Source organism: Hydrogenophaga borbori (genome assembly GCF_003417535.1).
Lineage (GTDB): Bacteria > Pseudomonadota > Gammaproteobacteria > Burkholderiales > Burkholderiaceae_C > Hydrogenophaga > Hydrogenophaga borbori.
Genome location: NZ_QVLS01000018.1, coordinates 1 through 46,769, shown reverse-complemented (window position 1 = coordinate 46,769; position 46,769 = coordinate 1). Strand labels below are relative to the sequence as shown.

At 68.4% G+C, this 46,769-nt stretch carries 61 protein-coding genes and 1 tRNA gene; 46 read left to right on the top strand and 16 right to left on the bottom strand.

Annotated elements, in window-relative coordinates; all coding sequences use genetic code 11:
• The 13 genes from DY262_RS20900 to DY262_RS20840 all read left to right on the top strand — a co-directional run.
• Window positions 1–97: EF-Tu C-terminal domain-related protein (locus DY262_RS20900; protein ID WP_078453405.1), on the top strand; the 97-nt coding region annotated here is incomplete at its 5' end.
• Window positions 98–109: 12 nt separating this feature from the next.
• Window positions 110–427: a 30S ribosomal protein S10 gene (gene rpsJ, locus DY262_RS20895; protein WP_070401262.1), complete on the top strand. Its 318-nt coding sequence runs from the start codon at window positions 110–112 to the stop codon at window positions 425–427.
• Between the two features lie 196 nt (window positions 428–623).
• Window positions 624–1,298, top strand: a complete 675-nt coding sequence (gene rplC, locus DY262_RS20890; RefSeq protein WP_070401261.1) for a 50S ribosomal protein L3 — start codon at window positions 624–626, stop codon at window positions 1,296–1,298.
• A complete protein-coding gene (gene rplD / locus DY262_RS20885) occupies window positions 1,298–1,921 on the top strand; it encodes a 50S ribosomal protein L4 (protein WP_116960984.1) in 624 nt (207 codons plus the stop codon). Before rplC ends, rplD begins: the two co-directional genes overlap by 1 nt.
• Window positions 1,918–2,232, top strand: a complete 315-nt coding sequence (rplW, locus tag DY262_RS20880) for a 50S ribosomal protein L23 (RefSeq protein ID WP_070401259.1) — start codon at window positions 1,918–1,920, stop codon at window positions 2,230–2,232. The genes rplD and rplW overlap by 4 nt, the downstream gene beginning before the upstream one ends.
• A gap of 2 nt (window positions 2,233–2,234) precedes the next feature.
• Window positions 2,235–3,059 (top strand): 50S ribosomal protein L2, encoded by an 825-nt coding sequence (gene rplB, locus DY262_RS20875; protein WP_070401258.1) that lies wholly within the window; start codon window positions 2,235–2,237, stop codon window positions 3,057–3,059.
• A gap of 12 nt (window positions 3,060–3,071) precedes the next feature.
• Window positions 3,072–3,347, top strand: a complete 276-nt coding sequence (gene rpsS / locus DY262_RS20870) for a 30S ribosomal protein S19 (RefSeq protein ID WP_070401257.1) — start codon at window positions 3,072–3,074, stop codon at window positions 3,345–3,347.
• A 9-nt stretch (window positions 3,348–3,356) separates the two neighbouring features.
• Complete coding sequence (gene rplV / locus DY262_RS20865; protein ID WP_009519300.1) at window positions 3,357–3,692, top strand: 50S ribosomal protein L22; 336 nt, start codon at window positions 3,357–3,359, stop codon at window positions 3,690–3,692.
• A gap of 13 nt (window positions 3,693–3,705) precedes the next feature.
• On the top strand, window positions 3,706–4,584 hold the full coding sequence (gene rpsC, locus DY262_RS20860) for a 30S ribosomal protein S3 (RefSeq protein ID WP_116960983.1): 879 nt from the start codon (window positions 3,706–3,708) through the stop codon (window positions 4,582–4,584).
• 2 nt (window positions 4,585–4,586) lie between these two features.
• Complete coding sequence (gene rplP, locus DY262_RS20855; RefSeq protein ID WP_070401255.1) at window positions 4,587–5,003, top strand: 50S ribosomal protein L16; 417 nt, start codon at window positions 4,587–4,589, stop codon at window positions 5,001–5,003.
• A 16-nt stretch (window positions 5,004–5,019) separates the two neighbouring features.
• Window positions 5,020–5,220 (top strand): 50S ribosomal protein L29, encoded by a 201-nt coding sequence (gene rpmC / locus DY262_RS20850; RefSeq protein ID WP_070401254.1) that lies wholly within the window; start codon window positions 5,020–5,022, stop codon window positions 5,218–5,220.
• Window positions 5,221–5,230: 10 nt separating this feature from the next.
• Window positions 5,231–5,500 carry a 30S ribosomal protein S17 gene (rpsQ, locus tag DY262_RS20845; RefSeq protein ID WP_070401253.1) on the top strand — a complete coding sequence of 90 codons (270 nt, stop codon included), beginning with the start codon at window positions 5,231–5,233 and terminating at the stop codon, window positions 5,498–5,500.
• A gap of 94 nt (window positions 5,501–5,594) precedes the next feature.
• Entirely contained in the window at window positions 5,595–6,104 is a 510-nt protein-coding gene (locus DY262_RS20840; protein ID WP_070401252.1) for a peroxiredoxin, read from the top strand.
• Window position 6,105: 1 nt separating this feature from the next.
• Here the strand turns inward: DY262_RS20840 and DY262_RS20835 are convergent, their stop codons facing one another.
• Window positions 6,106–6,603, bottom strand: a complete 498-nt coding sequence (locus DY262_RS20835; protein WP_116960982.1) for a GNAT family N-acetyltransferase — start codon at window positions 6,601–6,603, stop codon at window positions 6,106–6,108.
• Between the two features lie 101 nt (window positions 6,604–6,704).
• The gene (locus DY262_RS20830; protein WP_116960981.1) at window positions 6,705–7,373 is read right to left on the bottom strand and encodes a cytochrome b/b6 domain-containing protein; all 669 of its coding nucleotides are present in this window, start codon (window positions 7,371–7,373) and stop codon (window positions 6,705–6,707) included.
• A 136-nt stretch (window positions 7,374–7,509) separates the two neighbouring features.
• Here DY262_RS20830 and DY262_RS20825 point away from each other — a divergent pair, with 136 nt between their 5' ends.
• Window positions 7,510–7,962, top strand: a complete 453-nt coding sequence (locus tag DY262_RS20825) for a c-type cytochrome (protein WP_116960980.1) — start codon at window positions 7,510–7,512, stop codon at window positions 7,960–7,962.
• A gap of 72 nt (window positions 7,963–8,034) precedes the next feature.
• Here the strand turns inward: DY262_RS20825 and DY262_RS20820 are convergent, their stop codons facing one another.
• Window positions 8,035–8,550 carry a TlpA disulfide reductase family protein gene (locus DY262_RS20820; protein WP_245981147.1) on the bottom strand — a complete coding sequence of 172 codons (516 nt, stop codon included), beginning with the start codon at window positions 8,548–8,550 and terminating at the stop codon, window positions 8,035–8,037.
• 67 nt (window positions 8,551–8,617) lie between these two features.
• On the opposite strand from DY262_RS20820, the gene DY262_RS20815 reads away from it, so the two are divergent.
• Complete coding sequence (locus DY262_RS20815) at window positions 8,618–9,322, top strand: DUF4197 domain-containing protein (RefSeq protein WP_116960978.1); 705 nt, start codon at window positions 8,618–8,620, stop codon at window positions 9,320–9,322.
• Window positions 9,323–9,422: 100 nt separating this feature from the next.
• Here the strand turns inward: DY262_RS20815 and DY262_RS20810 are convergent, their stop codons facing one another.
• Window positions 9,423–9,827 (bottom strand): thioredoxin family protein, encoded by a 405-nt coding sequence (locus tag DY262_RS20810; protein ID WP_116960977.1) that lies wholly within the window; start codon window positions 9,825–9,827, stop codon window positions 9,423–9,425.
• 6 nt (window positions 9,828–9,833) lie between these two features.
• The gene (locus DY262_RS20805; protein ID WP_116960976.1) at window positions 9,834–11,099 is read right to left on the bottom strand and encodes a CaiB/BaiF CoA transferase family protein; all 1,266 of its coding nucleotides are present in this window, start codon (window positions 11,097–11,099) and stop codon (window positions 9,834–9,836) included.
• Between the two features lie 70 nt (window positions 11,100–11,169).
• On the opposite strand from DY262_RS20805, the gene DY262_RS20800 reads away from it, so the two are divergent.
• From DY262_RS20800 to ptsP, 5 genes are read left to right on the top strand one after another with little or no spacing between them, the layout of a single operon-like run.
• Complete coding sequence (locus tag DY262_RS20800) at window positions 11,170–11,703, top strand: hypothetical protein (RefSeq protein WP_116960975.1); 534 nt, start codon at window positions 11,170–11,172, stop codon at window positions 11,701–11,703.
• Complete coding sequence (locus DY262_RS20795) at window positions 11,700–12,971, top strand: MFS transporter (RefSeq protein WP_116960974.1); 1,272 nt, start codon at window positions 11,700–11,702, stop codon at window positions 12,969–12,971. Before DY262_RS20800 ends, DY262_RS20795 begins: the two co-directional genes overlap by 4 nt.
• Window positions 12,968–13,414 (top strand): PTS sugar transporter subunit IIA, encoded by a 447-nt coding sequence (locus tag DY262_RS20790; protein ID WP_116960973.1) that lies wholly within the window; start codon window positions 12,968–12,970, stop codon window positions 13,412–13,414. The genes DY262_RS20795 and DY262_RS20790 overlap by 4 nt, the downstream gene beginning before the upstream one ends.
• Entirely contained in the window at window positions 13,383–13,652 is a 270-nt protein-coding gene (locus DY262_RS20785) for an HPr family phosphocarrier protein (RefSeq protein ID WP_070401241.1), read from the top strand. The genes DY262_RS20790 and DY262_RS20785 overlap by 32 nt, the downstream gene beginning before the upstream one ends.
• The gene (gene ptsP, locus DY262_RS20780; RefSeq protein ID WP_116960972.1) at window positions 13,649–15,394 is read left to right on the top strand and encodes a phosphoenolpyruvate--protein phosphotransferase; all 1,746 of its coding nucleotides are present in this window, start codon (window positions 13,649–13,651) and stop codon (window positions 15,392–15,394) included. Before DY262_RS20785 ends, ptsP begins: the two co-directional genes overlap by 4 nt.
• 7 nt (window positions 15,395–15,401) lie before the next feature.
• Here the strand turns inward: ptsP and DY262_RS20775 are convergent, their stop codons facing one another.
• Genes DY262_RS20775 through DY262_RS20765 form a run of 3 tightly spaced genes read right to left on the bottom strand, consistent with a single transcriptional unit; the run spans window position 15,402 to window position 17,739 of the window.
• Entirely contained in the window at window positions 15,402–16,244 is an 843-nt protein-coding gene (locus DY262_RS20775; protein WP_116960971.1) for a DMT family transporter, read from the bottom strand.
• A gap of 60 nt (window positions 16,245–16,304) precedes the next feature.
• On the bottom strand, window positions 16,305–16,994 hold the full coding sequence (locus DY262_RS20770) for an AraC family transcriptional regulator (protein ID WP_116960970.1): 690 nt from the start codon (window positions 16,992–16,994) through the stop codon (window positions 16,305–16,307).
• A gap of 10 nt (window positions 16,995–17,004) precedes the next feature.
• Window positions 17,005–17,739, bottom strand: a complete 735-nt coding sequence (locus tag DY262_RS20765) for a GntR family transcriptional regulator (RefSeq protein WP_070401237.1) — start codon at window positions 17,737–17,739, stop codon at window positions 17,005–17,007.
• A gap of 275 nt (window positions 17,740–18,014) precedes the next feature.
• Between DY262_RS20765 and DY262_RS20760 the strand changes: the two genes are divergently transcribed.
• The 8 genes from DY262_RS20760 (at window position 18,015) to DY262_RS20725 (ending at window position 26,437) form a co-directional block, all read left to right on the top strand.
• Window positions 18,015–19,268, top strand: a complete 1,254-nt coding sequence (locus DY262_RS20760) for an NAD(P)/FAD-dependent oxidoreductase (RefSeq protein ID WP_116960969.1) — start codon at window positions 18,015–18,017, stop codon at window positions 19,266–19,268.
• 39 nt (window positions 19,269–19,307) lie between these two features.
• The gene (locus DY262_RS20755) at window positions 19,308–20,501 is read left to right on the top strand and encodes an ABC transporter substrate-binding protein (RefSeq protein WP_116960968.1); all 1,194 of its coding nucleotides are present in this window, start codon (window positions 19,308–19,310) and stop codon (window positions 20,499–20,501) included.
• Window positions 20,502–20,534: 33 nt separating this feature from the next.
• Window positions 20,535–21,395: a branched-chain amino acid ABC transporter permease gene (locus DY262_RS20750; protein WP_116960967.1), complete on the top strand. Its 861-nt coding sequence runs from the start codon at window positions 20,535–20,537 to the stop codon at window positions 21,393–21,395.
• Window positions 21,392–22,357: a branched-chain amino acid ABC transporter permease gene (locus DY262_RS20745; RefSeq protein WP_116960966.1), complete on the top strand. Its 966-nt coding sequence runs from the start codon at window positions 21,392–21,394 to the stop codon at window positions 22,355–22,357. Before DY262_RS20750 ends, DY262_RS20745 begins: the two co-directional genes overlap by 4 nt.
• Window positions 22,354–23,145 (top strand): ABC transporter ATP-binding protein, encoded by a 792-nt coding sequence (locus DY262_RS20740; protein ID WP_116960965.1) that lies wholly within the window; start codon window positions 22,354–22,356, stop codon window positions 23,143–23,145. Before DY262_RS20745 ends, DY262_RS20740 begins: the two co-directional genes overlap by 4 nt.
• Window positions 23,138–23,854 (top strand): ABC transporter ATP-binding protein, encoded by a 717-nt coding sequence (locus DY262_RS20735; protein ID WP_116960964.1) that lies wholly within the window; start codon window positions 23,138–23,140, stop codon window positions 23,852–23,854. Before DY262_RS20740 ends, DY262_RS20735 begins: the two co-directional genes overlap by 8 nt.
• 61 nt (window positions 23,855–23,915) lie before the next feature.
• A complete protein-coding gene (locus tag DY262_RS20730; protein ID WP_116960963.1) occupies window positions 23,916–25,082 on the top strand; it encodes an ABC transporter substrate-binding protein in 1,167 nt (388 codons plus the stop codon).
• Window positions 25,082–26,437 carry an amidase gene (locus tag DY262_RS20725; RefSeq protein ID WP_116960962.1) on the top strand — a complete coding sequence of 452 codons (1,356 nt, stop codon included), beginning with the start codon at window positions 25,082–25,084 and terminating at the stop codon, window positions 26,435–26,437. Before DY262_RS20730 ends, DY262_RS20725 begins: the two co-directional genes overlap by 1 nt.
• A gap of 13 nt (window positions 26,438–26,450) precedes the next feature.
• Here DY262_RS20725 and lipA read toward each other — a convergent pair whose 3' ends face one another.
• From lipA to DY262_RS20705, 4 genes are read right to left on the bottom strand one after another with little or no spacing between them, the layout of a single operon-like run.
• Window positions 26,451–27,431, bottom strand: a complete 981-nt coding sequence (lipA, locus tag DY262_RS20720; RefSeq protein ID WP_116960961.1) for a lipoyl synthase — start codon at window positions 27,429–27,431, stop codon at window positions 26,451–26,453.
• Between the two features lie 20 nt (window positions 27,432–27,451).
• A complete protein-coding gene (gene lipB / locus DY262_RS20715) occupies window positions 27,452–28,144 on the bottom strand; it encodes a lipoyl(octanoyl) transferase LipB (protein WP_116960960.1) in 693 nt (230 codons plus the stop codon).
• 4 nt (window positions 28,145–28,148) lie between these two features.
• Entirely contained in the window at window positions 28,149–28,433 is a 285-nt protein-coding gene (locus tag DY262_RS20710; protein ID WP_116960959.1) for an HP0495 family protein, read from the bottom strand.
• A 9-nt stretch (window positions 28,434–28,442) separates the two neighbouring features.
• Window positions 28,443–29,318 carry a D-amino acid aminotransferase gene (locus tag DY262_RS20705; RefSeq protein WP_116960958.1) on the bottom strand — a complete coding sequence of 292 codons (876 nt, stop codon included), beginning with the start codon at window positions 29,316–29,318 and terminating at the stop codon, window positions 28,443–28,445.
• Window positions 29,319–29,459: 141 nt separating this feature from the next.
• On the opposite strand from DY262_RS20705, the gene DY262_RS20700 reads away from it, so the two are divergent.
• From DY262_RS20700 to DY262_RS20655, 10 genes are all read left to right on the top strand, one after another.
• On the top strand, window positions 29,460–29,966 hold the full coding sequence (locus tag DY262_RS20700) for an ATP synthase subunit I (RefSeq protein ID WP_116960957.1): 507 nt from the start codon (window positions 29,460–29,462) through the stop codon (window positions 29,964–29,966).
• Window positions 29,967–29,988: 22 nt separating this feature from the next.
• Window positions 29,989–30,855: a F0F1 ATP synthase subunit A gene (gene atpB / locus DY262_RS20695; protein ID WP_116960956.1), complete on the top strand. Its 867-nt coding sequence runs from the start codon at window positions 29,989–29,991 to the stop codon at window positions 30,853–30,855.
• A gap of 77 nt (window positions 30,856–30,932) precedes the next feature.
• Window positions 30,933–31,178: a F0F1 ATP synthase subunit C gene (gene atpE / locus DY262_RS20690; protein ID WP_009519254.1), complete on the top strand. Its 246-nt coding sequence runs from the start codon at window positions 30,933–30,935 to the stop codon at window positions 31,176–31,178.
• 126 nt (window positions 31,179–31,304) lie between these two features.
• Window positions 31,305–31,775, top strand: coding sequence for a F0F1 ATP synthase subunit B (locus DY262_RS20685; RefSeq protein ID WP_070401223.1), 471 nt, complete (start codon window positions 31,305–31,307; stop codon window positions 31,773–31,775).
• Window positions 31,776–31,796: 21 nt separating this feature from the next.
• Window positions 31,797–32,327, top strand: coding sequence for a F0F1 ATP synthase subunit delta (locus DY262_RS20680; protein ID WP_116960955.1), 531 nt, complete (start codon window positions 31,797–31,799; stop codon window positions 32,325–32,327).
• Between the two features lie 52 nt (window positions 32,328–32,379).
• Window positions 32,380–33,936, top strand: coding sequence for a F0F1 ATP synthase subunit alpha (atpA, locus tag DY262_RS20675; protein WP_116960954.1), 1,557 nt, complete (start codon window positions 32,380–32,382; stop codon window positions 33,934–33,936).
• A gap of 27 nt (window positions 33,937–33,963) precedes the next feature.
• Window positions 33,964–34,830: a F0F1 ATP synthase subunit gamma gene (atpG, locus tag DY262_RS20670; RefSeq protein ID WP_070401220.1), complete on the top strand. Its 867-nt coding sequence runs from the start codon at window positions 33,964–33,966 to the stop codon at window positions 34,828–34,830.
• A gap of 44 nt (window positions 34,831–34,874) precedes the next feature.
• Entirely contained in the window at window positions 34,875–36,287 is a 1,413-nt protein-coding gene (gene atpD / locus DY262_RS20665; RefSeq protein WP_070401219.1) for a F0F1 ATP synthase subunit beta, read from the top strand.
• A gap of 24 nt (window positions 36,288–36,311) precedes the next feature.
• Window positions 36,312–36,728 (top strand): F0F1 ATP synthase subunit epsilon, encoded by a 417-nt coding sequence (locus tag DY262_RS20660; protein WP_070401218.1) that lies wholly within the window; start codon window positions 36,312–36,314, stop codon window positions 36,726–36,728.
• Between the two features lie 117 nt (window positions 36,729–36,845).
• A complete protein-coding gene (locus tag DY262_RS20655; RefSeq protein WP_070401217.1) occupies window positions 36,846–37,415 on the top strand; it encodes a cyclic nucleotide-binding domain-containing protein in 570 nt (189 codons plus the stop codon).
• Window positions 37,416–37,486: 71 nt separating this feature from the next.
• Here the strand turns inward: DY262_RS20655 and DY262_RS20650 are convergent, their stop codons facing one another.
• Genes DY262_RS20650 through DY262_RS20640 form a run of 3 tightly spaced genes read right to left on the bottom strand, consistent with a single transcriptional unit; the run spans window position 37,487 to window position 39,588 of the window.
• Entirely contained in the window at window positions 37,487–38,014 is a 528-nt protein-coding gene (locus DY262_RS20650) for a TPM domain-containing protein (RefSeq protein WP_116960953.1), read from the bottom strand.
• Window positions 38,015–38,027: 13 nt separating this feature from the next.
• A complete protein-coding gene (locus DY262_RS20645; RefSeq protein WP_116960952.1) occupies window positions 38,028–38,939 on the bottom strand; it encodes a TPM domain-containing protein in 912 nt (303 codons plus the stop codon).
• A gap of 49 nt (window positions 38,940–38,988) precedes the next feature.
• Entirely contained in the window at window positions 38,989–39,588 is a 600-nt protein-coding gene (locus tag DY262_RS20640) for a LemA family protein (protein ID WP_116960951.1), read from the bottom strand.
• Between the two features lie 71 nt (window positions 39,589–39,659).
• On the opposite strand from DY262_RS20640, the gene DY262_RS20635 reads away from it, so the two are divergent.
• Genes DY262_RS20635 through DY262_RS20625 form a run of 3 tightly spaced genes read left to right on the top strand, consistent with a single transcriptional unit; the run spans window position 39,660 to window position 41,656 of the window.
• Window positions 39,660–40,097, top strand: a complete 438-nt coding sequence (locus tag DY262_RS20635; protein WP_116960950.1) for a YybH family protein — start codon at window positions 39,660–39,662, stop codon at window positions 40,095–40,097.
• 19 nt (window positions 40,098–40,116) lie between these two features.
• Window positions 40,117–41,112, top strand: coding sequence for a YheT family hydrolase (locus DY262_RS20630; RefSeq protein WP_245981145.1), 996 nt, complete (start codon window positions 40,117–40,119; stop codon window positions 41,110–41,112).
• 10 nt (window positions 41,113–41,122) lie between these two features.
• Window positions 41,123–41,656: a DUF2946 family protein gene (locus DY262_RS20625; protein WP_116960949.1), complete on the top strand. Its 534-nt coding sequence runs from the start codon at window positions 41,123–41,125 to the stop codon at window positions 41,654–41,656.
• A 30-nt stretch (window positions 41,657–41,686) separates the two neighbouring features.
• Here DY262_RS20625 and DY262_RS20620 read toward each other — a convergent pair whose 3' ends face one another.
• On the bottom strand, window positions 41,687–42,538 hold the full coding sequence (locus DY262_RS20620) for a c-type cytochrome (protein WP_116960948.1): 852 nt from the start codon (window positions 42,536–42,538) through the stop codon (window positions 41,687–41,689).
• A 330-nt stretch (window positions 42,539–42,868) separates the two neighbouring features.
• On the opposite strand from DY262_RS20620, the gene DY262_RS20615 reads away from it, so the two are divergent.
• The 5 genes from DY262_RS20615 to DY262_RS20595 all read left to right on the top strand — a co-directional run bounded on the left by DY262_RS20615 (window position 42,869) and on the right by DY262_RS20595 (window position 46,465).
• Window positions 42,869–42,944, top strand: a tRNA-Arg gene (locus tag DY262_RS20615).
• 672 nt (window positions 42,945–43,616) lie between these two features.
• Window positions 43,617–44,267, top strand: coding sequence for a hypothetical protein (locus DY262_RS20610; RefSeq protein ID WP_116960947.1), 651 nt, complete (start codon window positions 43,617–43,619; stop codon window positions 44,265–44,267).
• Window positions 44,264–45,391, top strand: coding sequence for a helix-turn-helix domain-containing protein (locus DY262_RS20605; protein ID WP_281272938.1), 1,128 nt, complete (start codon window positions 44,264–44,266; stop codon window positions 45,389–45,391). Before DY262_RS20610 ends, DY262_RS20605 begins: the two co-directional genes overlap by 4 nt.
• On the top strand, window positions 45,388–45,621 hold the full coding sequence (locus DY262_RS20600) for a DUF2188 domain-containing protein (protein ID WP_116960946.1): 234 nt from the start codon (window positions 45,388–45,390) through the stop codon (window positions 45,619–45,621). The genes DY262_RS20605 and DY262_RS20600 overlap by 4 nt, the downstream gene beginning before the upstream one ends.
• Before the next feature lie 400 nt (window positions 45,622–46,021).
• Window positions 46,022–46,465, top strand: coding sequence for a helix-turn-helix transcriptional regulator (locus DY262_RS20595; protein WP_116960945.1), 444 nt, complete (start codon window positions 46,022–46,024; stop codon window positions 46,463–46,465).
• The last annotated feature ends 304 nt before the right edge of the window (window positions 46,466–46,769 follow it).

Sequence of the window (46,769 nt, the reverse complement as noted above, 5' to 3'; positions counted from 1 at the left end):
GATCGCGCCCATCGCCATGGAAGAAGGCCTGCGCTTTGCCATCCGCGAAGGCGGCCGCACCGTCGGCGCCGGCGTCGTGGCCAAGATCATCGAATAAGGAGCGGTGTCCATGGCTGCCACCAAACAGAAGATCCGCATCCGCCTCAAGGCCTTCGACTACCAGCTGATCGACGCATCGGCCGCCGAGATCGTCGAAACCGCCAAGCGCACCGGCGCCATCGTCCGGGGCCCCGTGCCCCTGCCGACGCGCATGCGCCGTTTCGACATCCTGCGTTCGCCGCACGTCAACAAGACCAGCCGCGACCAGCTCGAAATCCGCACCCATCAGCGCCTGATGGACATCGTGGACCCGACCGACAAGACGGTGGACGCGCTCATGAAGCTCGACCTGCCGGCCGGCGTGGACGTCGAGATCAAGCTGCAGTAAGGCCAGAGGCCCTGGTCTGCCGGGTTTTCGCCCGGTGGACTTGCACAAGGAATGCCCGCTGGCTATACTGGCGGGCTTTCCGGCTTTTGGGCCGGATATTTCGTGGCGCCGGCACCCTGGTGCTCGCCATTCAGGCGCGGTCTTCGGGCCGCGCACCATCAGCCCCGGCCAATTGAAGTCGGGAACGGAGAAAACAATGAGTCTGAGCAACTCCCTCGGGTTGTTGGGCCGCAAGGTGGGCATGATGCGCCTGTTCACCGATGACGGGGACGCAGTGCCTGTCACGGTGGTCGACGTGTCGAACAACCGCGTCACCCAGGTCAAAACCCAGGCCAACGACGGCTACGACGCACTGCAAGTCACCTTTGGCAAGCGCCGCGCCTCCCGCGTCACCAAGCCGGTGGCAGGCCACCTGGCCAAGGCCGGTGTCGAAGCCGGTGAACTCATCATCGAATTCCGCGTGACCGCAGAGGTCGCCGCCCAGTACAAGCCGGGCGACGTGGTCGATGTCAACAAGCTGTTCTCGCAAGGCCAGAAGGTCGATGTGCAAGGCACCTCGATCGGCAAGGGCTTCGCGGGCACCATCAAGCGCCACAACTTCGCCTCGCAGCGCGCGTCGCACGGCAACAGCCGTTCGCACAACGTGCCGGGCTCGATCTCCATGGCGCAAGACCCGGGCCGCGTGTTCCCGGGCAAGAAGATGACGGGCCACCTCGGCGACGTCACCAAGACCATCCAGAACCTCGACATCGTGCGCATCGACGAAGCCCGTCAGCTGCTGCTCATCCGTGGTGCCGTGCCCGGTGCCAAGGGCGGTTTCGTCACCGTGCGTCCCGCCGTCAAGGCCAGCGCCGCCAAAGGAGCGAACTGATGCAAGTCGAACTCCTCAACGACCAAGGCCAGGCCGCGTCCAAGCTGGACGTGCCCGAGACCGTGTTCGGTCGTGACTACAACGAAGCCCTGATCCACCAGCTCGTGGTGGCGTACCAGGCGAACGCCCGTCAAGGCACGCGTGCGCAAAAAGACCGCCAGATGGTCAAGCACTCGACCAAGAAGCCGTTCAAGCAGAAGGGCACCGGCCGCGCTCGCGCCGGCATGACCTCCTCGCCGCTGTGGCGCGGGGGCGGTCGCATCTTCCCGAACAGCCCCGACGAGAACTTCACCCAGAAGCTCAACAAGAAGATGTACCGCGCCGGCATGGCGTCGATCTTCTCGCAGCTCGTGCGTGAAGGCCGCCTGGCCGTGGTCGAGTCGATCAAGGTCGATTCGCCCAAGACCAAGCAGCTGGCCGACAAGTTCAAGGCGATGAACCTGAAGTCGTCGGTGCTCGTGATCGCCGACGAGGTCGACGAGAACCTGTACCTGGCTTCGCGCAACCTGGTCAACGTCCTGGTGGTCGAGCCCCGTTACGCCGACCCGCTGTCGCTGGTGCACTACAAGCAAGTGATCGTCACCAAGGCGGCGATCGACCAGCTCAAGGAGATGTTCGCATGAGCACCGCCCAATTCGACGAAGGTCGCCTGATGCAGGTCCTCGTGGCACCGATCGTGTCCGAGAAGGCCACCCAGGCCGCCGAACAATCCAATGCCGTGCTCTTCAAGGTGCTGCGCGACGCCACCAAGCCCGAGATCAAAGCCGCCGTTGAGCTGATGTTCAAGGTGCAGGTCAAGGGTGTGTCGGTCGTGAACCAGAAGGGCAAGACCAAGCGCTTTGGCAAGACCATCGGCCGCCGCGACCACGTGCGCAAGGCCTATGTCACGCTGATGCCCGGTCAGGAACTCAACTTCGGTGGGGAGGCCGCGTAATCATGGCTGTCATCAAGATGAAACCGACCTCGCCAGGCCGTCGCGGCATGGTGAAGGTCACGCGCGAAAACCTGCACAAGGGTGCCGGTTACGCGCCGCTGCTGGAGCCGCAGTTCCAGAAGGCCGGCCGCAACAACAACGGCCACATCACGACGCGCCACAAGGGCGGTGGTGCCAAGCACCACTACCGCGTGGTCGACTTCCGCCGCAACAAGGACAACATCCCGGCGAAGGTCGAGCGCATCGAGTACGACCCGAACCGCACCGCGCACATTGCGCTGCTGTGCTACGCCGACGGCGAGCGCCGCTACATCATCGCGCCGCGCGGCGTCGAGGTGGGCGCCACGCTGCTGTCGGGCTCGGAGTCGCCGATCCGCGTGGGCAACACCCTGCCGATCCGCAACATCCCCGTGGGTTCGACGATCCACTGCATCGAGCTGCAGGTCGGCAAGGGCGCGCAGATGGCGCGTTCGGCCGGTGCCTCGGCCGTGCTGCTGGCCCGCGAAGGCATCTACGCTCAGGTGCGCATGCGCTCGGGCGAAGTGCGCAAGATCCATGTGGACTGCCGCGCCACCATCGGCGAGGTCTCCAACACCGAGCACAGCCTGCGCCAGATCGGCAAGGCCGGTGCCGTGCGCCACATGGGCATCCGCCCGACCGTTCGCGGCACCGCGATGAACCCGATCGACCACCCGCACGGTGGTGGTGAGGGCAAGACCGGCGAAGGCCGCGCTCCGGTGGATCCGTGGGGCAACCTCACCAAGGGTTACCGTACCCGCAACAACCGCCGCACGCAGTCGATGATCGTCTCGCGTCGCAAGAAGTAAGGGGTTGACCACATGACTCGTTCGCTCAAAAAGGGTCCTTTCGTGGACCACCACCTGATGGCCAAGGTCGAGAAGGCCCAGGCCACCAAGGACAAGAAGCCGGTCAAGACCTGGTCGCGCCGCTCGATGGTCCTGCCCGAGTTCATCGGCCTGACCATCGCCGTGCACAACGGCAAGCAGCACGTGCCCGTGTACATCACCGACCAGATGGTCGGTCACAAGCTCGGCGAGTTCTCCCTGACGCGCACCTTCAAGGGGCATCCGGGCGACAAGAAAGCCAAGAAGTAAGGAACCACCATGAGTACGGAAACCCGCTCTGTCGTCCGTGGCGTGCGCCTGTCGGTGGACAAAGGCCGCCTCGTGGCCGACCTGATTCGCGGCAAGAAGGTCGACCAGGCCCTGAACATCCTGACCTTCACCCAGAAGAAGGCCGCCGGCATCGTCAAGAAAGCCCTGGAGTCCGCCATCGCCAATGCCGAGCACAACGACGGTGCCGACATCGACGAGCTGCGCGTCAAGACGATCTACGTCGAACAAGGCACGACGCTCAAACGGTTCGAGGCTCGCGCCAAAGGCCGTGGCAACCGCATCAGCAAACCCACGTGTCACATCTACGTGACGGTCGGCAACTGAGAGGCACAGGAACATGGGACAGAAAATCAACCCGACCGGCTTCCGCCTGGCCGTCTCGCGCAACTGGGCCAGCCGCTGGTACGCCAGCAACCGCGACTTCGCGGGCATGCTGGCCGAAGACATCAAGGTGCGTGAGTACCTGAAGGCCAAGCTCAAGAACGCCGCCGTGTCGCGCGTGGTCATCGAGCGCCCTGCCAAGAACGCCCGCATCACCATTTACTCGGCGCGTCCGGGCGTGGTGATCGGCAAGAAGGGCGAGGACATCGAGAAGCTGAAGAAGGAACTGGCCGTCAAGCTGGGCGTGCCGGTTGCCGTCAACATCGAAGAAGTGCGCAAGCCCGAGATCGATGCCAAGCTGATCGCCGACTCGATCACCCAGCAGCTCGAGAAGCGCATCATGTTCCGCCGCGCCATGAAGCGCGCGATGCAGAACGCCATGCGCCTCGGTGCCCAGGGCATCAAGATCATGAGCGCCGGTCGTCTGAACGGCATCGAGATCGCCCGCACCGAGTGGTACCGCGAAGGCCGTGTGCCCCTGCACACGCTGCGCGCCGACATCGACTACGGCACCTCCGAAGCCAAGACGACCTATGGCGTCATCGGCGTGAAGGTGTGGGTCTACAAGGGTGACACCCTGGGCCGCAACGACGCCCCCGTGGTGGCCGAGCCGCGCGCCGAAGAAGAGCGCCGCCCGCGTGGTCCGCGCCGTGAACGCAGCGAGCGCCCGGCCGGCCCGACCGCCCGCGCCGCCGTGCGCCGTGGCACCAACACCGCCCCGGCCGATGGCAGCGACAAGCCGGCCGAAGCCACGGGTGGTGATTCCAAACCCGCCGTTAAGCGCGTACGCAAAGACGCACCCGCACCTGCAGCTGCGGACGGCAAAGGAGAATAAACATGTTGCAACCCGCTCGTCGCAAGTACCGCAAGGAGCAGAAGGGCCGTAACACCGGCGTCGCCACCAGCGGCGCCACCGTTGCCTTCGGCGACTTCGGCCTGAAAGCCACCGACCGTGGCCGCATCACGGCCCGCCAGATCGAGGCCGCGCGTCGCGCGATCTCCCGTCACGTCAAGCGTGGCGGCCGCATCTGGATCCGTGTGTTCCCGGACAAGCCGATCTCGCAGAAGCCCGCCGAAGTCCGTATGGGCAACGGCAAGGGTTCGGTCGAGTACTACGTGGCCGAGATCCAGCCCGGCAAGGTGCTGTACGAAATCGTGGGCGTGCCCGAAGCGCTCGCCCGTGAGGCCTTCGCCCTGGCCGCCGCCAAACTTCCGCTGCGCACCACGTTCGTGACGCGCCTGCTGGGCCAGTGATTCAGGAGAACACGCTATGAATACTGAAGAACTGCGCCAGAAGGACGCGGCCGGCCTCGAGGCCGAGATCAAGTCGCTGCAAAAGGCCCACTTCAATCTGCGCATGCAGAAGGCCACGCAACAACTCAACAACACCGCCACGCTGGGCGACACCCGCCGTGCGATCGCTCGCGCCAAGACCATCCTGGCCGAGAAGCAGCGCGCAGCCGCCAAGTAAGGAGCCAACCATGACCGAAGCCAAAACCGCCCTCAAGCGCACCCTGGTCGGCAAGGTGGTGAGCGACAAGCGCGCCAAGACCGTGACGGTCCTGGTCGAGCGCCGCGTCAAGCACCCGATCTACGACAAGATCGTGATCAAGTCCAGCAAGTACCACGCCCACGACGAAAAGGGCGAGTACAAGCTGGGTGACCTGATCGAGATCACCGAGAGCCGCCCGATTTCCAAGACCAAGAACTGGGTGGCCAGCCGTCTGGTGCAGAAAGCCGCCATCGTCTGAGTCCGTTTCCCGGACCTGCGCAGCGCGCATCGAAAAAGCGACCGACAATCCGGTCGCTTTTTTGTTTTCAGCCCCCAACCGAACAGGAGAAACCATGATCAAGGTCGGAGACAAGCTGCCCGCCGGCACGCTGATGGAGTACAGCGAGGTCGAAGGCAACGGCTGCAGCATCGGCCCGAATCCGGTCGACGTGCAGAAGGCCGCCGCGGGCAAGACCATCGCCATCTTCGCGCTGCCGGGCGCCTTCACGCCCACCTGCTCGGCCAAGCACGTGCCGGGCTTCGTGCAGCAGGCGGCCGACCTCAAGGCCGCCGGCGTGGACGAGATCTGGTGCATCAGCGTGAACGACGCCTTCGTGATGGGCGCCTGGGCGCGCGACCAGAAAACCACCGGCGTGGTGCGCATGCTGGGCGACGGCAGCGCCGACTACACCAAGGCCACGGGCCTGACGCTGGACCTGACCGCGCGCGGCATGGGGCTGCGCAGCAACCGCTATTCCATGCTCGTGAAGGACGGCGTGGTCAAGACGCTCAACATCGAGGCGCCGGGCAAGTTCGAGGTGAGCGACGCCGGCACGCTGCTGGCCCAGGCCAAGGCGGCCTGATTCAGAGATCCACCTTGAGGTAGTGCGCGCCCTGCAAGGGGTTGTGGTAGTACGGCGCGATCTCGACGAAGCCGCTGTCCTGGTAGAGCGCGCGCGCCGCCTCCATGTCCGACAGGGTGTCGAGCAGCATGGTGGCGTAGCCCCCCATCTGTCCGAGCACCAGGATGCGGTCGACCAGCAGCCGCCCCAAACCGAAGCCGCGAAACGCCGGGCGCACGAACAGGCGCTTCATCTCGCAGGCGTCGGGGTGGTCGGCGCTGGGCAGCGGGCGCAGGGCGCAGCAGCCGGCGGGCGCGCCGTCCACCAGGGCCAGCAGCAGCGCGCCGCCTGGAGGGGCGTAGTCGCCAGGCAGCGTCGCGAGTTCGTCCTGAAAGCCCTGGAAGCACAGGTCCACGTCCAGCGAGGCCTGGTAGTCCAGGAACAAGGCGCGCACCGCCAGGATGTCTTCGGGGGATTCGGCCAGCCGCAGTTCAATGGCGGCTGAGGGCGTCTCGGGCATGGGTTCGGGGGGCGGCCGGCGGGGCCACAGGGGGAGGGCGAACCGGCAATATAAGTCAATCCGCCCGAGCGGGGCCAGCCAGCGCCGAGCCTGCCAGGCCGTCAGGGCGCGTAACCGACGCTGACCAGCCAGGCCACGAAGGCCGAGCACACCCCCAGCAAGGCCCCGGCGAGCGCCCGGTCCCAACGGCCGTCGCGCGAGGGCGGCAGGGGCGCGGGCAGTTGCTTGTCACCCTTCAGCATGGGTTGGACCAGCGACTGGCGTTTCACGAACAGGTACCAGGCGATGGCCAGCAGGTGCAGCACCAGCAGGCCGATCACCAGGTACTGCCCCACGTCCTTGTGGAAGCCGGTGGCGGCCGAGACCGTCTCGCCCGAGACGAAGCGCGCCAGCGGCCCGAAGGTGGCGATCTCGTCGTCGCTCATGAGGCCGCTGGCCACCTGGGCGGCCAAGGCCAGCAGCAGGGCGAACACCGACAGCGCGCCCAGGGGCGTGTGGCCGGCGGTGTGTTCCAGGGGCGCGCGACCACGCAGGTAGCGCAGCAGCGAGCGCGGCGAGTAGACGAAGCTGGCGAAGCGCGACCAGCGCCCGCCCAGGAAACCCCACACCAGTCGGAACAGCAGCAGCGCCAGCACGGCGTAGCCCAGCAGCAGATGCCACTCCATCCAGGCGCCACCGAGGGTGCCGGTGGTGATGAGCCCGATCACGCACAGCGCGAGCAGCCAGTGAAACAGTCGGGTGGGCAGGTCCCAGATGCGGATGGTGTGCATGTTGGCGAAGCGTGGGTGACGACCGAGCGGTGGATCGGGAAATGCCGCATCGGTTCAACGGAACTTTACCCGTCGTGGCAACCTCAGCGAGCGCCGGCCTGCAGAGCCGGCGTTCAACATCCCCACAGGAGATTCAATGAAGACAGTCGCTCCGCTCGTCCTGGCGCTGGCCGCCAGCGCCCTGGCCGCTCCGGCCATGGCCCAGTTCCAGAAACCCGAGGACGCCGTCAAATACCGCAAGGCCTCATTCACGGTGCTGGCCGCGCACTTCGGCCGGGTCGGCGCCATGGCCAACGGCCGTGTGCCTTTCGACGCCAAGGTGGCGGCCGAGAGCGCGGCCATCGCGGAGACCATGAGCAAGCTGCCCTGGGAGGCCTTCGGCCCTGGCACCGACAAGGGCGACACGCGGGCCCAGCCCGCCGTCTGGACCGAGCAGGCCAAATTCAAGGCGGCGGGCGAGAAGATGATGGGTGAGGTCGCCAAGTTGAACGCGGCCGCCAAGACCGGCAACCTGGACCAGATCAAGGCCGCCTTCGGCGCGGCCGGCGCGAGCTGCAAGGCCTGCCACGACGACTTCCGCAAGAACTGAGCGCGGCGCCCCGCGCCCAGCAAAAAGGCCGGTTGATCCCGGCCTTTTTTCTTGGGGACCCGCGCGCCGCGCTCAGGCCGCCAGCAGTTCCTCGATGAGCTTGTGCAGCGCGTCCATCTCGGGTTCGCCCACGTAGCGCTTGACGATGCGGCCCTGTTTGTCGAGCAGGTAGGTGGTGGGCGTGAGCTTCACGTCGCCCCAGGCCTTGGCGATTTCGCCGGTGTTGTCCAGCGCCACCTTGAAGGGCAGCTGGCGCGACTGCACGAAGTTCACCACCCAGGCCGGCGGGTCGTAGCTCATGGCCACGGCCATGGTCTCGTAGCCGCGCGGCGCGTATTTCTGGTGGGTGGCCACGAGCGCGGGCATTTCCTTCACACAGGTCACGCAGGTGGTGGCCCAGAAGTTCACCAGGGTGACCTTGCCTTGCAGGTCGGCCGTGCGGGCCTGGCTGCCGTCGAGCAGCACGAAGGTGGAATCCGGCGCGGCCTCGCGGCTCGCGCAGCCGCTCAGGCCCAGCACGCCGGCGGCGCCCAGCGCCAGGCCCGCGCCCAGCACCTGGCGGCGGTTCGGTTCGGGCCTCTTGGTCATCGGGTTTGTCATTTCCTGCTTCACCATCTACAGTGCCCGCCTCGGATCAACGTGAGGGAGCACCCACATGCAGCGCCGCCAGTTTCATCACCTGTCCCTGGGCAGCTTGGGATTGCTGATTGTCGCCGCCCAGCGCCAGGCCTGGGCATTGTCCCTGTCGGACCTGACGGACAAGGACGCCGCCGCCGGCATCCGCACCGCGCTCGAGAAAGGCGCGCTGGCCGCCGTGGCCTTGCTGGGCAAGACGGATGGATTCCTCGGCAACCCGAAAGTTCGGATTCCCCTGCCCGGCTATCTGGAAGATGCGGCCAAGCTGCTCAGCTTCGCCGGCCAGGGCAAGCGGGTGGACGAGCTCATCACCGGCATGAACCGTGCCGCCGAGCAGGCGGTGCCCCTGGGCAAGGACCTGCTGGTCGGCGCGGTGAAGTCCATGAGCGTGACCGACGCCAAGAACATCCTGACGGGCGGCGACGACTCCGTCACCCGTTTCTTCGCCGACAAGACCCGCGCTCCGCTGGGCGAAAAATTCCTGCCGGTGGTCACGAAAACCACCGAGAAGGTGGGCCTGGCCCGCAGCTACAACCGCGTGGCCGAGAAGGCCTCCGGCTTCGGGCTGGTGAAAAAGGAGGACGCCAACATCGAGCGCTACGTCACCGGCAAGTCGCTCGACGGCCTCTACACCATCATCGGCGAGGAGGAGCGCAAGATCCGCCAGGACCCGGTGGGCACGGGCAGCGACATCCTCAAGAAGGTGTTCGGCGCGATCAAGTAACACCGCTGCCGCGCTTTGCGCGACACACCAGGTCCTCGGCGCGGGGGCAACCGCCGCCCGGCAGAGCCGGTTCTTCTGTGTTTCTGTAAGTGAGTGGCTGCTACTTCTTCAGGCGGCGACGCGCAGACTCCAGTCGGTCGTCCAGGTAGCTGCCGTAGAAGTCGGTGGAGGTCACGCCCTCCAGCCGCTCGGCCAGTTCGCGGCCCTCGGGGCCGAAGAAGAGGACCGTGGGTGTCAGGCGCACCCGCCATTCCTCGGCCAGGGCGGCGGGCGTGGTGGTGCGGCCGCCGAAGTCCTGTATGGCGGTGGCCTTGTCCTGCAGGTCGAGCTGCACGGCGATCAGTCGGCCCTCGCGCATGAGCGGGTGCAGGTAGCTGTTGCGCACCAGCTCGCAATAGACGCAGCCGCGCAGCGTGATCATCACGACCAGGGGTTCGCCGCGCGCGGCCGTGGCGTCGGCCGCGGCGCGCAGCGATGGGGGGGTGGGCAGGGGTTGGTAGGCCATGGCGGTTCAGATCGCTCCGCTGCCGCGGAGTTGCGCGAGGCGCGCGGCGTCGGCGCCCAGCCACTCGGCGAGCACCTCCTCGGTGTGTTGGCCCAGCAGCGGCGGCGGGCGGTGATTGCACACGGGCGTCGCACTCATCTTGATGGGGCTGGCGACCAGGTCCATGGCGCCGGCCAGCGGGTGTTCCCAGGTGTGGACCATGCCGCGCTCGCGCACCTGCGGGTCGCTGAACACTTCGGCCAGGTCGTTGATGGGGCCGCAGGGCACCTTGGCGGCTTCCAGGGCGGCCAGCCAGTCGGCCTTGCCGCGCGTCTTCATCACGGCCTCCAGCAGCGGCACCAGCACGGCGCGGTGGCGCACGCGGTTCTGGTTGCGCGCGAAGCGCTCGTCGTGGGCCAGTTCGGGCCGGCCGGCGACGTCGCAGAACTTGGCGAACTGGCCGTCGTTGCCCACGGCCAGGATGATGTGCTGCGCCTGGCCGCTGCCGTCGGGCGCGACCTCGAACACCTGGTAGGGCACGATGTTGGCGTGCGCGTTGCCCGCGCGGCCCGGCACTTTTCCATCGGCGCGGCCGCGCACCAGGTAGTTGGCGCCCAGGTTGGCCAGCATGGCCACCTGCGTGTCGAGCAGGGCCATGTCGATGTGCTGGCCTTCGCCGGTGCGCTCGGCGTGGCGCAGCGCGGCCTGGATGGCGACGGTCGCGTACAGCCCGGTGAACAGGTCGGCCACGGCCACGCCCACCTTCTGCGGGCCGCCGCCGGGCAGGTCGTCGCGCTCGCCGGTGATGCTCATGAGGCCGCCCATGCCCTGCACCGCGTAGTCGTAGCCCGCGCGGTCCTTGTACGGGCCGGTCTGGCCGAAGCCGGTGATGGAGCAATAGACCAGGCGCGGATTGAGCGCGCGCAGCTCGGCGAAGTCCAGCCCGTAGCGCGCCATGTCGCCCACCTTGTAGTTCTCCACGAACACGTCGGCCCGGGCGGCCAGTTCGCGGATCAGCGCCTGCCCGGCGGGCACGGAGAGGTCGCAGGTGATGGAGCGCTTGTTGCGGTTGGCGCCCAGGTAGTAGGCCGCCTCGGCCGTGTCTTGGCCGTCGCGTCCGCGCAGGAAGGGCGGGCCCCAGCCGCGCGTGTCGTCGCCGCCGGGGTGGTCGGGGCCGCGCGGGCGCTCCACCTTCACCACGTCGGCGCCCAGGTCGGCCAGGGTCTGGGTGCACCACGGGCCGGCGAGGACCCGCGAGCAATCGAGGATGCGGATACCATCCAGAGCATTCATCCGTGCATTGTGCGCGAGACCCTCGCGCCCCGGTGCCGCGCCCCGCGGACCCCGGCCCCCGTCCAGTTCCATGACCCGTTCCCGACGACTCGCCGGCGCCCTGGCCGGGCTGCTGCTCATCGCCGCCTGCACCCCCACCTTCAACTGGCGCACCGTGCGCGCCGACGGCGCGCCCGTGGAGGCCCTGATGCCCTGCAAGCCCGAGCGCGCCGAGCGCGAGGTGCCGCTGGGCGGCCTGAACGCCACGCTGCACATGCTCAGCTGCGACACCGGCGGGCTGACCTTCGCCGTGGCCTGGGTCGACGCGGGCGACGCCGCGCGCGCGGCGCTGGCGCTCGAGGCCTGGCGCCGCGCCACGCTGCTGGCGGTGCAGGCCGACCCGGCCCTGGCCGACGACCCCGCCGCGTCCTGGCCGGCCGGCGTGCCGGGCAGCGACCGCGCGCTCGGCCTGCAGGCCAGCGGGCGCAACCCCGGCGGCGAGCCCGTCCAGGTGCGCGCCCTGCACGCCATGCGGGGCGGCCAGCTGCTGCACGCGGCCATCTACGGCCGCGCCATCGAGCCCGAGCTCGCCGCCACCTTCTTCGAGGGAGTCCGACTGCCATGAGCGTTTCCAGCGCCCACGACGAACTGCTCGCCCCGCGCGTGGCGGTGACGGTGTTCCTCGTCTTCGCCGGCACGTATTTCCTGTCGGCCCTGGTGCGCGCGATCACGGCCACGCTCTCGCCCACGCTGAGCGCGGAACTCTCGCTCACGCCGGGCCACCTCGGCCTGCTCGCGGGCGGCTATTTCTTCGGTTTCGCGCTCACGCAGCTGCCCATGGGCCGCTGGCTCGACCACCACGGCCCCAAGCGCGTGGTGCTGGCCTTCCTGGCCATGGCCGTGGCGGGCAGCGTGGCCTTCGCGCTGGCGGACAGTTTCTACAGCCTGCTGGCCGCGCGCGTGCTCACCGGCATGGGGCTGAGCGCCTGCCTCATGGCGCCACTCACGGGCTTTCGCCGCTGGTTCAGCCCCGCCGTGCAGTTGCGCACCAATTCCTGGATGCTGATGACCGGCTCCATGGGCATGGTGGCCTCCACGCTGCCGGTGCAATGGCTGCTGCCCGTGATCGGCTGGCGCGGCCTGTTCTGGGCGCTGGCCCTGCTGTTCGTGCTGTCCATGGCGGCGCTGGCCTGGTCGGTGCCGGCGTGGACGCGGCACGCGAACGCACCCGCGCCGGCCGCCGGTTCGCCCGATGGCGGCTACGGACTCATCTGGCGCGACCACTACTTCCGCACCATGGTGCCCGTGGGCTTCATGAACTATGGCGGCATGGTGGCCGTGCAGGCGCTGTGGGCCGGGCCCTGGATGGTCAAGGTCGCCGGCTACACGCCGGACGAGGCCGCCATGGGCCTGTTCGCCATCAACCTGAGCATGCTCGCGTCCTTCTGGACCTGGGGCGTGGTCAACCCGCACCTGGCGCGCCGCGGCATCCGGCCCGAGTCGCTGATCGGCTGGGGTCTGCCCATCAGCCTGGTGGTGATCGTGGCCATCGCCTGGCTGGGCCCGCGCGCGGGCTGGCTGCTCTGGGCGCTGTTCTGCGTCAGCTCCACCTTCGTGGCGCTGTCGCAGCCGGCCGTGGCCCTGGCCCTGCCGCCGCAGGCCGCAGGCCGCGCGCTGTCGGCCTACAACCTGGTCATCTTCGCCGGCGTGTTCGTGCTGCAGTGGGGCATCGGCCTGGCGATCGACGCGCTGGACGTTTTCGGCTGGAGCGAGCCCGACCGCTACCGCGGCGCGGTGGCCCTGTTCGCGCTGTGTTGCGTGACGGCCTACGGCCTGTTCTGGCGCGGCTGGCGCCGCATCGAGCGGGACCGCGCCGCTACACTGCGCGCATGAACGGCATCCTGCTGATCGCGCACGCCCCGTTGGCCTCGGCCCTGCGGCAGTGCGTGCTGCACGTCTTTCCCGACGCGCAGGACGCGGTGGTGGCGCTGGACGTGCAGCCCAACGTGCCGCCCGAAGAAACCCTGGCCCAGGCGCGCGCGTTGCTGGCCCAGATGGCCCGTCCGCAGACCCTGGTGGTCACCGACATGTTCGGCGCCACGCCCTGCAACGTGGCCCAGCGCCTCATCGACGGCGTGCGCAGCAAGCTCGTCTGCGGCGTGAACCTGCCCATGCTGCTGCGCACCGTGAGCTACCGCCACGAGTCGCTCGACGCGCTGATCTCGCGCGCCATCATCGGCGCCACGCAGGGCGTGATGCAGGTGGCCGTGACCGCTCCGCAAAACCAGGCCCGACGATCCTCGCATGATCAAGACCACCGCGACCATCAGCAATAAGCTGGGCCTGCACGCCCGCGCCTCGGCCAAGCTCACCAAGCTGGCGGGCACCTTCATCAGCGACGTCTGGATGTCGCGCGGTGAACGCCGCGTCAACGCCAAGAGCATCATGGGCGTGATGATGCTGGCCGCGGGATTGGGCAGCACGGTGGACATCGAGACCGATGGCAGCGACGAGCGCGCCGCGATGGACGCGCTGCTGGCCCTCATCAACGACAAGTTCGGCGAAGGGGAATGACCTTCAGCGTTCACGGCCTGGCGGTGTCCCGAGGCGTGGCCATCGGGCGGGCAGTGATCGTCGCCGCCAGCCGCGTGGACGTGGCGCACCGCCTCATCGCGGCGCACGAGGTGGAGGGGGAGATCGAGCGCCTGCGCCAGGCCCGAAAGGCGGTGGCCGAGGAGATCCTGCGCGTGCAGCAGGGCCTGGTCGGCCTGGGCCAGGTCGACGCCCACCCCGAACTCGCGGCGCTGCTCGACGTGCACCTCATGCTGCTGCAGGACGAACAGCTCACCGACGGCGTGAAGCACTGGGTGCAGGACCGGCACTACAACGCCGAATGGGCACTGACCACGCAGCTGGAGGTCATCTCGCGCCAGTTCGACGAGATGGAGGACCCGTACCTGCGCGAGCGCAAGGCCGACCTGGAGCAACTGGTGGACCGCATGCTGCGCGTGATGCGCGGCCAGGCCACGCCGATCGCCGCGCCCACCGTCGCGGCCGCGCGCGCGAGCGAGGACGAGCCGCTGGTGCTGATTGCGCACGACCTCTCGCCGGCCGACATGCTGCAGTTCAAGCAGAGCGTGTTCGCCGGCTTCGTCACCGACGTCGGCGGCAAGACCAGCCACACCGCCATCGTGGCGCGCAGCCTGGACATCCCGGCCGTGGTCGGTGCGCGCTCGGCCAGCCACCTGATCCGCCAGGACGACTGGGTGGTGATCGACGGCGACGCCGGCGTGGTGGTGGTCGATCCGTCGCCCATCGTGCTGGCCGAGTACGGCTACAAGCAACGCCAGGGCGAGGTCGAGCGCGAGAAGCTCTCCCGGCTGAAGAACACGCCGGCCGTCACGCTCGACGGCCAGAAGATCGAGCTGCTGGCCAACATCGAGCAGCCCGACGACGTGGTGGGCGCGCTCAAGGCCGGTGCCGCTGGCGTGGGCCTGTTCCGCAGCGAGTTCCTCTTTATGGGCCGCAACGGCCGCCTGCCCGACGAGGAGGAGCAGTACCGCGCCTACCGCCGCGCCGTCGAGGGCATGCAGGGCCTGCCGGTCACCATCCGCACCGTGGACGTGGGCGCCGACAAGCCGCTGGACCGCAGCGCCGCGCGCGGCGATGACCACCTCAACCCGTCCCTGGGCCTGCGCGCCATCCGCTGGAGCCTGGCCGACCCGGCCATGTTCCTCGAGCAGCTGCGTGCCATCCTGCGCGCGGCCGCGCACGGACCGGTCAACCTGCTCATTCCCATGCTCGCGCACGCGAGCGAGATCCGCCAGACCCTGGCCCTGGTGAACCGCGCGCGCGACCAGCTCACCGTGGCCGACGTGCCCTTCGGCGAGGTGCGGCTCGGCGCCATGATCGAGGTGCCCGCGGCGGCGCTGACCATCCCGCTGTTCCTGCGCCACTTCGACTTCCTGTCGATCGGCACCAACGACCTGATCCAGTACACCCTGGCCATCGACCGCGCCGACGAGGCCGTGTCGCACCTGTACGACCCGCTGCACCCGGCGGTCCTGCAGCTGGTGGCCAGCACCATCGCGCAGGCGCGCGCCCAGGGCAAGGGCGTGAGCGTGTGTGGCGAGATGGCGGGCGACGTGACGCTCACGCGCCTGCTGCTGGGCCTGGGGCTGCGCAGCTTCTCCATGCACCCCTCGCGCATCCTCGCGGTCAAGCAGCAGATCCTGCGCAGCGACACGGGCAAGCTGGCCGCCTGGGCGCAGACCGTGCTGCAGTCCGACGACCCGGCCGCGCTGCTGGTCGACTGAGGCGGTCTCAGCGCGCGCGCGTGGCCAATACCGCCGCGCCCACAATCATGGCGGCCGCCACCAGCACCGAGGCACTGGGCCATTCGCCGCGCACCGCCAGCAAAGTGCAGGTCGACAGCAGCGGCGTGAGAAAGCTCAGCACGCCGATCTGACGGGCGTCGCCGCGCTTGAGTGCCGCGTCCCACAGGAAGAAGGCGCCGCCCAATGGGCCCAGGCCCAGCAGCGCGATCAGCGCCCCATCCCGAGCCGACAGCGCCACCGAGGGCTCCAGTGCCGCGTGGCACAGCAGCGACAACACGCCCGACGCCGCGGCGAAGCCTCCGATGGCGGCGGTGGGGAAGGGCGCCACGCGCTTGGTGAGCAGCGAGTAGGTGGCCCAGATGAACGCCGAACCCAGCGCCGGCAGGTACCCCCAGGACCAGGCGGTGCCGGCGCCATCCTCGGCGCGGCCGAGGATGGCCAGGGCGGCGCCCGCGAAACCGATCAGCGCGGCGCTCAGGTGGCGCGCGCCCAGGCCCACGCCCGGCAGGATCAGCGGCGCCATCACCACGATGCCCAATGGCCAGAGGTAGTTGATGAGGTTGGCCTGCACCGGAGGCGCGTGGCGCAGCGCGATGAACAGCAGGAAGTGAAAACCGAACAGGCCGTAGATGCCCAGCGCCAGCGTGCTCGGTGGCACGCGCCAGCGGCGCAGGTCGAAGCGCGACAGCGGCAAGGCGATCAGGCTGCCGACGAGCAGGCCCAGGCCGGTCAGCAGAAAGGGCGGCACGTGCGAGAGGGCCACGCCGAGCGCGGCGAGCGAGGCCCACAGCGCGATCGCGCCCAGGGCGAGCAGGTTGGCGGAACGCATCCCGCGATCATCGCGCGGCGCGCCGTCGCGCGGCGCGGGTCCATCGTCGCGCGGCGCGGCTCAGGCGCGGCGGCGCAGCGCCGCCGTGAGCGCCGAGGGCGAGCGGTAGCCACTGCGCCGCGCGGCCTCGGCCACGGGCAGGCCCTGGGCGCGCAGCCGGCGCGCCTGCTCGAGCTGCAGCCCGCGCAGCCAGCGCTGCGTGCTCAGGCCCAGCTCCTCGCGACAGCGGGCGGCGAACTGCGCCGGGCTCAGGTGCGCGCGCGCGGCCAGATCGCCCACCTCGATGGCCTCGTGCGCCCAGCGCGTGCGCGCCCAGTCGGCCAGCGCGGACCAGTCGATCGCGCGGCGCGCGCGCCGGGGCGCGCTGCCCTCGGGCAGCCAGCTCTCCAGCAGCAGGGTGGGGCCCAGGGCCAGGGCGCGGGGCAGGCCACGCGCGCAGGCCTCGGCGAGGTAGCGCGCGAGCGCCTGCGTGGCGGCCGTGGGCCCGGGCATGGCCAAGGCCCAGTCGCTGGCGTGGCTGTCCAGCACCAGGCAGCGCGCGCCCTGGCGCGCCTCGAAGTCGTGGCGCTCGCCCGGCGGCACGACGCAGCCGTCGCCCGCGGCGATGCGCTGCCCGCGGCCCGCGATCTCCAGTTCGAGCGCGCCCTCCAGGCCGACCAGGATCTGGAAATGCCCGTGGTCGTGGCAGCCGTGCGAGGCGCCGTAGGCGCGCACGCTCAGGTGGTCGTGGGCGGGGGCGGTGCGGCCCATGGGGGTGTCCTCAGGCCTTGTTCTTGGTGGCCACCAGCCGCATGCCGGGCATCAGCCGCGTGGCGAGTTCGGGCCGCTCCAGCGCGTAGTCCAGGTTCATGCGCGCGATCTCCACATGCTCCTCGCCCAGGGCCTGGGCGCGCGAGCCCTGGCCGCGCTCGATGGCCTGCACCATGGCGTGGTGCGTGCGCTGGGCCAGGCGCATCCACTGCTGGCCCTCCTCCATGGACGACTGCATGGGCAGCATGGAGCTGGGCGAGGCGAAGGGCATGGCGTCCAGCATGTCCATGATCCGGCGCAGCACCGAGTTGCCGCAGCCGTCCATGATGAGTTGGTGGAAGCGGTCGTTGGCCTCGACGTAGGCCGTGTAGTCGTCCAGCTCCATGGTCGGTTTGTTGACCGTCTGGTCGCCGCGCTCCAGGCATTCGTGCAGCTCGCGCAGCAGCTGGCGCGGCGCGCCTTCCTCGGCCAGCAGGCGGGCGGCAAAACCCTCGATGAGGCCGCGCACGCGGATCGCGTCCGCGATCTGCTGCGAGGTGAAGCGGCGCATCTGGTAGCCCCCCGTCGGCGAGGGCTCGATCAGGCCTTCGTGTTCCAGGCTGGCCAGCGCCAGGCGCACCGGCGTGCGCGAGGCGCCGAGCTTCTCGGCCAGCGGGATCTCGGCCAGGCGCTCGCCCGGCACGAACTCGCCTTTGAGGATCAGGTCGCGCAGCTGCACCAGCACGCGGGATTGTTGGGAGTCCATGCGGTTGAACAGGGGATGCGGGCGGGGAATTCTAGGAGAGCCGGCCACGAATGCACGCCATGACGATTGGTTGGCATGCAAGCTGCATGCAATGATTTGACATTGATCTCAAAAGTCCATCGATTGCTCCAAATTGGTGCCTGTTTGATTCGGGTTAACCCTTTATTTTTCATTGGACATCTCGCGCTTGTCGCCTGATTGCCTGACTGTGTTGGTTTGATGAATTCACTTGCATACAATGCGGCGCCCCGATACCCCCGAACCGGAGTGAGCCCATGACCCGCAGCACAACGACCCGGCCCCTGGTCATCGTCGGCGCCTCCTACGCCGGATTGCAGCTCGCCAGCAGCGCGCGCGAGCTGGGTTTCGAGGAGGACATCCTCATCGTCGGCGACGAGCCACACCCGCCCTACCAGCGCCCGCCACTGTCCAAGGGCCTGCTCACCGGCAAAGCCACGGTGGACCAGCTCTGGCTGCGCGCGCCCGAGTTCTATGCCCAGAAGCGCATCGGGCTCTGCCTGGGCCGCCGCGTCGCCGCGCTGGACCTGGCGGCGCGCCGCCTCACGCTGGACGACGGCAGCGTGCTCGAGCACGGCTGGCTGGCGCTCACCACCGGCGCGCGCGCCCGCGCCCTGCCGCTGCCCGGCGCCGAACTGGACGGCGTGCTGCCTTTGCGCACCCTGGACGACGCGCTGCGCGTGGCCGAGGCCGCCGCATCCGCGCGCTCGGTCTGCGTGATCGGCGGCGGCTTCATCGGCCTGGAGGTGGCGGCCGCGCTGCGCGCGCGCGGTGCCGAGGTCTGCGTGGTCGAGACCCAGCCGCGCCTGCTGGCGCGCAGCCTGCCCGAGCGCATGGCGGCCTTCGTGGAAGACGCGCACCGCCAGCGCGGCGTGCGGGTGCTGACCGGGCGCGGCGTGCGCGGTCTGCTGGGCGCCAATGGCCGCGTGGCCGCCGTCGAGCTGGCCGATGGCCAACGCATCGACTGCGATCTGGTGGTGCTGGGCATTGGCGTCTGGCCCAACAGCGAACTCGCGCGCGACGCCGGCCTGACGGTGGACAACGGCATCGTCACCGACCCGCTGGGCCGCACCTCGGCCGAGGGCGTGCTGGCGGCCGGCGACGTGGCCGCCGTGGCGCCCTCGCCCGGCGCGCCGCGCGTGCGGCACGAATCCATCCAGGCCGCCACCGACGGCGCGCGCGCCGCCGCCAGCCTGCTGGTCGGCCAGCCCCGCCCGAACACCGCCGTGCCCTGGTTCTGGAGCGACCAGTTCGACCTCAAGTTCCAGATGGCCGGCGTGGCCCGGGCCGACGACGAGGCCGTGCTGCGCGGCGAGCCCGCCAGCGGGCGCTTCAGCGTCTTCTACCTGCGCGACGGCGCGGTCGCGGCCGCGCACAGCGTCAACCGCCCCGGCGAACACCTGCTGAGCCGCCAGCTCATCGCGGCGGGCGCGCGCCTGTCGCCGCAGGTCCTGGCCGATCCGGACAGCGACCTCAAGGCCGCCATGGCGGCGCAGAGCGCTGCGGCCTGAACCCCTTTTGCATTCATCCCTTCCTCACGGAGCCCCACCATGACCCTCACCAAACGACAAGCCATCGCCGCACTCGGTCTGGCCGGCCTCGGCGCCCTGGGCGCGCTCGGGGCCGCGCAGGCCGCCGAGCCGCTGCGCATCGGCCTGATCGCCACCTACTCCGGTCCCTACGCCGACTACGGTCGCCAGTTCGACGCCGGGATCGCGCTCTTCCTCAAGGAGCGCAACGGCCAGATCGCCGGCCGCCCGGTGCAGATCGTCAAGAAGGACACCGCCGGCCCGGCGCCCGACGCGGCCAAGCGTTTTGCGCAGGAGCTGGTGGTGCGCGACAAGGTGAGCTTCATCACCGGCCTGGATTTCAGCCCCAACGCCTACGCCGTCGCGCCCATCGCCACCCAGGCCAAGGTGCCTACCATCGTGGCCAACGCCTCGTCCTCGGCCATCACCACCAGCTCGCCCTACATCGCGCGCGTCTCGTTCACGGTGCAGCAGGTGTCGGACCCGATGGCCCGCTGGCTGCTGCGCAAGGGCGTGAACAACGTCTACACGGTGGTTGCCGACTACGCCTCGGGCGTCGATGCCGAGACCGCGTTCAAGAAGGCCTTCACGGCCGGTGGCGGCCAGATCGCCGGCGAGCTGCGCACGCCCATGAACAACCCCGACTTCTCGGCCTACGTGCAGCGCATCAAGGACGCCAAGCCGCAGGCGGTGTTCTTCTTCTTCCCCTCGGGCGTGATGCCGCCGGCCTTCCTGAAGGTGTGGAAGGAACGCGGCATGGAAGCCGCCGGCATCCAGCTCTTCGCCACCGGCGAAGCCACCGACGACAGCTACCTCGACGCCACCGGCGACGTGGCCCTGGGCCTGGTCACCAGCCACCACTACTCCTACGCGCACCCCTCGGCCAAGAACCAGAAGTTCGTGAAGGACTTCGAGGCCCAGTTCGGCAAGGCCATGCGCCCGAGCTACTTCGCCGTCTCGGCCTACGACGCGCTCTCGGCCATCGAGGCCGCGCTGGCCAAGACCCAGGGCGACACCCGCGGCGAGAAGGTCATGGAGGCCCTCAAGGGCCTGCAGTTCGAGAGCCCGCGCGGCCCGGTGGAGATCGACGCCGCCACGCGCGACATTGTGCAGACCGTCTACATCCGCAAGACCGAGCGCGTGAACGGCAAGCTCGTCAACGTGGAGTTCGACCAGTTCGAGCGCGTGAAGGACCCGGCCAAGGCCGCCCCTTGAACGGGCGCCCGGCGGCCTTGTGAACGGATCCCCATGGCGATCGTGATCTTCGATGGAGTGGCCTACGGCATGCTCCTGTTCCTCATAGCAGTGGGCCTGTCCATCACGATGGGCCTGATGAACTTCGTGAACCTGGCCCACGGCAGTTTCGCCATGGTGGGTGGCTACGCGGCGGCGCTGCTGATGAACCGCTACGGCCTGGGTTTCTACCCCGCGCTCGCGGCGGCCTTCGTCGCCGCGGCGCTGGTGGGCGCGCTGTTCGAGGCGCTGCTCTACCGGCGGCTGTACAAGGCGCACCCGCTCGACCAGGTGCTGCTGTCCATCGGCATCGTGTTCGTGTCGGTGGCGGCCTTCACCTGGTTCTTCGGCCCCACGATGCAGCCGTTCACGCTGCCCGAGTCCCTCGACGGCCGCCTGTCCCTGTTGGGGCTGGAGGTGAGCCGCTACCGCCTGTTCCTCATCGTCTGCGGCCTGCTGGTGCTCGCGGCCCTGCTGCTGGGCCTGGGGCGCACCCGCTACGGCGCCATGGTGCGCGCGGCGGTGGACAACCAGCGCGTGGCCGCCGGCACCGGCATTCCGGTGCAGCGCCTGTTCTTCCTCACCTTCTCGCTGGGCTGCGGCCTGGCGGGCCTGGGCGGCGCGCTCAGCCTGGGCATGCTGGGGCTGGAGCCCAGCTTTCCGCTGAAGTACCTCGTGTACTTCCTCATCGTGGTCTGCGTCGGCGGCGCCGGCACCATCACCGGTCCCTTCGTGGCCGCGCTGATGGTGGGCATCGTGGACGTGGCCGGCAAGTACTACCTGCCCGAGGCGGGCGCCTTCCTCATCTACGTGGTCATGATCGTCATGCTGCTCGTGCGACCCAACGGGATCGTCCCGCGAAAGGGCCTGGCATGAAGCCCATCGTCCTGAAGCCCGCGCAGCTGCGCGCGGCCGAGGTGTTCTTCTGGCTGGCCCTGGCCTCGTGCTACTTCCTGCTGCCCGAGCACCTGAGCCTGATGAGCCAGATCCTCATCTTCGGCCTGTTCGCCGTGTCGCTGGACATGGCCCTGGGCTACGCCGGCATCCTCACCGTGGGCCACGCGGCCTTCTTCGGCGCGGGCGCCTACGCGGCCGGCCTGCTGGCCAAGCACGGCTGGGGCGAGCCCTTCTCGGGCCTGCTGGTGGCGCTGCTGGTCTGCGTGGCGCTCGGCTACCTGCTCAGCACCCTGGTGGTGCGTGGAACCGACCTGGCGCGGCTGATGATCACCATCGGCGTGTGCATGCTGCTGGCCGAACTGGCGAACCGGCTCTCGGGCATCACCGGCGGCACCGACGGCCTGCAGGGCATGGTGGTGCAGCCGCTGTTCGGCCGCTTCGAGTTCGACCTGTTCGGCCAGACCGCCTTCGTCTACGCCTTCTGCATGGTGCTGCTGGTCTTCCTGGGCGTGCGGCTGATCCTGCGCTCGCCCTTCGGTCTGGCGCTGCGCGGCATCCACGACAGCCGCAAGCGCATGCTGGCCATCGGCTCGCCGGTGGACGCGCGCCTGCGCCTGGCCTACGCGCTGTCGGCCGGCGTGGCCGGCGTCGCGGGCGCGCTGCTGGCGCAGACCACGCAGTTCGTCGGCATCGAATCGATCGGCTTCAACCGCTCGGCCGAGATCCTGATCATCCTGGTGCTGGGCGGCACGGGGCGCCTCTACGGCGGCCTGGTCGGCGCCATCGTCTACATGCTGGTGCACGACTGGTTCGCCGACATGAACCCGCAGTACTGGCAGTTCTGGCTGGGCCTCTTCCTCATCGCGGCGGTGCTGCTGGGCCGCGGCGGCCTCATGGGCGCGCTCTCGCGCCTGTTCCAGACCCGGGAGGCCGCCCGATGAATACGCCCGCCCTGCAGACCCATGGCCTGGGCATCTCCTTCGGTGCCTTCCGCGCGGTGAGCGATGTCAGCCTGTCGCTGGAGCCTGGCGCGCGCCAGGCCCTGATTGGCCCCAACGGCGCCGGCAAGACCACGCTGATCAACCTGCTCACCGGCATCTACAAGCCCTCGGCCGGCCGCGTGCTCATGAACGGCGAGGACGTGACCGCGCTGTCGGCCGACCGGCGCGCGCGCCGCGGCCTGGCCCGCACCTTCCAGATCAACACCCTGTTCCCCAGCCTCACGCCGCTGAGCTCGGTGGTGCTGGCGATCAGCGAACGCGAGGGCTTGGGCGCCGTGTGGTGGCGCCCGCTCAAGCGGCATGTCGCCGTCTACGCGGAGGCGCACGAGCTGCTCGGGCGCCTGAAGCTCGACGCGCTGGCCGAGGTGCCGGTGGCCGAGCTGCCCTACGGCAAGCAGCGCCTGCTGGAGATCGCGCTGGCCATGGCGGCCAGGCCGCGCATCCTGCTGCTCGACGAGCCGGCCGCCGGCGTGCCGGAGGACGAGAGCGGCGAGCTCTTCGAGGTCATCGCCGCGCTGCCGTCGGACATCAGCGTCCTCTTCATCGAACACGACATGAAACTGGTCTTTCGCTTCGCGCGCCGCATCTCGGTGCTGGTCACGGGGCAGGTGCTCACCGAGGGCACGCCGGCCGAAATCGGCCGCGACCCGCGCGTGCGCGAGGTCTACCTCGGCCAGTCCCACACGAAGGCCACGCGCGTCATCCCCGCGGAGGTGTCGCATGGCTGAGCTGCTGGCTTTCGACCGGGTGGTGGCCGGCTACGGCAACGCCATCGTGCTGCACGAACTGGACTTCTCGCTCGACGAGGGGCAGAGCCTCGCCGTGCTGGGCCGCAACGGCGTGGGCAAGACCTCGCTGCTCGAAACCCTGATGGGCAATACGCGCGTGATGCGCGGCGCCGTGCGCTGGGCCGGGCAGGACATCACGCGCTGGCCCTCGCACCGCCGCGCCGGCGCCGGCCTGGGCTGGGTGCCGCAGGAGCGCGAGGTCTTTCCCTCGCTCACGGTGGAGGAGAACCTCACGGTGATCGCCACCAAGGGGCCGTGGAACCTGCAGCGCGTCTACGCGCTGTTCCCGCGTCTGCGCGAGCGGCGCGGCAACTACGGCAACCAGCTCTCGGGCGGCGAGCAGCAGATGCTGGCCATCGGCCGCGCGCTGATGACCAACCCGCGCCTGCTGCTGCTGGACGAGCCCATGGAAGGCCTGGCGCCCATCGTCGTGGAGGAGCTGGCGGTCTCGATCCGCCGGCTCTGCGAGCAGGAAGGCCTGGCGTCCATCGTCGTGGAACAGCACCCTGTGCTGGCGCTGGAGATGACGCACCAGGCCATCGTGCTGGAGCGCGGCACCGTGGTGCACGCGGGGCCGAGCGCGGCGCTGGCCCAGGACGCGGCCCTGCTCGAAGGCCTGCTGGGCGTGGGCATCGCCGAACCCGCCTGATCCCCCGATCCCATCGCGGGCGCCGAGGCGCCCGGTTCAACCCCCCATGAGGACACCTGTCATGCCATTTCCCTTCCAGAAAGCCCTCGGTGGCGCACTCGTCGCCCTGGGCCTGGTGGCCGCGCCAGCGGCCTTCGCCCAGGACACCGTGCGCGTCGGCGTCATCGCCGAGATGTCCGGCCCCTTCGCCGAATTCGGCAAGCAGATGCAGGCCGGCATACGGGCCTACCAGAAGATGCACGGCGACAGCGTGGCCGGCAAGCGCGTGGAGGTGGTGATCAAGGACGTGGGCGGGCCCAACCCCGACGCGGCCAAGCGCATCGCCACCGAGCTGGTGGTGCGCGAGAAGGTGAACGTGCTCGCGGGCTTCGGCTTCACGCCGAACGCGCTGGCGGTGGCGCCGATCGCCACCCAGGCCAAGGTGCCCATGATCGTCATGAACGCGGCTGCCGGCGGGCTCACCGCCAAGTCGCCCTACATGGTGCGCACCTCCTTCCACTACCCCGAGACGGTGCCGCCGATCGCGCAATGGGCCATTCAGCAGGGCGCGAAGAAGGCCTATGTGATCGTGGCCGACTACTCGCCAGGCCACGACGCCGAGGCGGCCTTCATCGCGGCCTTCAAGAAGGCCGGCGGCGAGATCGTGGGCAGCGTGCGCACGCCGCTCATGACGCTGGACTTCGCGCCCTACATGCAGCGCGTGAAGGACGCCCGGCCCGACGTGCTGTTCTCCTTCGTCAACGGCGGCGACGTGGCGCCGGCCTTCATCAAGGAGTACCGCGACAAGGGCCTGCCCGAGGCCGGCATCCAGCTCATCGGCACCGGCGACATCGTCGACGAGGCCCTGGTCGAGGCGATCGGCGAGCGCGGCGTGGGCATCACCACCGTGTACCCCTATTCCATGCACCACAAGTCGGCGCTGAACGAGCGCTTCGTGCGCGAGTTCAAGGCCCAGCGCGACCCGAAGTCGCGCCCCACCATCATGGGCGTGGCCGCCTACGACGGCATGGCCGCGCTGTACGCGGCGCTGGCCAAGACCGGCGGCAAGGCCGACGGGCCGACGCTGATCGCCGCGCTGGCCGGGTTGAAGATCGACAGCCCGCGCGGCAGCCTGACCATCGACAAGAGCAGCCGCGACGTGGTGCATGACCAGTACATCCGCCGCTTCGAGAAGCAGGACGGCGCGTACTACAACGTCGAGTTCGAAACCTTCAAGGCGGCGCCCTGATGGCCGTCGACGCCCTGTCCCTGGACATCGCCGGGCTGACCGCGGCCTACCGCGACGGCCGCCTGCACCCGCTGCAGGCGCTGGACCAGCTGTTCGACGCCATCGAGGCCGACGCGCGCGGCATCAACGCCTTCTGCCTGCTCGACCGCGCGGCGGCCGCGCGCGAGGCCGAGGCCTCGGGCCGGCGCTGGCAAGAGGGCCGGCCCCTGTCGGTGCTGGACGGCGTGCCGGTCTCCATCAAGGACCTCGTGAACGTGGCCGGCTGGCCCACGCGGCGCGGCTCGCTGAGCGGCAGCGACGACCCTGTGCCGCAGGACGCGCCCGGCGTGGCGCCGCTGCGCGCGGGCGGCGCGGTGCTGTTCGGCAAGACCACCACCACCGAGTTCGGCTGGACCGTGGGCTCGTCGAACCCGCAGGCCGGCACCACCCGCAACCCTGCGGCGCCGGACCGCGAGATCGGCGGCTCCAGCAGCGGGGCGGCCGCGCAGGTGGCCGCCGGGTGGGGGCCGCTGGCCCTGGGCAGCGACGCCGGCGGCTCGGTGCGCCTGCCCGCGTCGTGGAGCGGCACGGTGGGTTTCAAGCCCAGCTTCGGCGCCATCCCGCTGGCGCCGGCCAGCGCCTTCGCCGAGTTCGCGCACCTGGGCACGTTCACGCGCTCGGTGGCCGACTGCGCCCTGGCCATGCGCGTGCTGTCGCAAGCCGACGCGCGCGACCCTTCTTCGCTGTTCGCGCGGACCGAGGCGCCGCCCGCGCGCGCCCTGCGCGTGGCCTGGACGCTGTCGCTGGGCTCGTCGCGGGCCGTCCAGCCGGCCGTGGCCGAGGCCGTGGCGGCGCTGGTGGAGCGCCTGGCCGGCGCGGGCCACACGCTGATCCACTGGCCCGAGGCCGCGAGTGAGCGCGCCGAGGACATGTGGCGCGTGTGGCTGTCGCGCATCCATGAGTCCTTCGTGGACTGGACCGAGGCGCAACGCGAGCGCCTCTCGCCGGGCCTGCGCGACGCGTACGGGCAGGGCGCCGCGCAGGCGCCGGCCGAGTTGGCCCGCGCCCGCGCCCGGCTGCGCACCTGGAGCGGTGCGCTGGCGCGGCGCTTCGCCGACGTCGACCTGCTGATCACGCCGGCCACGCCAGGCGCGGCGCCGCCGCTGGGCGAGGTGGGCGCCGGGCCCTGGTTCGAGGCCGTGGGCGGTTTCACCTACCCGTTCAACCTCACGCAGCAGCCGGCGCTGAGCCTGCCGCTGGGCGCCGACGCCGAGGGCGCGCCCTTTGGCGTGCAGGTGGTGGGGCCGCGCTTCCAGGACGCCGCGGTCTTGGTGGCCGGCGCGCGCATCGAGGCGCTGCTGGCCGAGGCCCGCTGAGCGGGCCGGGCGCTCAGCGCGGGCCGGCGGACGCCGGCGCCGCCAGCGCTTCCAGCACGCCGTGGGCCTGCTGGTCGGCGTGGTAGCTGCTGCGCACCATGGCGCCCACGGCGGCGTGGGTGAAGCCCATCTCGTAGGCCTTGGCCTCGAACATCTTGAAGGTGTCGGGGTGCACGTAGCGGCGCACCGGCAGGTGGTGGCCGCTGGGCGACAGGTACTGCCCGATGGTGAGCATGTCGATGCCGTGCTCGCGCATGTCCTGCATCACCTGCAGGATCTCCTCGTCGGTCTCGCCCAGGCCGACCATGATGCCGCTCTTGGTCGGCACGTTCGGGAACAGGGCCTTGAACTTCTTGAGCAGGTTCAGGCTGAAGGCGTAGTCCGAGCCCGGGCGCGCTTCCTTGTACAGGCGCGGCACGGTCTCCAGGTTGTGGTTCATCACGTCGGGCGGCGCGGCCTTCAGGATGTCCAGCGCGCGGTCGTCGCGGCCGCGGAAGTCGGGCACCAGCACCTCGATGGTGGTCTGGGGGGAGAGTTCGCGCGTCTTGCGGATGCACTCGACGAAATGGCCCGCGCCGCCGTCGCGCAGGTCGTCGCGGTCCACGCTGGTGATCACCACGTACTTGAGCTGGAGTTGCGCGATGGTCTTGGCGAGGTTGAGCGGCTCGTCGGCGTCCAGCGGATCGGGGCGGCCGTGGCCGACGTCGCAGAACGGGCAGCGGCGCGTGCATTTGTCGCCCATGATCATGAAGGTGGCCGTGCCCTTGCCGAAGCACTCGCCGATGTTGGGGCAGCTGGCCTCCTCGCACACCGTCACCAGCTTGTTGCTGCGCAGGATGTCCTTGATCTCGTAGAAGCGGGTGCTCGGACTGCCCGCCTTGACGCGGATCCACTCCGGCTTCTTGAGCGTCTCGGCCGGCACGATCTTGATGGGGATGCGCGCGGTCTTGGCCTGGCTTTTCTGCTTGGCGGTGGGATCGTAGGTCGTGCTCATGGCAAAGGGGGGCGATGGGCTCAGGGCGCCAGCAGTGCGCCGAGCTTCTGGCTCAGGACGGCGGCCGCGTCGTCCCAGGTGACGGGGACGCCGATTGTAGAAAGGTCCACCGTTTCCAGCCCGGCGTAGCCGCACGGGTTGATACGGCGGAAGGGTTGCAGGTCCATGGCCACGTTCAGGGCCACGCCGTGGTAGGTGCAGTGCCGGCTCACCTTGATGCCCAGCGCCGCGATCTTGCCCAGGCCGGTGAAGTCGGGCGCGGGCGGCGGACTGCCGGGTTCGCGCCGCGCGGGCGCCTGCGGCAGCCGCGCGTGGCCGCGCGGGTCGTCCAGCCGCACGTAGATGCCGGGCGCGCCGGCCACGCGGTGGCCGGTGACGCCGAAATGGTCCAGCGTGCGGATCACCGCCTCTTCGATGCGGTAGACGTATTCCTTGACGAAGTAGCCGGCGCGCTGCAGGTCGATCAGCGGATAGGCCACCACCTGGCCCGGGCCGTGGTAAGTGACCTGGCCGCCGCGGTTGGTGGCCACCACCTCGATGCCGCCGGGCGCGAGCAGGTGGTCTTCGTGCCCGGCCAGGCCTTGCGTGAACACCGGTGGGTGCTCGCAGACCCAGAGCTGATCGGGCGTGTCGGACACGCGTGCGGCGGTGAAGGCCTGCATGGCTTCGTAGGTGGGCCGGTAGGCGGCCCGGCCGAGCCAGCGCACGTCCATGGAATCAGAGCACGACCTTGACCATGGGGTGCGTGGTCAGGGTGCGGTAGACCTCGTCGAGCTGGTCGCGGCTGGTGACGAACACGGCCACCGTCAGCCCCATGTAGTTGCCGGCCTTGCTGGGCCGGCGCTCCAGCGTGGCGGCGTCGAAGGACGGGTCGAAGTTGCGCACCAACTCGATGATGGCCTCGGCGAAGCCCTCGACGTTGTCGCCCATCACCTTGATCGGGAAATGGGCGGGGTAGGTGATGAGCGACTGCTCGGGCGGGATGTCGGGGGGCGTGTGCATGGCGTGGCCTCAGAGGGATTGCTCGGCCACGGCGCGCTGGTAGGCGGCCAGCAGGCGCGCGCCCACCGGACCGGGCTGGCCGTTGCCCACGGGGCGGCCGTCGAGCGTGGTGATGGGCAGCACCTCCTTGGTGGCCGAGGACAGCAGCAGCTCGTCGGCGGCCAGCACCTCGTCGCGCGACACGCGGCGCAGCTCGAAGGGGATGCCGTTGTCGCGGCAGATCGACTCGATCAGGCCGTAGCGGATGCCTTCCAGCACCAGGTGGTCCTTGGGCGGCCCCATCACGGTGCCGTTCTTCACCACCCAGACGTTGCTGGCCGCGGCCTCGCTGAGGAAGCCGTCGCGGAACATCACGGTCTCCAGCGCGCCGGCGTCGGCGCTGATCTGGCGTGCGAAGACCGCGCCCAGCAGGCTGGTGCTTTTGATATGGGCCTTCTGCCAGCGGAAGTCGTCGGCCGTCACGCAGGCCACGCCTTTGGCGCGCTGCTCGGGGCTGGGCAGCTTCATCTCGCCGGCCATCACGAACACCGTGGGCGTCAGCCCCGGCACCATCACGTGGTCGCGCGGCGCCACGCCGCGCGTGACCTGCAGGTAGATCAACTGGTTGACCACGCCCGCGGCCTGGCGGTCGGCGATCAGCCGACGCGCGATCGCCAGCCACTCGTCGCGCGTGTGCGGGTTGGCGATGCGCAGCTCGCGCAGCGAGCGGTCCAGCCGGTCCATGTGCTCGGTGAAGCGGAAGATCCGTCCGCCGTAGGCCGGCAGCACCTCGTAAACGCCGTCACCGAAGATGAAGCCGCGATCGAGCACGCTGATGCGCGCGTCGCGCAGGGCGCTGTAGTCGCCGTTGAGAAAGCAGAGCGAATCGGGCAGGGGAGGGTTCATGAGGGGATTATCCGGCTGGGTGTTTTCGCCCGCGCGCGACCGCCCCCCAGCCTTGACTGGCCCATCGGGTTTCTACGTATAATCAATGGCTTTGCGAACCTGACCGGTCCGTCATCTCTCCGTCAACCGCGTTGTCGACCCATGCTGACTGCCAAGCCGACGCCGCCCTTGACCGATGACCTCGGAGATGGGGCGCAAGAACCCGAATTCAAGCCGTTGACGCGCGAGGAAGCGCGGCAATGGCGCGCCAGCCAGCCGGGGCTATCGCTCTGGCGGCTGGTGGGGGTGCAGTGGCTGGTGGGGCTGCTCGCCGCCGCGGTTGCCGCGTTGCTCACGCAGCGGGCCTCTGTCGCGGTGTCGGTCCTGTACGGCGCGGCAACGGTGGCGATCCCTTCGGCCCTCATGGCCTACGGATTGACCTCCAGCGCCTTGTCCCGGCTCTCGTCGGGCTTTGCGCAGGCCGCGCTGGTCGGTTTCCTGTTCTGGGAGGGCGTGAAAGTCCTGCTGTCGGTGGCTCTGCTGGCCGCGGCGGTCTGGATCCTGCCCGAGCCGAACTGGATCGGGCTGCTGATCGGGCTGGTGTTGGTTCTCAAGGTCTACTGGTTTGGGGTGCTCCTCCAGACCCGCAGACCGGTCGCAAACGGTTGACTCCGCGTTTTGGTGCACACAAATGGCTGCTGAAGGCACTCTGACCCCGGGCGAATACATTCGCCACCACCTCGTTCACCTGACGAACCACAAGCAGTCGAGCATCGTCGACTTCTCCGTGATCAACGTGGATTCGGTGGTTGTCAGCAGCCTGCTGGGCCTGCTCATGTGCGTCGTGCTGTGGCTGGCCGCGCGCAAGTCCACCGCCGGTGTGCCGGGCCGCTTCCAGGCCGCCGTCGAGATCCTGGTCGAAATGGTGGACAACCAGGCCAAGGCCGTCATCCACAACGCCACCAGCCGCAAGCTCATCGCCCCCCTCGCCCTGGCCGTGTTCGTCTGGATCTTCCTGATGAACTTCATGGACATGATCCCGGTCGACCTGATTCCCCAGATCTGGCACAGCGCCGGCCCCGCCATGGGCTTCAAGGACTACCTGCGCGTGGTGCCCACGGCCGACCTGTCCACGACCCTGGGCCTGTCCGTCTCCGTCCTGCTGCTCTGCCTGTTCTACAACATCAAGATCAAGGGCCTGGGCGGCTGGGCGCACGAATTGGTGTCCGCTCCCTTCGGCACCAGCAAGAACCCGCTCTGGGCGGTGCTGCTGGGCGTGGTCAACTTCCTGATGCAAATGATCGAGTTCGTGGCGAAGACGGTTTCGCACGGCATGCGGTTGTTTGGCAACATGTTCGCGGGTGAGCTGGTGTTCATGCTGATCGCGCTGCTGGGGGCCTATGCCACCCTCTCGCTCGGCGGTGGACTCTTCTTCGTCGGACACCTGATCGCCGGCACGGTGTGGACCTTGTTCCACATCCTGGTCATCACCTTGCAGGCGTTCATCTTCATGATGCTGGCCCTTATCTACCTGGGGCAGGCGCATGACGCTCACTGACGCGACCGTCCAGGACGCGCTCGGGTAATTTCGTTCCTTTTCTCAATCAGCAAACTTCCATCTCAATAGGAGTCATCATGGAAAACGTTCTGGGTCTCGTCGCTCTGGCTTGCGGCCTCATCGTCGGTCTGGGCGCCATCGGCGCTTCCATCGGCATCGCGCTGATGGGCGGCAAGTTCCTCGAGTCTTCGGCCCGTCAGCCCGAACTCATGAACGACCTGCAAACCAAGATGTTCATCCTGGCCGGCCTGATCGACGCGGCCTTCCTGATCGGCGTGGCCATCGCCCTGCTGTTCGCCTTCGCCAACCCCTTCACGCTGTAAATCGGTTGGTCGGCCCCGCGCGGGCGCGGCCATCGCGGTGAGCGGGCGCAGCGCCCGCCGCCGCCCCGGTCCGTCCGCCGGTTCGCCGGTGTGTTTTTCCCTTAGTCCACACAGAAAGGCGTTGCGATGAACATCAATGCAACCCTCTTTGCGCAGGCCATCGTCTTCGCGATCCTGATCTGGTTCACGATGAAGTTCATCTGGCCACCGATCGCAAAGGCCCTCGATGAGCGCGCGCTGAAGATTTCCGAAGGCCTGGCCGCCGCCGAGAAGGCCAAGACCGAGCTCGCCGCGACCAACAAGCGCGTCGAAGAGGAGCTGGGCAAGTCGCGCAACGAGTCCGCCACCCGCCTGGCCGACGCCGAGCGCCGCGCCCAGACCATCATCGAAGAGGCCAAGGCCCGCGCCAACGACGAGGCCGCCAAGATCGTGGCCGCCGCGCGCCAGGAAGCCGAGCAGCAGGTCGTCAAGGCCCGCGAGACGCTGCGCGAGCAGGTGGCCGCGCTGGCCGTCAAGGGCGCCGAGCAGATCCTGCGCAAGGAAGTCAACGCCGGCGTGCACGCCGACCTGCTCAACCGCCTGAAGACCGAGCTCTGATCGGTCCAACACGAGACGACCATGGCCGAAATCGCCACCATTGCCCGCCCGTACGCGGAAGCGCTGTTCAAGGCCTGCGGCCAGGATGCCGCCGGCGCGGCGGCCTGGCTTGACGCCCTGGCCACCGTGGCCGCCGATGCGGGGCTGCGCCAGTTCGCCGACAACCCCAAGGTCACGCCCCAGCAGGTGTTCGATCTCATCGGTGGCGTGCTCAAGAGCCCGCTGCCGACCGCCGGCCAGAACTTCCTGCGCACGGTGATCGACAATGACCGCCTGGCCGCGCTGCCCGAGATCGCCGCCCAGTTCCGCGCGCTCAAGAACGCCCAGCAGGGTTCGGCCGACGCCACGGTGTACAGCGCCTTCCCGATCGAGCCCTCGGCCCTGGCCGACCTGTCGGCCGTGCTCGAGAAGCGCTTCGCCCGCCCGCTCAACCTGCAGGTGCAAGTGCAGCCCGAACTCATCGGCGGCATTCGCGTGGTGGTCGGCGACGAGGTGCTGGACACCTCCGTCAAGGCCCGCCTGGAACAGATGAAAGTTGCCCTCACGGCCTGATGGCCGGACGTCGGGCGCGCCGCATACCAATCAACGAAAGAAGGAAAGAGTCATGCAACTCAATCCCGCCGAAATTTCCGAACTGATCAAGTCCCGCATCGAGGGCCTGGCGGCCAGCAGCGACGTGCGCAACCAGGGTACCGTGGTGTCCGTCACCGACGGCATCGTGCGCGTGCACGGCCTGTCCGACGTGATGCAGGGTGAGATGCTCGAATTCCCGGCCAACAAGGACGGCGTGCCTTCCTTCGGCCTGGCGCTCAACCTCGAGCGCGACTCCGTCGGCGCCGTGGTGCTGGGCGAGTACGAGCACATCTCCGAAGGCGACACCGTCAAGTGCACGGGCCGCATCCTGGAGGTGCCCGTGGGCCCCGAGCTCGTGGGCCGCGTGGTGAACGCCCTGGGTCAGCCCATCGACGGCAAGGGCCCGATCAACGCCAAGCTGACCGACGTGATCGAGAAGGTCGCCCCGGGCGTGATCGCGCGCCAGTCGGTCGACCAGCCGGTGCAGACCGGCCTGAAGTCCATCGACTCCATGGTGCCCGTCGGCCGTGGCCAGCGCGAGCTGATCATCGGCGACCGCCAGACCGGCAAGACCGCCGTGGCGATCGACGCGATCATCAACCAGAAGGGTCAGAACATGACCTGTATCTACGTCGCCATCGGCCAGAAGGCGTCGTCGATCAAGAACGTGGTGCGTGCCCTTGAGCAGGCCGGTGCGATGGACTACACCATCGTCGTCGCCGCGTCGGCTTCCGAGTCGGCCGCCATGCAGTACCTGTCGGCCTACTCGGGCTGCACCATGGGCGAGTACTTCCGCGACCGCGGCCAGGACGCCCTCATCGTGTACGACGACCTGTCCAAGCAGGCCGTGGCCTACCGTCAGGTCTCCCTGTTGCTGCGCCGCCCGCCGGGCCGTGAAGCCTACCCGGGCGACGTGTTCTATCTGCACAGCCGCCTGCTCGAGCGCGCCGCGCGCGTCAACGCCGACTACGTCGAAGCCTTCACCAAGGGTGAAGTCAAGGGCAAGACCGGCTCGCTGACCGCGCTGCCCATCATCGAGACGCAAGCCGGTGACGTGTCGGCGTTCGTGCCGACCAACGTGATCTCGATCACCGACGGCCAGATCTTCCTGGAAACCAACCTCTTCAACGCCGGCATCCGTCCCGCCATCAACGCGGGTATCTCGGTGTCGCGCGTGGGTGGTGCCGCCCAGACCAAGCTGATCAAGGGCCTGTCCGGCGGTATCCGTACCGACCTCGCGCAGTACCGTGAACTCGCGGCCTTCGCGCAGTTCGCCTCCGACCTCGACGAAGCCACCCGCAAGCAGCTTGACCGCGGTGCCCGCGTGACCGAACTGCTCAAGCAGGCCCAGTACAGCCCGCAGTCCATCAGCCTGATGGCCGCGTCGCTGTTCGCGGTGAACAAGGGCTTCCTGGACGACGTCGACGTGAAGAAGGTGCTGGCTTTCGAGTCGGGCATGCACGCCTTCCTGAAGGACAAGCACGCCGCGCTGCTGAGCAAGCTGCAGAACGACAAGGCCATGGACAAGGACGCCGAAGCCCAGCTGTCGGCGGCCATCGCCGAGTTCAAGAAAACCGGCACGTACTGAGCGCCCCAGGGCCAACCAGGAGCAGCGATGGCTACAGGCAAGGAAATCCGCGGCAAGATCAAAAACTTCGAATCGACGAAGAAGATCACCAAGGCCATGGAGATGATTTCCGTGTCCAAGATGCGCAAGGCGCAGGACCGCATGCGTGCGGCCCGGCCTTACGCCGAGAAGGTGCGGCAGATTGCGGGCAACCTGAGCAAGGCGAACCCCGAGTACACGCACCCGTTCATGGAAACCAACGAAGCCAAGACCGCGGGCTTCGTCGTCGTGACCACGGACAAGGGCCTCTGTGGCGGCCTCAACACCAACGTGTTGCGCGCCTTCACGAACGAGCTCAAGGCCCTGCAGGCCGCGGGTGAGTCGGCCGAGATCGTGGCCATCGGCAACAAGGGCCTGGGCTTCATGAACCGCATCGGCGCCAAGGTGGTGTCCAGCGTCACGAACCTGGGCGACCGGCCCCACCTGGACAAGCTGATCGGCCCCGTCAAAGTGCTGCTCGACGCCTACACCGAGGGCCGCATCAAGAGCGTGCACCTGGCCTACACCCGCTTCATCAACACGATGAGGCAAGAGGTCGTGGTGCAGCAGCTGCTGCCCCTGACCGCCGAGGACCTGCAGGAAGGCGCGGGCGGCCGCGACTGGGACTACATCTACGAACCCGACGCGGCCACCGTCATCGACGAGCTGCTGCTGCGCTACGTCGAGGCCCAGGTCTACCAGGCCGTGGCCGAGAACATGGCGTCCGAGCAGGCGGCGCGCATGGTGGCCATGAAGGCCGCGACCGACAACGCGGGCAACGTGATCGGCGAGCTCAAGCTCGTCTACAACAAGACCCGCCAGGCCGCCATCACCAAAGAGCTGTCCGAGATCGTCGCCGGCGCCGCCGCCGTCTAAGGTCCGCGCCCCTCCGAATCCAGAGAAAACAGAAGGTAAACATCATGTCTCAAGTGCAAGGCAAGATCGTCCAGTGCATCGGCGCCGTTGTGGACGTGGAATTCCCGCGCGACCAAATGCCGCGCGTGTACGACGCGCTGAAGATGGAGGGCACGGCCCTCACGCTGGAAGTCCAGCAGCAGCTCGGTGACGGCGTGGTGCGCACCATCGCCCTGGGCTCGTCCGACGGCCTGCGCCGCGGCATGCTGGTGACCAACACCAACGCCCCCATCACCGTGCCCGTGGGCAAGGCCACGCTGGGCCGCATCATGGACGTGCTGGGCAACCCCATCGACGAACGCGGTCCCGTCGACCAGACGCTCACCGCCTCCATCCACCGCAAGGCCCCGGCCTACGACGAGCTGTCGCCCTCGCAGGAACTGCTGGAGACCGGCATCAAGGTGATCGACCTGGTCTGCCCTTTCGCCAAGGGCGGCAAGGTGGGCCTGTTCGGTGGCGCCGGCGTGGGCAAGACCGTGAACATGATGGAGCTCATCAACAACATCGCCAAGGCGCACTCGGGCCTGTCCGTGTTCGCCGGCGTGGGTGAGCGCACCCGCGAGGGCAACGACTTCTATCACGAGATGGCCGACTCCGGCGTCGTGAAGCTGGACGACCTGGCCGAGTCGAAAGTGGCCATGGTCTACGGCCAGATGAACGAGCCCCCGGGCAACCGCCTGCGCGTGGCCCTGACCGGCCTGACCATCGCCGAGTCCTTCCGCGACGAAGGCCGCGACGTGCTGTTCTTCGTGGACAACATCTACCGCTACACGCTGGCCGGTACCGAAGTGTCCGCCCTGCTGGGCCGCATGCCGTCCGCCGTGGGTTACCAGCCGACGCTGGCCGAAGAGATGGGCCGTCTGCAGGAGCGCATCACCTCCACCAAGGTGGGCTCCATCACCTCGATCCAGGCCGTGTACGTGCCCGCGGACGACCTGACCGACCCCTCGCCCGCCACCACCTTCGCCCACCTGGACTCCACCGTGGTGCTGAGCCGCGACATTGCCGCCCTGGGTATCTACCCCGCCGTGGACCCGCTGGACTCCACCAGCCGCCAGCTCGATCCGCTGGTCGTGGGCGAGGAGCACTACAGCACGGCCCGCGCCGTGCAGGGCACGCTGCAGCGCTACAAGGAGCTGCGCGACATCATCGCCATCCTGGGCATGGACGAACTGTCTCCCGAAGACAAGCTGGCCGTGGCCCGCGCTCGCAAGATCCAGCGCTTCCTGTCGCAGCCTTTCCACGTGGCCGAGGTGTTCACCGGCTCGCCCGGCAAGTACGTGCCGCTGGCCGAGACCATCCGCGGCTTCAAGATGATCACCGCCGGCGAATGCGACCACCTGCCCGAGCAGGCCTTCTACATGGTCGGCACCATCGACGAGGCCTTCGAGAAGGCCAAGAAGCTGGCGGCGGGCTGATCGGTCCCTGCCTGAGGAAATACCATGAGCACCATCCACGTCGACGTGGTCAGCGCCGAGGAGTCCATCTTCTCGGGCGAGGCCAAATTCGTCGCCCTGCCGGGCGAGGCGGGTGAGCTCGGCATCCTGCCCGGCCACATTCCGCTGATCACCCGCATCAAGCCCGGTGCCGTGCGCATCGAGAAGGCCGACGGCGGCGAAGAGTTCGTCTTCGTGGCCGGCGGCATCCTCGAGGTGCAGCCCAACGCCATCACTGTGCTGTCCGACACCGCCATTCGCGGCAAGGACCTCGACGAGGCCAAGGCCTCGTCGGCCCGCCAGCAGGCCGAAGAAGCGGTGAAGAACGCCAAGACCGACGTTGACCTGGCCAAGGCCACGTCCGAACTCGCGGTCATGGCCGCGCAGATCGCTGCGCTGCGCAAGTACCGCCAGAAGAAGTGAAGGACGTCTTCCCTTCGCGAGAGACCGGCCCTGCGCCGGTCTTTTTTTGCCCGCGCCGCTGTTCAGCGTTCGGGCGCTTCACTATGATGGCCGCGTCCCCCGCGCGCCACCCGCTGCATGTCCTCGCTCTTCGACAGTCCGGAACTCGCCCCTGAAGAAGTCGCCGCCCGGCTGCTGGTCACGCCGACGGCGCTCGCCGATCTCACGATCGCGGACGCGATGAAGGTGGTGGGTTACATGAAGCCCAAGCTCATCAAGGCCGGCACCGTGATCATTCACGAGGGCGAGGTGCGCGGCAACGACTACATGCTGCTGGTGCTGGAAGGCGACATTGCCGTCGAGAGCGACCTGCCCGGCCTGCACGAGAGCATGGTGGTCAACGTGATGGGCCCGGGCCACCTGCTGGGCGAGATGGGCGTGCTCGACGGGGCGCCGCGCTCGGCCACCTGCACGGCCAACACCGACATCGCCGCCGCCGTGCTGTCGCGCACCGCGCTGATGCGCCTGCTCAAGGACGATCCGCGCCTGGGCTCGCGCCTGCTGCTGGCCATTTCCAAGCGCCTGGCCGACCGGCTGCGCGACACCACGCGCAAGCTCAAGACCTTCGCCCAGATGAACAAGGCCCTGCAGCAAGAGCTGCAGGTGGTGATGAACAACCGCACCAATCTGACGCGCGGGCGCGGCTGAACGGCGGCGCGAATCTGTGTCCCCTCCGCGCGGTGCGCTTCGGTGCGAGCGCTGGCGGGGCGGTGCAGCGCTCAGGCGCGCAGCACCGCATCGGGCAGCTCGTTCTCGCCCGGCGCCGCGGCGTCGGACGGGAAGTGCTGCACCAGCAGCGCCGACACCTCCTCCAGCACCTGCGTGAGGCCATCTTCGAACCCACCCGCGCGCAATTGCGCACCCAGCCGGTCGACGATCGCCTGCCAGGTCTCGGGCGGCACCCGGCGCGCCAGCGCGCGGTCGGCCACGAACTCGATGGCGTGTTCGGCGAGCAGCAGGTAGATCAGCACGCCGTTGTTGTGTTCGGTGTCCCACAGCCGCAGGCGGCCGAACCAGGCGAGGGCGCGGTCGCGCACCACGGCGGCCAGGGGCTCGCGGGGGCCGATGCGCAGCAGGTAGCTGGTGGGCAAGGCGGCCTCGACCACCAGGCGCACCTCCCCGGTGTGGCGCGCCTCGCTGGCCGTGACCCGCCGAGTGAGGCGTTCGGCCATGTCGTCGGGCACGGCGCGCGCGCTGTCGTGCCGGTCCATCCAGCGGTGTCTGAGCAAGCGCCACCAGCGGTTCATGACCGGGCCCTCCTCACCAGCCGCCGGAGGCGCCGCCGCCCCCGAAGTTGCCGCCGCCGCCGGAGCTGAAGCCCCCGCCGCCGCCAAAGCCGCCGCGACCGCCGCCGAAGCCGCCACCCCCCCAGCCCCCGCTGCCGCCCCAAGGGCCGCCACGGCCGCGCGACGAAGGCACCGACGCCGGCATGAAGCGAGCGAGCACCGCCACCAGCATGCCCAGCACCGCGGCCCCGGCCGCCACCCACAGCACCGAGGTGAGCAGCCAGGCGATCACACCCGTGGCCGCGCCGGTGAGCGGGATGCCCAGCCCGCGCCCGAAGGCCCGGCGCATGAAACCGGCGACCATGGGCACGGCGAACAGCAGAAACACCAGGGCATCGGTCCATTCGCCGGCGCCGCCGCGGGCGCTCGGCTCCTGCGCGGGCAGCGGCAGCGCCTCGCCGCGCACGGCGGCCATGATCTGCGTGAGCCCGGCGTCGATGCCGCCCGCGAAATCGCCGCGCCGCAAGGCGGGTGCCACCGCCTGGTCGAGGATGCGGCGCGCCAGCAGGTCCGGGATGGCGCCTTCGAGCGTCTTGGCCGGCGCGATGCGCATGCGCCGGTCGTCCTTGGCGATGACGAACAGCAGGCCGTCGCCCACGTCGCGGCGCCCGATCTTCCAGGCGTCGCCCAGGCGCTGGGTGTAGTCGGCGATGTCCTCGGGGGCGGTGCTCGCCACCATCAGCACCACGATCTGCGTGCCGCGTTCGCGCTCGAAGCCGGCCAGGCGCTCCTCGATGCGCTGCAGCGTGGCGGCGTCCAGCGTGCCCGTGAGGTCCATCGCCCGCGCGCGCAGCTCGGGCACGGGCTGCAGGCCCTGCGCCCAGGCGAAGGCGGTGGCCAGGCCCAGGACCAGGGCCATCAGCGCGCGCAACAGGGGGGTGCTCATCGACGGGGGGCGCGGCCGCGTGGGGTTCAGGGTGCGGCCAGGCGCGGCCTTACGGTTTCTGCGTGCCGAAGTCCACCTTGGGCGGCTGGCTGATCTGCGCCTCGTTGGTCACGGTGAAGTTGGCCTTGGGCTGGTAGCCGAACACCATGGCCGTGAGGTTGCTCGGGAAACTGCGCGCCAGCACGTTGTAGGCCTGCACGGCCTGGATGTAGCGGTTGCGCGCCACGGCGATGCGGTTCTCGGTGCCCTCGAGCTGCACGCGCAGGTCGGAGAAGCCCTGGTTGGCCTTGAGGTTGGGGTACTGCTCCACCACCACCATCAGGCGGCTGAGCGCGCTGCCCAGCTCGCCCTGCGCCGCCTGGAATTTCTGCAGCGCCGCGGGGTCGTTGAGCAGCTCGGGCGTGGCCTGGATCGAGGTGGCCTTGGCGCGCGCGTTGATCACCGCCTCCAGCGTGCCGCGCTCGAAATTGGCCTCGCCCTGCACGGTGGCGACGATGTTGGGGATGAGGTCGGCGCGGCGCTGGTACTGGTTGAGCACCTCGGCCCAGGCCGAGCGGCTTTCTTCGTCCAGGCGCTGGAAATCGTTGTAGCCGCAGCCGCCCAGCACGGCAGTGGCGCAGAGCAGCAGCAGCGAGAGCAGGCGACGCATGGGATCTCCTTGGGGTTCCGGGTTCGCGGGCACTATACCCCGCACCCGTGGCGCGGCGGCACAATGCGCGCATGCGCAAACCCAAGCTGCCACCGGGTACGCCGGACGACACCGAAGCCGCGTTCTACGACGCCCTGCAACACGCCGACATCGACCGTCTCATGGCCTGCTGGGCGGACGAGGACGACATCGTCTGCGTGCACCCCGGTGGCCCGCGCCTGCTGGGGCACGAGGCCATCCGCGCCACCTTCGAGGCCATGTTCGCCAATGGCAGCGTGATGGCCATGCCCGAGAAGCTGCACCGCCACGACGACGGCCACTGTGCCGTGCACAGCGTGGTCGAGCGCGTGGCCGTGCTCGGCGACGACGGGCCGCGCCATGCCTTCGTGCTCGCCACCAACGTCTACATCAAAACGGCGCAGGGCTGGCGCCTGATCGCGCACCACGCGAGCCCGGGCACGCGCACCGAGCCGGCCGAGGCGTCCGCCCAGAAGCCCTTGCTGCATTGAATTGAAGCCCGAACCCTTGTTGGCCGATCTGTCCGCCTACCGAGCGCCCTGGTGGCTGCCCGGCGGGCACGCGCAGACCATCTGGCCCGCGCTGCTGGCGCGCCGGCATTTCGGCCCGGCGCCCCTTTGGCGGCGCGAGCGCTGGACCACGCCCGACGGAGACTTCATCGATGTCGACCACGCCACGCACGCGGCGCACGCGCAGTCGCCGCGGCTGGTGCTGTTCCACGGGCTCGAGGGCTCCTCGGCCAGCCAGTACGCCGTGGCCTTCGCCGATTTCGCCGCCGAGCGCGGCCTGGCCTACGCGGTGCCGCACTTTCGCGGCTGCTCGGGCGAGATCAACCGCGCGCCGCGCGCCTACCACTCGGGGGACTTCGAGGAGATCGACTGGATCCTGCGCCGCTTCGCCCAGGCCGACCCGCTGCGCCCATTGGTCGCGGTGGGCGTCTCGCTGGGCGGCAACGCGCTGCTGCGCTGGGCCGGTGAGTCCGGCGATGCGGCGGGCGGCGTGGTGACGGCGGTGGCGGCGGTGTGCTCGCCGCTGGACCTCGCGGCGGGCGGCCACGCCATCGGGCGGGGCCTGAACCGGCAGATCTACACGCGCATGTTCCTGCGCAGCATGAAGCCCAAGGCCCTGGACAAGCTGGCCCAGCACCCGGGCCTGTTCAACGCCGAGGCGTTGCGCGCAGCGGCCGACCTGCACGCCTTCGACGACATCTTCACCGCGCCGCTGCACGGTTTCCGCGACGCCGAGGACTACTGGGCGCGCGCCTCCGCCAAGCCGCACCTGGCGCGCATCCGCGTGCCGGCGCTGGCCGTCAATGCGCGCAACGACCCCTTCGTGCCCGCGCACTCGCTGCCGAGCGCGCGCGAGGCCGGGCCGCGCGTGACGCTGTGGCAACCGGCGCACGGCGGCCACGTGGGCTTCGCCGCCCCGCTGGGTGCCTGGGGATTGCCGGGCCATGTGCGCGCCATGCCCGAGGCGGTGGGACACTGGCTGCTCGCCCACACCTGAGGCCACCGTCATGGACGACATCGTCAAGGCTGCGCTCGCCAAATGGCCCAACGTGCCGCACTGCCACGGCTGGCTGGGGCTGGATGCGCGCGGCCAGTGGTACATGCGCGACGACCGCGTGCAGGCCGCCGGCCCCTTCGCACGCAGCAAGGGCTCGCTGCTGCGGCACGACAAGCTCATTGCCTTCATCCAGCGCAACTACGCGGCCGACGAACAGGGCCAATGGTTTTTTCAGAACGGCCCGCAGCGCGTGTACGTGGAGCTGGAGAACACGCCCTGGGTCTGGCGCCTGCAGCCCGACGGCGGCGTGCAGGCCCACGACGGCGAGCCCGTGGCGGTGCGTTCCAGCCTGCTCGACGAGGAGGGGCGGCTCTACCTCGACACCGATCGTGGCATCGGCCTCGTGCACACGGCCGACATGGCGCTCGCGGCCGATGCGGTGGAGGCGGGCCGCTGGCAACCCGAGGCCGTGCGCGTGGACGAACTGCCCGCACGCTATGGCTTCGTGCGCAGCCCCGAGGCCATGAAAAAAGCCGGTCATTGACCGGCTTGTGTTCGGTGGCGCCGCGCGCGCTTACTTGGCGCGGTCCACCAGGTACTGCACGGCGGCCTTGATTTCGGCGTCCGAGGCGGCCATGGCGCCACCCTTGGGCGGCATGGCGCCCTTGCCCTTGATGGCGCTGGCGGTGAGCGCGTCCACGCCCAGGGCGATACGCGGGGCCCAGGCGGCCTTGTCGCCCGTCTTGGGCGCGCCGGCCACGCCCGCGGCGTGGCACACGGTGCAGGCCTGCTTGTACAGGGCTTCGCCGTTGGCGGCGACGGCGGCGGCCGGGGCCGCCGGCGCAGGGGCGGCGGCAGGAGCCGCGGCCGCGGGAGCCGCAGGCGCGGGCGCGGCCGGTGCGGGCGCCGGCGCGGCGGCTTCGGCCGCCGAGGCGGGGGCCGCCAGCTGCGGCTCGGCGAACTTGGCGCCGGCGGCGTTGGCCATGTACACGACGGCACGGCCGATCTCCGGGTCGCGGAAGGCGCCGCCACCCTGTGCGCCCATGGCGCCCTTGCCCTTGAGCGCCGAATTCAGCAGCGCTTCGTAACCGGTGGCGATGCGCGCGGCCCAGGCGCTGGCGTCGCCGAACTTGGGGGCGCCCGCGAGGCCGGCCTCGTGGCAGGCGGCGCACTGGGCCTTGAAGACGTTGGCGCCAGACTCCAGCGGGCGGTTGGCGTCGCGGATTTCCACGGAGCCGATCTTCTCGATGCGCTGGGCGACCGCGATGTCGGTATCCACCGCGCCGGCGCCGGGCTTGTTGGCCGAGGTCACGAAGTAGACCAGGCCGATGATGACGAACACAGGCACCACGAACGCGAAGAACGACGTCCACAGCAGCTGGGCAGGCGTCTTGATGGGGCCGGTATGGGAATCGTGGTCGCTCATGGGGTCCTCAGGGGGTGGCAGGCGGGCCTTCAAGGCCTTCTGGCAAGGTGCGCCGGGGCACCGGCGGACAGCCCGCGATTATATCTAGCGCCTCTGGCGGGCCGGGCGATCCCGAGCAAGCCGCTAGAATGGGCGCCACCGCGCGGCTGTAGCTCAGTGGATAGAGTATCGGCCTCCGAAGGCTGTCGTCATCGGAGCAACGCGCGTCAGAACGAGTATTGGTCTTTTCCAGCCACGCGGCTGTAGCTCAGTGGATAGAGTATCGGCCTCCGAAGGCTGTCGTCATTCGGGAACCGCGCAGTAGAACGAGTATTGGTCTTTTCCAGCCACGCGGCTGTAGCTCAGTGGATAGAGTATCGGCCTCCGAAGCCGAGGGTCGTGGGTTCGATCCCCGCCAGCCGCGCCATACCTCACCCCCTCGGTGAGTAGCCAATCACAAGGGCAGCTGATTGGCTTCGACGTCTCGTTCTTGAGCAAGCCCTTCAGGGCACAGCATGCCCTCGGACCAATGGTCAGAAGGAATGTTGCGTTTTTTTCTGTGCCTTGGCTGTGCCCAGCCTGTGCCATCCTTCAAGCGGGCAAGGCTCGATTGCGACCCTCAGTCCCGTGCCAAGAAGATCCTCCTAATCCTGCACTATGCGTGCTTAGCTGCAACGCTGACTCGCCGCTCTACTTTGCAGCGATGTTTTCGGACACTGGCCTTCAAGGCGTTAACTGCTCCTCCTGTCCGGAAGCAGACCTTCAAGCCACGTCTCTGTATGGCTGGCTACCGACAAGTAGCAAGTTCAGGAGCCTCAGGTCGGTGTCAACGCAACCGGCTGCAAATCAGCCCTTGGCATGCAACGCGATGGGGCTCGGCCGATTCCCTCTGCAGCACTTGTGGGAACAACGGCGGTGGGGACCAGATTCGCTTCACCGCACCTAGCCGGCCTCTAAACAATTGGTATGTCCAGTATTTGGGGCGGCCAATACCGGAGAACAACACCGCGCCACTCTTCGGCAACTTCTTGTTTTTCCTCCTGACTTAAGGTATAAAAACCGGAAGTAACGGCCTTCTGGGCGGGAAAGGAATATCGCAGTGATTCAGACCTATGTAGACGCAAGCGACGTCAATGCGCGACTGGAAACGCTCGGGCTTAAGGAGGCGCGACTCGCGGACATCGTGAAGCGCGGCTACGTCGCCTTTATCTCTTGCACCCCGAACCATCCCCCGCTCTTCCCCGGCTTCAGCGCCTGGGCGACGATGGTCTGCGGCTTGCGCGAATACCTGCTGCCCGAGTGGGAGCGGTCGGACGAGAACAACTACTCGCTGGTCATCAACCCAGCGCGAAATGTCGCGATTGCTGTCGCGACCGGTGATGACGCGACAGGGCGGCGCGATGCGATCCCGACGACCAAGTCGTCCAAGGGGCCGAGCACGGTCGGCGCCGTCGTCTCTAATCAGATGCAACTCGAACTCCCCTACGTCTTCCCGCCCGTCACGGCACCGGCGCGTCCGGCTAACCCGGATGAGCAGCGGATGACGTGGATTCTCCTGGTGCACCGCGCACAGGGTGAGGTGCGCTGCGAACTCTCTTTGCCCACATCGATGGGCGCTGACGGGCGCGTTGATGGCTGGCGTGAACGGATCATCTTGAGTGCCATCCCGACTGATCCGGAAGTTGTTGAGATCACGCCTCCGCAACCGTCGTTGCCGGACATCAATGTCGACGTTAAGCGTCGCGTATGACTAGAGACAAGCTGTTCAATCCGTCTCGGTTGACCCTCGCCCGCAAGCGTCGCGGACTGACAATGACCAAGCTCGCCACCGCCATCGGCGTCGAGCCGCGCTCCGTGTCGGCCTACGAGAAGGGCGAGTTCGGGCCAGACGATGATCGACTGGCCAGCTTGGCCGCGGTTCTGAAATTTCCACAGGAGTTTTTCTTCGGTGATGATCTGGACGAGCCAACGCCAGACATTGCCAGCTTCCGTGCGCTTTCCAAGATGTCTGCAGGTCAGCGCGATACCGCCCTCGGTGCCGGTGCTATCGCACTATTGCTGAATGCATGGATCGAGGCTCGCTTCGAGCTTCCTGCGCCTGATCTGCCGGACCTTAGTCGTGAGGATGATCCCGAGGCTGCAGCGCGCGCGCTGCGCCAGCAATGGGGGCTCGGCGAGTTGCCGGTGAAGAACATGGTCCACCTGCTTGAGTCGAAGGGTGTACGTGTCTTCTCATTGTCGGTGGATGCCGCCGAGGTTGATGCCTTCTCGATGTGGCGACAGAGCACACCCTTCGTGTTCCTGAACACGAAGAAATCTGCCGAGCACAGCCGCTTTGATGCCGCGCACGAGTTGGGGCACCTGGTCCTCCATCGCCATGGATCGCCACAGGGGCGCGAAGCGGAGCGTGAGGCCAATACCTTCGCCTCGGCATTCTTGATGCCAAGAGCCAGTGTCCTCGCCTATGCGCCCCGCATGGCGACGCTCGATCACCTGATCAGGCTCAAGAAGTACTGGAGCGTCTCCGTGGCAGCGCTTACCTACCGGCTACATGCCGTGGGGGCGATAAGCGACTGGCACTACCAGTCGCTATACATCGACCTGTCGTCCCGCGGATATCGCAAAAGCGAACCTGACGAGGGACAGCGGGAGTCGTCGCAGATTCTCCAGAAGGTCTTCACCGCATTGCGTGATGAAAGCATCTCCAAGGTCGACATAGCGAGTGAGCTTTGCGTTCCCGTGGAAGAGCTGGATCAGCTTGTATTTGGGCTCGCAATCACGGGGCTGAGCGGCGGAGGGCGCGGCAGCCATAGCCGTGCAGCCAAGCCCCCTCAGCTTCGAGTTGTGAGTTCGCCAGAGGAGTTTCATAGATGACCAAGAAGGACATTCACGTCGTACCTCACAAAGATGGCTGGGCGACAAAAACTGAAGGGGCCAGCCGCGCAGGAGTCGTTGTTAATACGCAGAAGGCGGCGATCGAGCGCGCCCGCGAGCAAGCCAAGCGGGAACGAGCTGAGGTGGTCATTCACCGCAAGGACGGCACGATCCGGGATAGCGACAGCTACGGAAACGATCCGAATCCACCCAAAGACAGGAAGAACTGAGCGGCGGCGACCAGCTACCTAAGCTAGGCCCATGTCTATTCTGGGTCTGGTCACCGAACTTGCGCCGTGGATTGAGCAGTGTAGAAATCGCCAATGGAAGTCGATTCGACCGTATCCTCGCGGTTGAATACGTCGATGCCGCTCAGGAGGGGTAAAACTCTCGATTCGCCTAGTGCATAGATGGCGCTGCTGTGGGAGGCTACGCGGCGAACATTAAACTGGTTTCGTTGAGCAGCAAAGCTCGAATAGGACGAGTGCATAGTTTGCTGAACAATCGAGCCGTGCGGTTGGCCCAGGCGGACGTCGAATGCAGACCCCTCTGCCTTTGAACTGAGTCAATGCATGCACATGTGCCGTAGCCCAGCTTGGCGGATTCGTTGCATGGACTTACGATGTGTCCATGTCAAACCTCGCACAGACGCTCAAACAAGAAATTGCCCGTATCGCCCGCAAGGAGGTACGAGAAGATGTCACCGCACTTCGAAAGGCAGCCTCAACACACAGAACAGAGATCGCGGCGCTCAAGCGATCGGTCAAGGACCTGCAGGTGCAACTGCGCGCCACCCAAAGGGCATTCGCTCGTGCCGTACCCGTTCAAGCCCCAGAAGAGGCGTCTTCACGTCCAGGTCGAAAGCCAACCTTCAACGCCGAACGCCTCAAGGTCAAACGACAAGCGCTCGGCATGAGTCAGGCGCAGATGGCAGAGCTCCTCGGGATCTCCTCCCTTAGTCAATGGAAGTGGGAGTCTGGCCAGGTGACGCCGCGGGCCTCAAAACTCGCTCGTTACTTCGAGGTTATGGCGATGGGCAAGCGAGAAGCTGCGCGACAGCTCGAGTCGGCATAGCGCGACACGCCGCACCTATGACGGGTGCTTCAGTTCGCTTGCCTGTAGCCACCCTAGCCCGGTGCACCGACATGAACCTATACGTGGGACAAATTTTGCCTATGCAAGCTTCAATGCGTGGGCCTCATGGATCTTCTTGTGGCAGACATAGACTGGAGGAAAACATTCAATAGGTGTCGTAGAGCGTCAGCCCACTGCGACGTGCAGACATGGGGTCTCCTCGTTTTCAGTGCAATAAGTGACGGTACGCAAAGCTAGCACTGGCGCGGGGGTGGTCTGGGTAGACCGTTGATTTCATTGACTT

What these genes read in the sequence shown, in the direction of transcription:
- rpsJ (WP_070401262.1), top strand. Translation starts at nt 110, where the DNA reads ATGGCTGCCACCAAACAGAAGATCCGCATCCGCCTCAAGGCCTTCGAC.
- rplC (WP_070401261.1), top strand. Translation starts at nt 624, where the DNA reads ATGAGTCTGAGCAACTCCCTCGGGTTGTTGGGCCGCAAGGTGGGCATG.
- rplD (WP_116960984.1), top strand. Translation starts at nt 1,298, where the DNA reads ATGCAAGTCGAACTCCTCAACGACCAAGGCCAGGCCGCGTCCAAGCTG.
- rplW (WP_070401259.1), top strand. Translation starts at nt 1,918, where the DNA reads ATGAGCACCGCCCAATTCGACGAAGGTCGCCTGATGCAGGTCCTCGTG.
- rplB (WP_070401258.1), top strand. Translation starts at nt 2,235, where the DNA reads ATGGCTGTCATCAAGATGAAACCGACCTCGCCAGGCCGTCGCGGCATG.
- rpsS (WP_070401257.1), top strand. Translation starts at nt 3,072, where the DNA reads ATGACTCGTTCGCTCAAAAAGGGTCCTTTCGTGGACCACCACCTGATG.
- rplV (WP_009519300.1), top strand. Translation starts at nt 3,357, where the DNA reads ATGAGTACGGAAACCCGCTCTGTCGTCCGTGGCGTGCGCCTGTCGGTG.
- rpsC (WP_116960983.1), top strand. Translation starts at nt 3,706, where the DNA reads ATGGGACAGAAAATCAACCCGACCGGCTTCCGCCTGGCCGTCTCGCGC.
- rplP (WP_070401255.1), top strand. Translation starts at nt 4,587, where the DNA reads ATGTTGCAACCCGCTCGTCGCAAGTACCGCAAGGAGCAGAAGGGCCGT.
- rpmC (WP_070401254.1), top strand. Translation starts at nt 5,020, where the DNA reads ATGAATACTGAAGAACTGCGCCAGAAGGACGCGGCCGGCCTCGAGGCC.
- rpsQ (WP_070401253.1), top strand. Translation starts at nt 5,231, where the DNA reads ATGACCGAAGCCAAAACCGCCCTCAAGCGCACCCTGGTCGGCAAGGTG.
- DY262_RS20840 (WP_070401252.1), top strand. Translation starts at nt 5,595, where the DNA reads ATGATCAAGGTCGGAGACAAGCTGCCCGCCGGCACGCTGATGGAGTAC.
- DY262_RS20835 (WP_116960982.1), bottom strand. Translation starts at nt 6,603, where the DNA reads ATGCCCGAGACGCCCTCAGCCGCCATTGAACTGCGGCTGGCCGAATCC.
- DY262_RS20830 (WP_116960981.1), bottom strand. Translation starts at nt 7,373, where the DNA reads ATGCACACCATCCGCATCTGGGACCTGCCCACCCGACTGTTTCACTGG.
- DY262_RS20825 (WP_116960980.1), top strand. Translation starts at nt 7,510, where the DNA reads ATGAAGACAGTCGCTCCGCTCGTCCTGGCGCTGGCCGCCAGCGCCCTG.
- DY262_RS20820 (WP_245981147.1), bottom strand. Translation starts at nt 8,550, where the DNA reads ATGACCAAGAGGCCCGAACCGAACCGCCGCCAGGTGCTGGGCGCGGGC.
- DY262_RS20815 (WP_116960978.1), top strand. Translation starts at nt 8,618, where the DNA reads ATGCAGCGCCGCCAGTTTCATCACCTGTCCCTGGGCAGCTTGGGATTG.
- DY262_RS20810 (WP_116960977.1), bottom strand. Translation starts at nt 9,827, where the DNA reads ATGGCCTACCAACCCCTGCCCACCCCCCCATCGCTGCGCGCCGCGGCC.
- DY262_RS20805 (WP_116960976.1), bottom strand. Translation starts at nt 11,099, where the DNA reads ATGAATGCTCTGGATGGTATCCGCATCCTCGATTGCTCGCGGGTCCTC.
- DY262_RS20800 (WP_116960975.1), top strand. Translation starts at nt 11,170, where the DNA reads ATGACCCGTTCCCGACGACTCGCCGGCGCCCTGGCCGGGCTGCTGCTC.
- DY262_RS20795 (WP_116960974.1), top strand. Translation starts at nt 11,700, where the DNA reads ATGAGCGTTTCCAGCGCCCACGACGAACTGCTCGCCCCGCGCGTGGCG.
- DY262_RS20790 (WP_116960973.1), top strand. Translation starts at nt 12,968, where the DNA reads ATGAACGGCATCCTGCTGATCGCGCACGCCCCGTTGGCCTCGGCCCTG.
- DY262_RS20785 (WP_070401241.1), top strand. Translation starts at nt 13,383, where the DNA reads ATGATCAAGACCACCGCGACCATCAGCAATAAGCTGGGCCTGCACGCC.
- ptsP (WP_116960972.1), top strand. Translation starts at nt 13,649, where the DNA reads ATGACCTTCAGCGTTCACGGCCTGGCGGTGTCCCGAGGCGTGGCCATC.
- DY262_RS20775 (WP_116960971.1), bottom strand. Translation starts at nt 16,244, where the DNA reads ATGCGTTCCGCCAACCTGCTCGCCCTGGGCGCGATCGCGCTGTGGGCC.
- DY262_RS20770 (WP_116960970.1), bottom strand. Translation starts at nt 16,994, where the DNA reads ATGGGCCGCACCGCCCCCGCCCACGACCACCTGAGCGTGCGCGCCTAC.
- DY262_RS20765 (WP_070401237.1), bottom strand. Translation starts at nt 17,739, where the DNA reads ATGGACTCCCAACAATCCCGCGTGCTGGTGCAGCTGCGCGACCTGATC.
- DY262_RS20760 (WP_116960969.1), top strand. Translation starts at nt 18,015, where the DNA reads ATGACCCGCAGCACAACGACCCGGCCCCTGGTCATCGTCGGCGCCTCC.
- DY262_RS20755 (WP_116960968.1), top strand. Translation starts at nt 19,308, where the DNA reads ATGACCCTCACCAAACGACAAGCCATCGCCGCACTCGGTCTGGCCGGC.
- DY262_RS20750 (WP_116960967.1), top strand. Translation starts at nt 20,535, where the DNA reads ATGGCGATCGTGATCTTCGATGGAGTGGCCTACGGCATGCTCCTGTTC.
- DY262_RS20745 (WP_116960966.1), top strand. Translation starts at nt 21,392, where the DNA reads ATGAAGCCCATCGTCCTGAAGCCCGCGCAGCTGCGCGCGGCCGAGGTG.
- DY262_RS20740 (WP_116960965.1), top strand. Translation starts at nt 22,354, where the DNA reads ATGAATACGCCCGCCCTGCAGACCCATGGCCTGGGCATCTCCTTCGGT.
- DY262_RS20735 (WP_116960964.1), top strand. Translation starts at nt 23,138, where the DNA reads ATGGCTGAGCTGCTGGCTTTCGACCGGGTGGTGGCCGGCTACGGCAAC.
- DY262_RS20730 (WP_116960963.1), top strand. Translation starts at nt 23,916, where the DNA reads ATGCCATTTCCCTTCCAGAAAGCCCTCGGTGGCGCACTCGTCGCCCTG.
- DY262_RS20725 (WP_116960962.1), top strand. Translation starts at nt 25,082, where the DNA reads ATGGCCGTCGACGCCCTGTCCCTGGACATCGCCGGGCTGACCGCGGCC.
- lipA (WP_116960961.1), bottom strand. Translation starts at nt 27,431, where the DNA reads ATGAGCACGACCTACGATCCCACCGCCAAGCAGAAAAGCCAGGCCAAG.
- lipB (WP_116960960.1), bottom strand. Translation starts at nt 28,144, where the DNA reads ATGGACGTGCGCTGGCTCGGCCGGGCCGCCTACCGGCCCACCTACGAA.
- DY262_RS20710 (WP_116960959.1), bottom strand. Translation starts at nt 28,433, where the DNA reads ATGCACACGCCCCCCGACATCCCGCCCGAGCAGTCGCTCATCACCTAC.
- DY262_RS20705 (WP_116960958.1), bottom strand. Translation starts at nt 29,318, where the DNA reads ATGAACCCTCCCCTGCCCGATTCGCTCTGCTTTCTCAACGGCGACTAC.
- DY262_RS20700 (WP_116960957.1), top strand. Translation starts at nt 29,460, where the DNA reads ATGCTGACTGCCAAGCCGACGCCGCCCTTGACCGATGACCTCGGAGAT.
- atpB (WP_116960956.1), top strand. Translation starts at nt 29,989, where the DNA reads ATGGCTGCTGAAGGCACTCTGACCCCGGGCGAATACATTCGCCACCAC.
- atpE (WP_009519254.1), top strand. Translation starts at nt 30,933, where the DNA reads ATGGAAAACGTTCTGGGTCTCGTCGCTCTGGCTTGCGGCCTCATCGTC.
- DY262_RS20685 (WP_070401223.1), top strand. Translation starts at nt 31,305, where the DNA reads ATGAACATCAATGCAACCCTCTTTGCGCAGGCCATCGTCTTCGCGATC.
- DY262_RS20680 (WP_116960955.1), top strand. Translation starts at nt 31,797, where the DNA reads ATGGCCGAAATCGCCACCATTGCCCGCCCGTACGCGGAAGCGCTGTTC.
- atpA (WP_116960954.1), top strand. Translation starts at nt 32,380, where the DNA reads ATGCAACTCAATCCCGCCGAAATTTCCGAACTGATCAAGTCCCGCATC.
- atpG (WP_070401220.1), top strand. Translation starts at nt 33,964, where the DNA reads ATGGCTACAGGCAAGGAAATCCGCGGCAAGATCAAAAACTTCGAATCG.
- atpD (WP_070401219.1), top strand. Translation starts at nt 34,875, where the DNA reads ATGTCTCAAGTGCAAGGCAAGATCGTCCAGTGCATCGGCGCCGTTGTG.
- DY262_RS20660 (WP_070401218.1), top strand. Translation starts at nt 36,312, where the DNA reads ATGAGCACCATCCACGTCGACGTGGTCAGCGCCGAGGAGTCCATCTTC.
- DY262_RS20655 (WP_070401217.1), top strand. Translation starts at nt 36,846, where the DNA reads ATGTCCTCGCTCTTCGACAGTCCGGAACTCGCCCCTGAAGAAGTCGCC.
- DY262_RS20650 (WP_116960953.1), bottom strand. Translation starts at nt 38,014, where the DNA reads ATGAACCGCTGGTGGCGCTTGCTCAGACACCGCTGGATGGACCGGCAC.
- DY262_RS20645 (WP_116960952.1), bottom strand. Translation starts at nt 38,939, where the DNA reads ATGAGCACCCCCCTGTTGCGCGCGCTGATGGCCCTGGTCCTGGGCCTG.
- DY262_RS20640 (WP_116960951.1), bottom strand. Translation starts at nt 39,588, where the DNA reads ATGCGTCGCCTGCTCTCGCTGCTGCTGCTCTGCGCCACTGCCGTGCTG.
- DY262_RS20635 (WP_116960950.1), top strand. Translation starts at nt 39,660, where the DNA reads ATGCGCAAACCCAAGCTGCCACCGGGTACGCCGGACGACACCGAAGCC.
- DY262_RS20625 (WP_116960949.1), top strand. Translation starts at nt 41,123, where the DNA reads ATGGACGACATCGTCAAGGCTGCGCTCGCCAAATGGCCCAACGTGCCG.
- DY262_RS20620 (WP_116960948.1), bottom strand. Translation starts at nt 42,538, where the DNA reads ATGAGCGACCACGATTCCCATACCGGCCCCATCAAGACGCCTGCCCAG.
- DY262_RS20605 (WP_281272938.1), top strand. Translation starts at nt 44,264, where the DNA reads ATGACTAGAGACAAGCTGTTCAATCCGTCTCGGTTGACCCTCGCCCGC.
- DY262_RS20600 (WP_116960946.1), top strand. Translation starts at nt 45,388, where the DNA reads ATGACCAAGAAGGACATTCACGTCGTACCTCACAAAGATGGCTGGGCG.
- DY262_RS20595 (WP_116960945.1), top strand. Translation starts at nt 46,022, where the DNA reads ATGTCAAACCTCGCACAGACGCTCAAACAAGAAATTGCCCGTATCGCC.